This window comes from Shewanella sp. MM_2022_3 (assembly GCF_022557375.1).
GTDB lineage: Bacteria > Pseudomonadota > Gammaproteobacteria > Enterobacterales > Shewanellaceae > Shewanella > Shewanella xiamenensis.
Genome location: NZ_JAKZGV010000027.1, coordinates 1 through 53,218, shown reverse-complemented (window position 1 = coordinate 53,218; position 53,218 = coordinate 1). Strand labels below are relative to the sequence as shown.

Here is a 53,218-nt window from a genome sequence, read left to right as displayed (position 1 = left end):
GAAATCATTATCATTTGCGATCTTATTTATATTTATGTATCTTAATTAGCAATGATTGATGAGTGAATGCTTTTGGAATTGGAAGGTTTGCCGTGACACCAAAACGATATTTAGCTTTTGGCGCATTAACTGTTGCGATTCAAACGGGTGTGATTGCATCGCAGCCTTCGATTTCATTACCGAAGGATCTTAACGAATCTGCTCAAATGCACGCATTCAATGAGGTAAACAAAGCGGTTACCTTAAGCTTTACAGCACATCATTCAGTGGAAAAATCAGCGGTCATATCTGAGCTAAACAGTACGCCAGCGAATGCAGATCCCGTGGATACGATCTCCCCAAATGTGCCTAATGCAAGCTCGTCTAATGCCAAGGTAGCTAATGCCCGTTTGTCTAATGCCAGTAAGCGCCAAACGGCGCCAAAACGAACTGATACGGCGACAACTGAAATGGCAAGGCAAGCCCACGAACCGACCACAGCTAAGCCGCAAACTGTTAAATCCGCTGAACAAAACAAGCCAACGCCGAACACATCCTCTAAGGCAGATGCGACAACGGCTATGAAGCTAATGGCTGCAAATACACTGCATCAACAAGAAACAGAAGAAATAGCAAAATCTTCTGAGCGAGAGATATCGCAAATGGCAGAAATCAAGACTCAAGATAATGCAGCTATTAACAACAGCGATGTGACACCCACAAGTGCCAGCAAGAACACCAAAGCCACTCCCGAGGTTATCGAGCTGGCAACACCCACTTTTGCCAGTCAACCTCCCCAACCAACATATCCGCGCATGGCGCGAAAAAAAGGCTTGGAAGGAACCGCAACAATTGAAGTGATGTTTAACGAATTTGGACAACAACTCGCCCTCACGTTAGTCAAAAGCTCTGGTGTCAGCCTGCTGGACCAAGCGGCACTAGAGGCGGTAGAGACTTGGCAGTTTGAGGCGCCAAGCCCAAAACTGGCGAGCCATTACAAGGTGAGGGTACCGATTCGCTTCGCCTTAAATTGATCCTGTGGCGATGCAATGCTTAACCACGCTAATCCTATTGCAACGAATTTGGCTGAATGCTTGATAACAGATCTAACTATAGAGACTCACCGCTTATGACTGACTTTTCTACCCTACATGGCCAGCTCGGTTCACTCACCTGGCCTTTGCTGATATGTGCATTCCTTGCCTTGATGATTTGCCTTGAGCGTAGCGCACTGTTTTTACAACAATCCGTAGCGTCAATCTCCCCAAAAAAACAAGCTTGGGTTAAAGAGCTACGCCACTCTGATGCCAAACCGACAAGCGAAAACATTCAAGCTTTACTCTCTAAAACCAGCCATCAGCAGGATTTACTGGCCCGTGGCGCAACACTGCTGTTAGCGCAAGCACATCAACCCAAACCACTTAGGGAAGAATTACTCAGTCTATGGCTGAATAAACAACAAAGGGAGCTGCAAGCGGGCCTTAAGATTTTGCAAGTGATAGGGATTATTAGTCCGCTACTGGGGTTACTCGGTACGGTGCTTGGGTTAATTGACATGTTTGCCCAACTTGGCCAGTCCCAAGGGCCAGTCACTCCTGCGCAACTCAGTGCGGGGCTTGGTCTGGCGATGAATACTACCGCTGCAGGTCTTATCATTGCGGTGCCGACCATTACCGCCGCGCATTTATTCGGGATCTGGGCGCATAGCCAATGCTTAAAAGCGAGCCATGTGCTGAATCAAATTAACTTATGGTTATCCGGTGTAGACAAGCTACCACTTGAGCAAGACTTATATCAGGCATTCGCTCGAGGAAATCAGGCCAATCAAACACCTAACACTTCACACGCCGCATCTATTGAGTCTCAGCCATGATAAGCACTCACCACACGTCGTTACCCCAAGCAGGGATCAGTGCCTTAGAGCCACTGCCCAGCGTCGATCTTACGGCATTGATTGATATTATTTTTATTGTTTTAGTGTTTCTGTTACTCACGGCAAATAGCCGTTTGCTGAGCTTACCCGTTGATGTACCTCAAAGCCCAAGCAGCGCCATTACTGCACTCGAGCATAAGCAATCGATAGCCATCAATATTATGGCGACTTCACCCTACTGGGCGATTAATGGCGAAAAATTTGCTGATTTAACCGCATTTAATTCAGCCTTTGAAGCGCAGTTAACGGCTCAACCACAGGCCACCGTCATTATTGCTGCCGATAAGGCCGCGCCAGTTGAACCGCTAATGCAGCTACTGGCACTTTTGCAGGGCAACGCCATTAATCAAACCCAAATTTTGATGGAACATTAACCCTAAACCTTAACTCAATCGTGTTTTAACCCGTTTACCCTGCAAGGTTGATAACACCTCGACCTTGCTTTTAGATGGATCAGGAGTTTACCCATGTTGTTTCAAGCTGTGCGTTATCGATTTAATAAACTCAGTCAACCGACCGATAGCAATGTATTCAATAAATGGTTGTGTCTACTCCCCGCAGTCATAGCACTCGTTTCATTTAATGCTTGGAGTGCAACTCAGGATATAAAGTTGGTGAGCGCGGGGGCGGGTGTCACCGAGTTAGTGCTGGCGTTAGGGGCGGCCGATGAGTTAGTGGCTGTCGATGCCACCAGCTATGTGCCTGAACAATTAAGCTCAGTCGCTAAACTGGGATACCACCGCATGCTTTCAGCTGAAGGCATTATGGCACTCAGCCCTACACTAGTTGTAGGGTCCGACGTAATGGGCCCAGAAACCACCCTTAACGTACTAAAACAAGCCAATATCAAGGTAGTGCAATTACCCTCAAGCGCCGATGAGCAACAATTAATGCGCAATATCGATACGCTGGCACAATCGCTTAATCGAACAGACAAAGCGGCCCCGCTAAAGCAGGAGTTGCATCAAAGGCTAGATAAATTAAATAAGCAAAAACAACAACTCAGCCAACATAATGCTCAGCCAAAAATCCTCTTTATGTTATTACAGGAAGGACGAGGAGCCCGAGTCGGTGGCAAAGGTACCGCTGCCGATACCATTATTGCGCTATCGGGCGCAAAGAATATTGCAGACTTTGAAGGCTACAAGACATTGTCCCAAGAGGGCATTCTCGCCTTACAACCGGATGTGATTTTACTGTCTAACCGCAGCGAAAAAACTGACTCGCAAACCAACACTCAAACAACCCAGGCTCTATTAAAGGAGATGCCGCTGCTAGCGCATACTCCCGCAGGCCAAAATGGCCATATCCAAACCCTTGCCCCGCAAGCTTTACTAGGAGGCTTAGGCATTAGCGCCATTGGTGCTGCCGAAACGCTTGCAGATACCCTGCTCACTCAAGGTAAAACGGCGGGCAAATAACCATGTTACAGTATCGCTGGCTTTGGCCCACAATGATGATGATCCTCATCCTGAGCAGCTTACTCTCGGTGAGTGTCGGTCCCGTAAGCATTAGTCTTATGGACTCCCTCAGTGCGGTATTTAATTGGGCAACCCAGCAAAGCATTGGCGATCTTGCACCCCATGAGCAACTGGTGGTAAGTAACGTGCGTCTCCCCAGGACCTTGTTAGCCCTTACGGTAGGCGCAATTCTTGCTCAATGTGGCGCTGTGATGCAGGGATTATTCCGTAATCCACTGGCAGACCCAGGTATTATCGGGGTGTCATTGGGAGCCGCATTAGGTGCGGCCATCTGTATCGTGTTATTTCCCGACGTGGGATCTTTTATGATTTCCCTTGGCGCCTTTCTCTGTGGGTTAGCCACAACCCTGATCGTTTATCGTCTGGCGAGTAACGGTTTAGGCACATCTGTGGTGTTATTACTGCTTTCCGGCGTGGCGATTGCAGCGCTAGCAGGAGCGGGCATAGGCGTACTGACTTATCTCGCTAATGATATGGCATTACGTGACTTAACCCTTTGGCAAATGGGCAGTATTGCGGGAGCTCAATGGCAATATGTCGGCCTGTGTTTACTGGTATTAGTGCTGCTGAGTTGGCGTTTTCAGCGTGATGCCATGGCACTTAATGCCCTGCTACTGGGTGAAGCTGAAGCCAGACATTTAGGGATTGATGTCGACCGTCTTAAGTTAAGACTCATCCTACTCTGTGCATTAGGCGTAGGCGTGAGTGTGGCCGCAACAGGGATTATCGGTTTTATTGGTCTAGTGGTTCCCCATTTAGTGCGGATGATTTTGGGGCCAGATCATAAACGACTTTTACCCATGAGCGCCCTCTTGGGCGCTGCGCTTTTAGCCTTAGCTGACATAGGTGCGCGGGCATTTTTACCCCCCGCCGAATTACCTGTCGGCTTAGTCACAGCACTTATCGGTGCGCCATTCTTTATCTTTTTACTCCTGCAACAACGCAGCAAATTAATCTAAGCGAGAACTTCATGGCTATGAGCTTATCGGCTGCGCCCGTCGCTAAACAACATTTTGAACGTACCCAATTAACCGTGGATAGGCTCAGCTACGCTATCGGCGATAAGGCGGTGTTGAACAACATTCGCGTGCAATTTCAACCGGGCAGTGTCACCGCACTTTTAGGGCCTAATGGGGCAGGCAAGTCCACACTTTTAAAGGCACTGTGCCAAGAGATCCCCACTGCGCAAGGCAGCATCAAGCTTGGCCACTGCCAACTGGTGGATTGGCCAAGGGCTGAACTGGCAAAATCTCTCGCCGTTCTGCCTCAACATGCCAGCTTAACCTTCCCCTTTACCGTGGATGAAGTGGTGGCAATGGGGCTTTATCCCTTAACCTTGAGTCAAAAAGAAGGCCAGCAGTTAGTCACAAAATGGCTTGCCGAAGTGGGTGTATTGCATTTAGCTCGGCGCAGTTACCCCACGCTTTCTGGGGGAGAAAAACAAAGGGTGCAACTGGCGAGGGTGTTAACGCAGTTAAGCCAATCCCCCTTCCCGCCGATTTTACTGTTAGATGAGCCAACCTCAGCACTGGATCTGGCGCAGCAACACAAAGTATTAGCGCTAGCAAAAAATCTCGCCCACAAGCACGCCTACACTGTGATTGTGGTATTGCACGACCTCAATCAGGCAGCCCGTTACAGCGACAGAGTTATCGTCCTCAAACAGGGTGAAATCGTCAGTGAAGGTACACCTAACGACGCATTATCGATTGATATAATTCGCCAAGTGTGGGATTACGAACCTGAGTTTATTTCGGCACCACAGGGTGGTTACCCACTGATTTTTTAATGCAAAATTGACTTCACTAGCGCCTTTAGCGGCACAGTTGTGGGTATAATCGCTGCAATAGACAGCTAAAGTCACAGTGTGAACAGATGAAAACCACTATCTCAACAGAAACCCAGCAAGATGCCCTAGCTATGGCGAAGGCCACTCAAAAACCAGGACAAACCAAAGAACAAACTAAGCTGATTGCCCAAGGGATTGAAAAGGGCATTGCCGAATATAAAAAACTGCAAAAAGCCAAAGCTCGCGAGCGGGATAAGCAGAGAAAACAACAGTTAAGGGCAAAAAACCAACAAGTAAACGCGGCTGGCGAGATGGATGACGGCGAAGATTTTTCGCTGCCACAGACTCAATTTACTCCTATTACTTGGGCAGCCATCGCCCTGTTAGCCCTTAGCTGGCTAGGTTTTGGGGCATATATCTTCCTTTAACGGGGGAGATTCGCGCGTATCGTATCAAAGTAGCCAGTCAGCTCCTGTGGTATAAACTCTTGTACAATTAGCGCCTTAGTGTCGATATTGCCAGCCCTTAGCTGGACTCGCCCCGTATCGGGTAAAAAGGCCAACTCAAGCCAGTTGGCTCTATCGGGGTAGCCATCGAGTGTTAGGCAAAGCGCGTTATCCCGCTCAATCGCAGACTGACAATCCCAGCATTGGCCGATAAGATCGAGCAACACTTGCCCGCTTTTCATATCGGTTAATCTGGGCGCGTACACCCAATGGGACATGCGCATTTCGTGGGGGATCGTCTCAAGCTTAACGCGGCCCTGTAGGAAAAACTGTTCGGTTAACATATTCGGATCATCAAAGTAGTTATCGTGTATGAATAGATCGTGTATGAATAAAAATGACTCGGTAATGGCCTGATTAACTCTCTGGTTTACTGATTAACTATCTGGTTTATAAGTAGATTAACTCATTAAGCCTTCTAATCGATTCGCAAGCCGCTTGGCTAAGCCTTTTTGCCAAGCCGCACTCTTGGGCTGGCTGTAGAGCCTATCTTCCCATGCAAAAATCTTGTTCATGCCATGATAAGCAAGCCACGGTAAAGGTTCAGGTTCCCAAGGCGTTAATACTTGCTGAACCGGGGCATTAAAAGCCCAAGGCATAGTAGTAAGCGGCGTATCACGCGCTAAGATCAAGTCCACCAGCGTGCGGGCAAAAAGATTGGCAGCCCCAACACCTTCGCCGCCGTAACCACCAATAAGCCCCAATCCTACATTTTTATCGTAAATAGCGTGGGGCGCAAACTGCCGTGCTAAGGCTAAGGTACCGCCCCAACCATGAGTAATTTGCACATCCGCCAATTGCGGAAATAACGCCAACAATAGCTGATAGCGAAAGCCAAATTCCCCTTTAAAAGCCGATTGACGATGGCTAGCGGAAGATTGGGCATTAAAGCACTCGGGATTAAATCCAAATTCAGTCCGCACTTTAGCGCCAAATCCGTAGCCACCACGGGCGCCAAATATCAAACGGTTATCAGGACTTCGCTGACCATAGGTAACGATGCGGCTAGCATCACTAAAGGTCGCGCGATTAGCTAAACCAATGTCCTGCCACATTTCATCCGTTAACGGCTCAGTGGCGATCAGTAAACTCTGAACAGGTAAGGTAAATCGTCCCAATTCACCCAATTGGCGAAGATAGCCTTCAACGGCGGGCACCACAATCGCCGCACGAACATTTCCTTGTGGCGTCTGTAATTGGGTTTGCGCATCACCAAGATACACCATGTGATTTACTGGGGTATGCTCGTAGATCTTCACCCCTAAACTTTGCACCAGATCAGCCAAACCACAGACGAGTTTCGCTGGGTGTATCCGCGCACAATGGGGTGTATAAAGCGCCGCTTGGCCGTAGGCCATGGAGACTTGTTTATCGAGTTCGGTTTTATCCAGCCAACGAATATCTTCTTCACCAAAGCCATCTGCGCGCCACTGTGCTAATTCGGCTTGAATATTGGCTAATTGCTCAGGATAACGCGCGGCTACCCGTAAATTGCCGCCATGGTGTAAATCACAGTCGATATGATGCTTGGCGCAAACTGCGGCAACTTCAGCAATAGTTTGTTGGATCAAGGCTTTTGCTATTAAGCGCGACTCACCTTGAAGCTGATTAAGATAGGCTACATCGCCACTAAAACCGCCCATCAACCAACCGCCATTTCGCCCCGAAGCGCCTTGGCCAATGGTGTCAGCCTCAAGAATCACCACGGATAAATTGGGCTGGTATTGCTTAAGATAATAGGCCGTCCATAGTCCTGAATAGCCCGCGCCAATAATGGCGATGTCTGCGGCAATATCATGTTGTAGCGCAGGTAAAATAGTTCTTTGACTTAATTTAACTTCGGTATCAAACCAAAATCCGCGCTCTTTCACGCCACTGATTCACTTAATGCCACGGTTTCACTTAATGGAGCGACGCCGATAATTGAGGCAATTTCCTCGAAATGTGTATCAACCCACGCACTGCTAATTGGCCCCCAGGTCAAAATGCGATAATAACCTGCATTGTTTCGACTGCCATCTTGCACAAATTCGACGCAAATACCGATATCTTCAAACGCGGCGATAGCATCCTGCAATGTCCGCCTCGGCATTCCAGTCAACTTATTGAGTGATAACAAGTTATGTCGATCATCGTCCATTAAATGCGCTAAATATAACTTACGTAAAAACGCCTTATGTTGTTTCGATATTGACTGAGTAGCAGATTCGAGGGGCATAAAAAATCAATCCAAATATTGACCAAGTGAATATAAAACTACTTGATATTCAGTGAATAAGAAATAGCCTCCATTCAAATTATTCGAGCAAATTGACCCGTTTGACATCTGTTCCCACAGATACATTTTCGCATTTGCTTGTATAAGCTCTCCATCACTGTTATTTGTAAAAAAGATTAATCAATGGGAGAGCCAACGATGGGCCAAATGATGACCGCACAGCAAGTGCTATATTTCTGGTTTGAGGAAATCTCACCTCAATCTTGGTGGATAAAAGACCCAACATTTGATGCACAAATCCAATCTCGCTTTGAAGACCTATTAAAACAAGCCAAGCGCGGTGAGCTTGCGCATTGGCGCGTGACACCTCAAGGTCGTTTAGCCGAAATCATCGTACTGGATCAATTCTCGCGAAATATCTATCGCGACACGCCAGCAGCGTTTGAGGCCGACACCATTGCGCTGGTCCTTGCCCAAGAGGCTGTTGCACTCCAAATTGATAAGGAGCTTTCTCCCAAACAAGTACCCTTTTTGTTTATGCCTTTTATGCATAGCGAATCCCCAGCCATCCATCAAGTTGCTGTAAAATTGTTCAATCGAGAGGCTGCAATCGCTAATCTCGAATTTGAACTAAAACACAAGGCTATTATCGACAGATTCGGTCGTTATCCTCATAGAAACAAAATATTAGCTAGAGAGTCGACAGCAGAAGAAATCGCTTTTTTACGCCAGCCGGACTCGTCATTTTGAATATAAACAAGCTTTATTCAGATAAAAATAACTGTGGCTATAGATTAACAAACTACACTTACAATGATATGTCAGGGGACAACTCTGGGCATCATGAGATGGCCAATGGTGTGAAAGGTAACAGTGCGTAATGAAACAAACTAACCATATTTCCTGCGTCTCTAGAATGACCTGTATTCGCTACCCATTGCTAGCAGTAATTGCATTATTGTATCCCCAATTAATCCAAGCGGCGGAACTGAAAATTGGCGTGAGCCTCTCCATTCCTCCCTATGTCATCCAAGAATCTGATAGCGGCCTAGAACTCGATTTGCTGTATCAAGCACTTGCAGTCAAAGGGCATACCGCCAATATTGAATATTTGCCTTTAGCACGCACTTTCCATGAACTTAGGGAGGGCAAACTAGACGGCATAATCAACGTAAAAGAAGGCATGATCGAAAACGTTTTCTACTCTAATGTGGCGATTCGTTATCAAAATTGCGCAATCAGCCTAGAGAAAAATAACTTTTCGATTAATAGCATTAAAGACTTAACGGATAAAAAAGTCGTTTCCTTTCAACGTGCAGCAAGCTTCTTAGGTGATGAATTTGCTCAAATGACTAAAGCTAATCCTAGTTACCAAGAACAAGCTCGGCAAATACAGCAGGTTTACATGTTGATGAAACACAGGGCTGATGTAGTGGTTATGGATAAGAACATTTTCACGTACTATCTTAGACAGGCATTTATTGAGGGAAAACTCACCGAAGTAGAGAGTAAACAGGTGGCGGTATGTCATCGCATTTTTCCACCGACTGAGTATAAATTTGCGTTTTTAAGCGAGCAAATCCGTGACGACTTTAACCTTGGGTTAAAACAAATTACCGAAGATGGGACACTGATCGCCTTACAAGAAAAATATCGGCAACTCATGTCCCTAGAGAATGAAGCTGAAGCCTCAAATACCATTGTGGATCAATCAAAACTCAAGCAAGATCCTTTATAAGTTAACTACTTAACTACTAATACTGGGCATTTCGCCAATCTAACAACATCTTGACTCACATGGTGCTTTAAAAAATCCACTAAGCCGCTGCTGCCATGGCTTGCAATCACAATCATACCCGCATCGGCTGACTCAGCTAAAATCTCTTCGCTCGCATCACCATGACGAACAATACATTTAACCTTTAGTCCAACCGCTAATCCCTGCTGCATTTGCAGCTGTAGACTCTGCATTTTTGTCTCCACAAACTCGGCTAACTGTTGCTCAAGTGTCGCGGGAGTATCTACCGCAATACCATAACAATGGGCACTTCTTGCAGGGCTGACAACATGCAGCAAACGGATATCTACGTGATATAGATTAGCCATTTCAACCGCATAATTAAGCGCATGGGCGGCAGTTGCCGAAAAATCCGTAGGGCATAACACTTCTTGAGTACGCATAATTTTATCCATCACTTAGGTTGTTGTGCCCAATATTAGGGCAAATGGCATTGCTTATAATCTGTATTTTATCGCAGTAAATCGGGACAAGCAGCTAGGCCGTAAAATTAATTATGCTTTAGCAATCAAAAACAAAGGGCGCCTTAGCGCCCTGTAATCTACCCAATACAGACTATTTCACGACCAATACAGGGCATGCCGCGCCATTGGCAACAGCTTCGGCAACATTCGTATGTAAAAAGTGCGAAATTCCGGTTCGTCCATGGCTAGCAATAACCACCATACCCACATCCTTACCATTCGCCTCCTCGAGGATTTGATCGACGGGGTCGCCGCGGCGGATAAGGGTGGTAATCGGTAATTCGGTCTTGAGTCCCTCGAGTAACGCCTGCATTTTAGTTGCTGCGGCCTCCTCCATGCTTTTAGCGAGCTCCTCAGGGGTAATCGCTAAAATCATAAAGTTTTCATCACCAATAGGTTGCTCAACAACGTGTAAAATCTTTAGCCCTACATGGTATAGATTTGCCATTTCAATAGCATAACGTAGCGCATGGGCCGCAGTTTCCGAAAAATCTGTGGGCCAGAGTATTTGACCTGAACGCATAATCTGTTCTCCTTAATGGCTAGTCATCGTGAAGCTCATCTTTGAGCCAAGTAATGGCATCCAGTTTGTCGACAAAAAACTTAACCTCGGCCGGAGTAAACCAGTTTGCCAGCTTTGCCATCACTTCCTGTAGAGTCGTTTTACCGACAATAGCAATCCGTTCAAAGTGGCGAACATGCTTAACCCCTAGTTTTAGATCATCCCAAGCGGCTTGAAGTTCCCAACCTTCAAGCTCAGTCACATCGACTAAGGCATAAATATCGGGATCTTTCACCCCAGCTAACGCGGCTTCGAGCACGGGTACCATCACCTCATAATCTTGATGAGTTAAGGTACCAATAGCTTTAAAGGCAACAAAAAAGTCATCATCACCATAACGCTCGATCCCAACTGAAATTCCATGCTTTAACAAAGTCATACATACTCCTTGTCTAACAAATGTCCTGTTAAGTGTAAAAGCTAAGTCTCTATCAGGCCGTGATCTTGCTCATAAATGCATCAGTATGCTTGCGCAAAATCACGCTAACCGCTAGGATAAACCGACTAATCAGTCGGTTTGTATATTGAGCAACAAACGGCTTTATTTTATTAAGACTTGCACTCAAGGGATCACGATGAACATGGCAACAGACCCAGCAAAAATTTCGCCGTTAACCGAGTTACTCCAACATCAGCGTGCAAGTTACTTAGCCGCACCTAATCCTGATTATGCGATCCGTAAAGAACGCTTAATCCGCCTTAAAGCCGCCTTGCTAAAATTCCAGCAGCCGCTCGTCGAGGCGTTATCACAGGACTATGGCCATCGTTCGGTCGATGACAGTCTGATTTCCGACATTATGCCTGTGGTCAATAACATCAATTACAGCTTGAAAAACCTCAAAAAATGGCTCAAGCCAAGCCGCCGCCATGCGGGCATCTTACTCACCCCCGCCCAAGTCAAAGTGCATTATCAGCCACTAGGCGTTATTGGGATAATCGTGCCTTGGAACTTCCCCGTCATGCTCTCCATTGGGCCATTAGTCACGGCGATTGCTGCGGGCAACCATGCCATGCTCAAACTTTCGGAATTTACTCCAGCAACCAACTGCGTTATCAAACAGTTACTAGCCGAAGTATTTGATGAATCCCATGTAGCCGTTGTAGAAGGTGAAGCTGATGTCGCGGCGCAGTTTTCAGCACTGCCCTTCGATCATCTCCTATTTACTGGCTCAACCACGGTTGGCCGCCATGTGATGCGCGCCGCGGCCAATAATCTCACCCCCGTTACCCTTGAACTCGGAGGTAAATCGCCAGTAATTATCGCCCCCGATATGCCACTAGAGATAGCGGTAGAACGAATGATTTATGGTAAGTGTTTGAATGCTGGACAAATCTGTGTAGCGCCTGATTATGTGCTTTGCCCTAACGCTAAAGTGAGCGATTTTATTCAAGCCTATCAAGCAAAATTCCAAGCCATGTACGGCGCAATTGCCCAAAATAAGGACTACGGCAGCATTATTAATGCCCGCCAATTTGATCGTTTATTGGCTGTACTTGAGGATGCCAAAACCAAAGGTGCCAAGATTATCTCTGCCTCAAATGAAGCAATAGACAGCCAGAATCGTAAACTCGCCACTCAGCTGATTACTAATACCACTGAAGATATGCTATTGATGCAAGAGGAAATCTTTGGGCCGCTATTACCCGTTATCGGTTACGACTCTTTAGATGAAGCCATTAGCTACGTAAACCGTCGCGCCAGACCCTTAGCGCTCTATGTGATGAGTTTTGATGAAGCGAGCCAACAAAAAATCCTCAAGCAAACTCACTCTGGCGGTGTTTGTATCAATGAAACGGTATTCCATGTAGCAGCCGATGATGCGCCCTTTGGCGGCATAGGCCCATCTGGTATGGGGCATTATCATGGTAAAGAAGGGTTCCTCACCTTTAGCCACGCCAAAACCGTGCTAAGCCGTGGGCGCTTTAACACGGGTAAATTTGTCCATCCACCCTATGGCACTTTTATCCAACGTATGTTGATGAAGCTGTTTTTACGCTAATACGGGCCGCTTAGGAGTGGTTATGTCGAGCTTATTACCAACAGATACAGATACTAAGCCCATGACAGATAAACGTCAGGCGATACTCGATACCGCCTTATCGTTATTTGTCAGCCAAGGCTTTCATGCCACCTCGACCGCTTCAATTGCCAAGCAGGCTAGCGTAGCGACAGGCACACTGTTTCATCATTTCCCAACCAAAGAAGTGTTGATGGAAAGCCTGTTTCTCACGATTAAACAAGAGTTTGCTAATGCATTATTGTTAAATATCAAAGAAGGGAGCGATCTTAAAGAGCATGCAGAAATCCTCTGGCAGAGCGCGATTGACTGGTCGATTGATAATCCAATCAAGCAATTATTTTTTCAGCAATATTCAATGTCACCTATGATTGCGGCTTCTATCCGCGAACAAGCAATGAATAGCATCTTAGGGTTTATCGCCCAGTTGATAAAAAAAGGGCAGCTAATGGGATTAATTGCCCACTATCCCATTGAATTAATGCTTGAAAATTGCCACGGACAATACTTAGCAGCCACGCGATTTTTTATCGATAACCCCGAATTGGGCAGAGATAAACATTATCGTGATGCCAGCTTTGCGCTGTTTTGGAAGGCGTTACGGGCCGACTAAACCTAAAAGCAATCGAGCCAGACTTATATCTGGCTCGATTGTGGCGATGTTTAACTGAATGAACAGATATTTAATACGATTAGTATAATCAGCTTTGGCTTAATTCAGGTTGTTTTTCTATAGGTTGCGACAACTGCGAAGCACTCCAATAACCTTGTTTTACACCCTTTTCGATAAGCTCAGCGACTGCTAACTCAATGGCTTGTAGTACACAAAACTGCACTGGTTCATTGGTGGTAAAACCGACTTCGGCTTCGGCCAAACGATTCAAACTGGTATAACGGAACAGGCCTGCACGCATTTCCTGCGAAAGTACCCTTTTACTCGTAGATACAGACATCATCACTTTGCCCGTGTGTACATCGACAGCGCGCAGATAGATAGTCACTAAATCCTCACGGTACATTTCCGAGGCGCCGATACCATAATACTCAACCCCTGTACCGCCTGTACTGGTGTTGGTCTCGTAACTGATAATGCCACCTTCTAATAGCAATCTCGCCGTCGATAACACGGGGATATCATCGCCCTTTGAGCCGTTTTGCTTATTACTGATCTTGCGCTCGGTTAATAAATTTTGCAGGCCTTCACGCTCAACGGGCGTAAACCATTTAGAGTCAATCAAGGTTTGCATCAGCATCGATGTTGCCCCTTGAGTGACCGCAGTTGAAAATGAGCTGACGTTAGCTTGAGGTTTATATTGCCCGGTTTGGTCTCGGAATGAATATACCGCAACTGGGATCGGAAATTTTGGCCCAGGCTGACTCTGTAGCTCCTTCATCACCTCACTCATTGGATTAACTTGAGCAGGAGTAATATTTAAGTCAGGCTTGGGGATCAAGCTACAGGCGGACATACTCAGCAGCATAGAAGCGATAAAGATGGAACGTGCCATTAGTTTCCGCCTCCAAAAGTTGGCATTTCAATCACCGTCACTTCGCCGGTTTCGATGTTAGTGATGGTTAACATCACTCCGGTGCCAGTAGAGGCGACTTCGATACGAAAATCGCCAGTATCGTACACCCCATCTTTGATCTCACCATCAGCAACGCCGCGAGTGATGGAGTTAATGATGTTACGTTCCAATGACTCCTTAAAACGGGTAACAAAGTCCTTCTCGGTCGAGCTGGCTTTATTATCGTTTTGAGCCTGCGCTTTATTGAGTAAAAAGGAGCCATTCGCAGGATTGCCCCCAAAGCTTGGGTTGACGGGGGTATAGATTAATTCGGTTGCTTGGCTGGTGTGAGCTATGCAAAACACAGCAAGAGAAAGTAACGTCCTGAATGTCATTATTGTTATCCTACAAATCGTCCGATGTTCCTGAAAAATCACCCGTAATCGCATTAGCCCTGACTTGAGCTAAGTAATCAATCGTCAACAAAATAGCCTGCTCTGCGCTCTCCTTAATCGGGTTCGCCCGACGACCAAAGTGCGTGGTATAAATACGAGTTCCATTCACTTCTAAGGTTAAAACGGTTCCGGCCTGCGGAAACACCGTCTCATACAAGGTCACGTTAAACCCTTGAGTAAACGGCAATTCGCGCCAATAACTTGAATAGTAAAACCCAAAATCCTTACCAAAACGCGTTAAGGTTCTATCTATCACAAGCCCACTGATTTCAATATCATCATCGGCTAACGCGCCAGGAGCGCTTATAAACAAGAATGGACACAAAATACTGAACAACAACCGCTGAATTAACGATTTCACAGGTCCCTCCTTACCTACAATGCTCAAACCTTCAGATACAGCGACAGCGTAAAATGCACACTTTGCCATGTTGTGCATGTAACATTTCACGCTTATTTTTATTAAAGGAAGGTTAACAGGATTGAAGATCGCTAGTCATTAGACTGAGACCTAAATTAGCCCAAAAAGCTAAGGTAAAAACCGCAAAATAGCCCATTTGGGTAATACGTTAGAATGAGCAATGAAAACTCTTGATACACTCTCAAACGCAGATTATTGCGGTAACCAGAGTTGTACTGACAGCCCGCCATCGCTGCGATTATGCATACTAATGCTGCCTTCATGGGCCTCAATGATTTCGCGGCAAAGTGGTAAGCCTAAGCCAGTACCCGATTGCTTGGTTGAGTAAAAGGGCAATAGGGCTTGCTCTAACACTTCCTCGGACATGCCACTACCACGATCCTCAATCTTGATAATAAAGCCTGTGCCATCAACCAGCGTTTGAAAGCGAATCGAGAGCGTGACCTCATCGGGATTAGAACCTGATTCATGGGCATTTTTCAGCAGGTTTAGCAGAACTTGCTCCATTTGTCCTTGATCGAAATAGCCCATTTCAGCGGGTAATTCATTGGCTAAGGTAAAAGGATAATGCTGGGTTAAATGTTCGATAAGCTGCTGCCACGCGACTTGACGTCGCTGCGGTAAAGGCAGTTTAGCAAAGCGAGCATAGTTGAAAATAAACTGACTCAGGTGATTCGTGCGACTCTCTATAGTGTCGAATATCAGCTTAAGCTTTGGATTATCGAGATCTTTCGTGAGTAAACGCCCCGAGTTCACCATTGAAGCAATGGGCGCGACAGAATTATTTAGCTCATGGCTGATAATACGGATCACCTTCTTCCACACCGCCACTTCCTGACGATTAAGCTCTCGGGTCATCTGCTTAAGCAAGATTAAATTATGCTGTTGGTTATTCAGCAAAAATTGGCCGCGACTCAGATACCAAGTCTCAGTATCATCCTCACCCATGGTAAACAGGCCGCTCTTTTCTTGCTTAAGGGCCAAGGCAAGCGCTTCGGGTAAGTCTTGCAGCAGTTCGTCGAGGCTCAAGCCTTCCATTTTGCCTTTAATATGGAAAAGATGCCGCGCCGCATCGTTGGCATACATGAGTTTTTGATGGTCGTTAAACAGCAGCATCACGTTAGGTGAGCTTTGAATCACTTTATCCAGCAGCAATTCGCGCTGATAAATATACTGCCGCTCCTGGCGCAGCTTAGCTGCCGAATCATTAAATAACTCAGCCAATGCCTTAAGCTGGCCCTCACCATTTGCCGGAATACTGACGCTAAAGTCATTATCGTTAAAGTTGAGTAAGCCAACCTCTAAGGCATTTAGGCTACGAGCTAAATGGCGGGTAAACCAAGCCACACCTAAGGCGCAAATACCACAGGTAAACAATAATATGAATAACCATTCGGTGATTGGTAGCCCTTGATCTGTCCCTTGCGCTAACGTCAACTTAGGCAGTGAGATAGGTTCTGCTGGTGGGGCCGTGGGCGGCACATCAGGATGGGCAGGAGGGCTAAAAAGCCCCTCTTTAAGCTGCTCGAGTTTAAAAAGCTTAATTTGCAATTGTTCTTGCTTGAGCTGCTCTAACTTTTGCAGCTCATGCTTAATCTGCTCGGCCCTTAAACGCTCCTGTAATGGCAACGTTTGTTGTAATTTCTCGTTATTTTTAATTGCCGCTTCGACGTTTTCTTGAAGCTTATCTACGTCGATGGGCGGTATATTAATTGCGGGGAGCTTGATGGGAGCTGGCACTTCAACTGACGAGATAGACGGACGATAGCTCACTGCACCTAAGGTCAATAGCACTCCTAAGGCGCAACAAACGGTTGAATAAATGATTAATTTTGTTCGCAGTTGCACCTAAAATTCCGCCTAATGCTCAGTGTTTATCATGCTATGGTTATTTTTCTAGACCAAACTTATCCATGCGGCGATACAGGGCTTGCCTACTTAGGCCAAGGGATTTGGCTACTCGCGCAATCACGCCCTTGTGCTGTCTTAAGGCCATTTCAATCTGCTCACGGCTAACATCCATAGCGTCGCTCGAATCCAGTTGAGCGGACACGTCTTGATTGGCAACTTTTATCTGTGATTCAATCGGGGCAACTTCGGTTATGGTTCGCCCAAGCGTCATCGTATTTGTCGTGTGAGTGTTGTTAACATTGACTGGCGGTAAACCAAAATCAGCTTCGGTTAACACTCGACTTTGCGCCAACAGCGCCGCACGTTTACAGGCGTTTTCTAGCTCGCGCACATTACCTGGCCAACGGTGCTGCAATAGTGCCTGTTGGGCGGGTTTACTCAAGCTAAAGCCCTCCCCGACAAAGTGCTTCACTAAAGGCAGAATATCGTCAATACGCTGATTCAGTGGCGGCAAGGCCAACTCAATCACATTTAAGCGATAGAATAAGTCCTCACGGAAACGCCCCTCGGCAATATCTTGGGCAAGATCGGCATTGGTCGCACTGATCACCCTCACCTTCACTTTTAGGGTTTTATGGCTGCCTAAACGTTCAAACTCCCCGGTTTGTAATACCCGCAATAATTTCACTTGGCCCGAGAGCGGTAAATTGCCTATTTCATCTAAAAATAAGGTGCCACCATCGGCCGCTTCAAAACGACCAATGCGCGCCTTGTTAGCCCCCGTAAACGCCCCCGCCTCGGCACCAAAGAGTTCGGCTTCGAGCAACTCCATTGGCAAAGCCCCCACATTCACCTTAATAAAGGGTTTGTTTTTTAAGGGAGAATTGGCATGGATAATATCGGCAAGCTTATCTTTACCGGCACCATTAGGGCCTGTGATCAATACAGATACATCGGAGCGTGCCAGTTGTAAGGCTAAGTCAATACAACGCTGCATCGCACCACTACCAAAAACAATTCCGCACAGATCCGCATCGGCAATCGCGACTTGGCGTTGTGAATTAACTCGCTCGAGCCGATGATTTGTACGTGCAAGCTTATAGAGAGCAATTAAATTCGTAATGCTGTTTAGTAACTTAGCATCATCCCACGGTTTGCCCATGTAATCAGCGGCGCCGGCTTTAACCAACTCAACAGCGGTTTCGAGCTGAGTCCAAGCCGTCATTAAAATGATCGGCAAATCCGGCTGCCTATCACGCAATGCATAAAACAACTGCCGCCCTTCTTCCCCAGAGGTGGTATCGCGGGTGAAGTTCATATCTTGGATAACAAGATCAATATCATGGGTCGCGATCAGACCAAGGGCATCATCTGGTGTATGGCAAGTTAACACCTGATAACCATTGATCTCCAGCATTAAGCCCAAGGCCTGGCAGATGGCGTGGTTATCGTCGACAATCAGAATTGTGTCCATGTGGCAAAGTATATCCCGAGTAAAACTATTAACCTTAAAGTAACAAAAAGTGCAATAACATCCTACTGTTATCGCACTTTATGCCGCTCAGCTTATGTTACACAGTACGCGTCGCTGTCGCCGGAGATATCTTGGCAGCCTTGCGTGCAGGTAAGTACACCGCAAGGGTGGTCACCACAAATAATCCAACAACGGTGAATAATGGATAGGAAAGCGCCAGCATAGGTAAGCTATACAGGCTCATCAATTGCTGGCCTAACTGAATCGCTAACAGCACACCCAAAGTGCCACCTAACAGACATAGCAGATAGTTTTCCACTAAGAAGTAGCTGATAATATCGCGCTTTTTAGCACCTAATGCGCGGCGAGTGCCAATCTGCTTAGTGCGACGCTGGATATTGAACATCACCATCCCTGTCACCCCAAGTGAGGTAATCAACAACAGCAATACCACCATCATGGTTAGTACGGTTGCCATTAATTCATGGTCACGATATGCCTCGATACGGCGCTCGCTCATAGTTGTAAAGCCTTCGACTACCCGGCTAGGATATTCTTTATGCAGGGCTTCGGGGATGACCTCTTTTAAGCGCTCAATATCACCAGGCTTAGCTCTTACTAAATAACGTTTATAGTCAGCGGGATAATTCACCGACAACACAGAACTAAACTCAAGGTTACTGTTATCAACCCATGCCGTTTGTAAGCGCTCCAGCACTCCAATCACCACAAAGTGCTGTGTGCCCATATATACGCTCTTGCCAAGCGCTGATTCATTCGGCCACACCTTATCGACAAAGGCTTTAGTGACTATCATCTTGCCCCCATCTTCCAGCAACTCTGTGGTGATTTCCTGGGGATAGAAGTTACGTCCCTCGACTAACTTCAGCCCTAAGGAGTCGATAAAATGCTCATCACTCATATACATGCCGGTATTGGGCGTAGATTTAGCGCGCTCCTCAGGCCCTAGGGTAAAGTTACTCGACCAACCACCGCCGCTCAGGGGAGCCATAGAGGTAGGTGCAACATCGATAACGCCAGGGATCGCACGAATGATCTCTAAATCTCGTTTATCCTGCGCGACTAAATCTGTCGATTTATCAAAATGATAAATGCTGAAATCAAAGACTTCACTTTCAACAATCCCCGACTCACGCGCCATTAAATTTAATCGTTCGGCGATAATAAAACTGGCATTAGCGACGATAGCCACAGACAAAATAATCTGTAATAACAGTAGTAAGGGGCCGCTTTTACTGCGTAATAAACTGCTGAGAATAGGTTTGATATGTAACATATTGCCCCCGATTATTGGCTCTTAAGATAAACACTTGGGTTAGTGGTACACACACGCCACGCAGGATAAATACCCGCCACAATCGCTGCAAAAATGGCAATAACAGGCGCAATGAGCCACATGCTGGCGTCCAGATGAGTAATCGAAGCCTCAAGTTGAAACTTCTTTGTGAGCAACGCAAGTGAGCCCCAAGCCCAAGCCAAGCCGAGTAAGCCACCGAATAGTCCCATCAAAGACACTTCCACCATATGTTGGGCAAAGATCTGCCCTTGGCTGGCGCCGATGGCGCGGCGCACGCCAATTTCGGGAGCTCGGCGTAAAAACTTAGACAGCAACAGACCTAACATATTGACTAAGCAAACAATGAGGAAGAGTGCACTGAGGCCCACCAGCACCTTGTTATCCTCTGGCACCACTTTATTAATGGCTAGCCATTGGTCAATATCGGACAATTGCACATCGGCCTTAGGTGAGCTAAAGCGACCTAATTTCTTTTGTTGTTCAATATATTGGCGAACCCACTGACGGTACTCAGCAACTTGTTCAGGCGTATCGAGTTGCACCCAAAATTGTGTCCAATGCTTTTCGGAGGTTAAACGCTGCGCGTAGTTGTTGATGCTCTCATAGTTCCAGCCATTGGTATTTCCCCAACTGCCATATTCCTCAATCGGCGCTAAGCTGTAGGGCACAAACAAGGTATCCACATTGCCAAAGGCGCCGTTGTTAAGGTCATAATAGTTTGGACTCGGCGCCCAAGGCTTAAGCACGCCAACCACCTGATAGGGCTTAGCATTGAAATAAATCGTCTTGCCGACACTATTTTGGCCCGCAAACAGCGTCTTATTCAGCTCATCGGTCAGTACCACTTCGTAGCGAGCATCTTTATCGACGCTGTCATCCCATGCCTGACCGTATTGAAACTCAAGTCCAAACAGTGGGAAAAAGTCGTTATTGGTCACCCTAACCCGAGATTGCAGTACAGGTAAAAAAGCCGGATCTTCGGTTTGCACCGCGCCGCCCGTGCGAAACATGGGGGTTTGCAGGCTCGGAATATCACTCTTAAGTAAGTTCATCCCGTCTTGATAGGTGATCTGTTGATCGAAGCGATCCCAGGCATCTGGACCTTGGCTCCACAGCTGTACCGCAAACAACTGGCTGGACTTCTCCCCCGCAGGGTTAGTGGACATCATTTTGTAAATGTTAAGAGTGCTAATCGTGATGCCTATGCCGATGGAAATCGCCATGATCATCAATGCCGACAACATGGGCGTTTTTTTAATGCTACGCCAAGCTAAATCTAAGTAATAGAAGAACATAACCGCTCCTAGCCTTGGGCGTTAGCAACCAGTTTATCGACACTGCCGTGGCTTGCACTGCGGGCCACATTGGGTTGATACATGGTAAAGTCGCAGACTTGTCCATCGACAATTTGAATATTGCGCTGGGCACGGCGAGCCAGTTCAGGATCGTGGGTCACCATGATGATGGTGGTGCCAGATTGGTTAATATTCTCTAATAATTCCATCACTTGGCGGGCCATTAAGCTGTCGAGGTTACCCGTAGGTTCGTCGGCGAGCAGAAAACGGGGTTCCCCCGCTAAAGCACGGGCAATCGCTACCCTTTGCTGTTGACCGCCGGATAATTGAGTCGGCAAATGCTTCATCCGCGCACCTAAGCCCACTTGCTCTAATGCTTGCTCCACACGGCGTTTACGCTCCTTGGCACTAAAACCACGGTAGCGCAGCGGTACTTCAATGTTTTCCGCGAGGTTAAGATCGGGAATCAAGTTAAAGCCTTGGAAGATAAAGCCAATCTTCTCATTGCGTACGGCAGCACTCTTGTTATCACTGAGGTTGGAGACATTAATCCCATCTAAAAAATAATCCCCATGGGTGAAGCCTTCGAGCAAGCCAGCAATATTTAAGAAGGTGGTTTTGCCTGAACCCGAAGGGCCTGTGACCGCCACAAACTCGCCCTCGTTTACCTCAAGGTTGAAATCCCGCAGTGCGTGGGTTTCTACTAAGTCCGTTTTAAAAACTTTACTGATATTCTTCATTGATAACATTTTAATTTCCTTAATTAATTTTTATCTTTGCGCGTAAACGGCTTATAAAACGCGCGGGACTTCAATGTAACTTGAGCATGTAACAGACGAAGCAGAGGCAACCGCTTATCAGCCCAGAAAAGCACCCATAATGAACTCACTCAACTTACCGAACAGCCCATTTAGGCAAGAGAATATCAAGCTCACACTTTCCATCGAGACATCACCAATCTGGCGCATTTCGTCTAAGGGATTGGTCCATTCCAAAATATTTAAGCCAAGGAAAAACCAACTATTAGCCTCTCCAATCCCCAGCTCTACCGCCACAACTAACAAGGCCAAAGCGAATACGCCAAACAGCTTGGAGGACATCAACACACTGATATCAACATTTTTATGACTCATTATTGGCTCCTATTTACTTATCGCCGCAGTATTTTCAACCACGGCAATTTCCAATCCATCAATTTGATTAATAAGTTTTTTCAACCAAATAACATCAATGCATCTTAACCTGTTCGGCATGATTGAAGGGCTCAACACTCGAGATCACCCATTCGTCACCCGCTTTACCGCCTTCAATCACTTCCACCTGGCTCATACTGGTGCTACCCAGTTTAATCTGGCGGCGGGTAGCGATATCGCCTTCGACTTGATAAGCCTCCTCCCCGCCACCGCTGGTCATAAAGGCACCACGTTTGACCATCAACACATTTTCCCGATGTTCGAGTAAAACTCGGGCAGAGATACGTTGGTTTTGGCGCAGCTTAAGACTATCGCTCTGGGCAAATTGCACTCTTGCGGTCACTTCACGGTTACGCACTTCGGGAGAAATCGAGGATAACTTGCCCATGAGTTTGACTTCGCCAAAGCTCAGCTCAACCTCCATGCCAAGTCCAAGTTCATCGGCGTAAGACTCTGGCACCGCAAGCTCGGCCTCATAGGCACTTAAATCGACCACAGTCAGAATCGGTTGATTGGCACTCAAACGCGTTTTTTGCTCTGTCAGCCAGTTACCAATAATGCCGCCAACCGGCGCTTTAATATTTAAGGCTTCAACTTGGCGCTCTAATTCACCTACCGCTAACTGCTGGCGTTCAACTTCAAGCGCTTTATTCTTTACTTCAAAGGTCAAGGTATCCTTAGTTAATGCCGCGTCTTGCAACGCATGCTCAAATTTAAGCTTGGCTTTATGCAGATCATCTTTGCCCTTTTCATAGTCAATCTGCCCAATCAGCTGACTTTGAATAAGCTGCTCACCACGACGACGTTCACGCTCAGCCGCCTCAAGATCAACCTTGGCCATATCTAAGGTTTGGTTGACTTGTAATTGGTTGCGTCTGGCGTCCAGCTTGGCACGCTCAAGAGCGCCCTCCAAACCCGCTAATAAGGATTTCGCCTGTTCTAATTGATTGGTCAGTCTTGGACTATCTAGCTTGGCTACCACATCGCCTTTATTAACTGTATCGCCAGGATTGCTCAGTAGCGTCACTGTCCCTTCTTCAGTGCTGTAGAGGATCGGTGCATTGGCCGCGACGATTTTACCTGTAGTCGCGATATCCCGAGTCAGCGTACCTACATATAAAGTCGCAGTGGTTAACTCACTACGGCTAATGGATTTGCTCACATTATCGCTACTGAAACTGGCCCACACTAAGGCGCTCACTAATAAGGTGCAGCCGCCAATAATCAAGGGCACCTTGAGACGTTTAGCGTTTGATGGCGCAAGGAGAGTATCTTGGCCGCTGGTATCTTTAATCATGGCGTTTCTCGCTTCCCTGTCGGAGGGCTGGATATGCCCATCGCTACGGACACTATTAAAAATCGATATCCAGTAATAGCAACACCTATGCCAATTCCATTAAAGCATTTATTTTCATTGTGTTAGATAATATTTAAGATAAAAGTGTCCGCGGACACCACAGTTGAGAACTAAAAGTGTCCGCCTAAATTTCGCAAAAGTGTCCGCTTGATATGAGAAAAGGCAGCTTGTAAGTGTACGGTACTCAGCAAAGAACAAGCTGGCAGTCGCTCAACATGCGCTAACACTTTTATTCGCCAAATGACGGAGTTTCCCTTTACAGCTAAAACCTTGCCACATAAGATCCTGCCACCCTCGCAGCAGACATATCCAATAAGATGAATCGCCCTATGAAAACACTCACTATTACGCGTCCTGACGACTGGCATATTCACCTAAGAGATGGCGCCCAATTAACAGATACGGTTCGCGATATCAGCCGCTATATGGGCCGCGCTATCGTCATGCCTAACCTGGTTCCTCCCGCCATCGATACCGAAACCGCCTTGGCTTATTACGATCGTATCAAGGCGCAAGTGCCCGCAGGCTCGCAATTCGAACCCTTAATGGTGTTGTATCTCACCGACAAAACCAGCCCAGAGGAAATCCGTAAAGCTAAAGCCTCGGGCAAAATCGTTGCCGCTAAGCTCTATCCCGCGGGCGCGACCACCAACTCGGATTCTGGTGTGACAGATTTAAAGAACATCTACCCCGCCCTCGAAGCGATGCAAGAAGTGGGCATGTTGTTCCTCGTGCATGGTGAAGTGACTGATTCATCGATTGATATTTTCGACCGCGAGCGCGTGTTTATTGAGAATATCCTCAGTAAGATCGTGGCCGATTTCCCGAAACTTAAAATCGTTCTCGAGCATATCACCACTAAGGATGCAGTCGATTTTGTCACTCAAGCCTCTGATAATGTGGCCGCCACGATCACCGCGCACCATTTACTTTATAACCGCAACCATATGTTAGCTGGCGGTATTCGTCCGCATTTTTATTGCCTACCAATTTTAAAGCGCAATACCCATCAGCAAGCACTGTTAGGTGCCGCAGCCAGCGGCAATAAAAAGTTCTTCCTCGGTACCGACTCGGCGCCACACGCAAAAGATCGTAAAGAAGCCGCCTGTGGCTGCGCGGGTTCTTATACTGCCCATGCCGCCATTGAGCTGTACGCCGAAGCCTTTGAATCAGTCAATGCACTGGATAAATTAGAAGCCTTTGCCAGCTTCAATGGCCCAGATTTTTACAATCTGCCCCGCAACAGCGATACCATCACCCTGGTGAAAAAATCTTGGGATGTGCCCGTCAGTTACCCACTTGGCGACAACAACGTTGTGCCAATTCGCGCTGGCGAACAAATCGATTGGCAGGTTGAATAAACAGGTCATTTGACGCGATAAACGGCTAGCTAAGCCTGCAGCTTATCGTGCTCGAAACCGTTAAGAGTCGCCTTAGGGCGACTTTTTTATAACCAACACGTAAAACCATAACCTATTATCTTTTAAGAGAAAAAGTATGCATACACGGAAGTTACTAACGCTATTGTCCTCAAGCCTATTAATTACCACTACACTGCCACTCAGCACGTTTTCCGCCGATGAACTCACAGGCGTTTGGCAGGGACAACTGGGTAAAAGCAAGATAAGAGCCTGCTTTAACCAATATGGCACCGGCAGTTATTACTATCAAAAATACCTCACCCCAATTCGACTCGAACAGCAAGACGGCATCTGGAAAGAAGAGAACAACACCGGAAACTGGCAGTTTGATACCGCAACAGCACAAAAACTGAGTGGCCAATGGTTTAAAGACAGCGCCAGCAAGTCACTGCCAATACAACTTGAGCGGCAAATCAGCCCAGATAACAATGATGATTGCAGCGCCGATGCCTACAATCTGCCGCTTGAAACTAAGCCTTCGGTGAGCCGTGGAAAATGGCAACGCTTTCAGACTATTGAATACCGGCCGCTGACCTTTGGCACTGATGTTGGTATCGAATTTAACGGCCCACAAAAAGGCATTTCGGCAATTAATCACTGGCTTGAGAGAAAGCTCACCGATGATGCGCAGCTGGCACAAACCTTTGAGACTCGCCGCAGAATGTTGGCTCAAATGGGCAGCTTTGTGGCTGACGAAACCTTTGCAGAACCCATTTTCCTTAATCAGCATTGGCTTAGTGTGCGCTTGTATCGCTGGGCAGCGGGTTATGGTGCCAATGGGATCAGCCAAGAGTTTGTTAGCTTCTCGCTTGCAGATGGAAAACCTTTCCATCCTTGGCAATGGTTTATCGAAAATGAACAGCCTCAAGCCATGCCGGAGAGTATGAGTTTTCCGTTACCACAAGCGCTAAAGCAAAAGCTGTTTGCCAATATCCCGCCAAACGCAGAATGCCCCACCTCCGACGGCTCTGGCTATTATCAACTGACTCTTGAGGCAACTGGTATGAAGTTTTGGGAAATGCCCCGTGGTGACGGCTGCGAGCAGGAGTTTACCTTAACCCCTCAAGAAGCCATGCCCTTTGCCACTCAATGGGGTAAAACACAACTTAATCTATTGGAATAAATTACGTATTACAAAACTACGGTATTGGGAAAGTAGGCTGTAATGGTGATAAATATGATGACACCAAACGCGCTTTCCCATCCAACACAGCAACGCATTTCAAACTTACCCGTTTCAGTAAGGGATCATCCTTGAGCAATTTAACCGTAAACAGCGTGACACCCGAAGCCTTAGTACAAGCCCAGTTAGTTGCCTATAACCAACACGACCTTGCAAGCTTTGTGGCACTCTTTAGCGACAACGTTTGTATTTTTCGTCCACCCGCCACAGAGCCCGTTATTCGGGGTAAAGCCGCATTTCGCGATTTCTATCAAAATGAGCGCTTTAACTTGCCGCATTTACATGCCGAAATCCTCAATCGTATGGTCGTTGGCAATAAGGTCGTGGATCACGAACGGATCAGCGGCATACACGACGAACCTTTTGAAGTGATGGTGGTGTTTGAGGTAATCGATGGACTAATCCAAAATATGTGGAGTTTTGCGACTAACTGATGGGTTATCGGGCTTTACTTGATGCAAGATTGAACCGCTATATTCACTCCGCATCTTCCGAGTAAAGCATTGCCTGAACAGCATCGAATCTCAATACGTCAACATGCCCGAGTAGAAAATGGCTAAAGACCCACTACACTTAACCATCTAAATTCGCCATAAACAAGGCACACTTCAATAGCAACGAGGGAACACATGAACGCTAAAATCATCTTCACAGCCAGTATTGCACTATTGCTATCCGCAAATAGCCACGCCATTAACGATGAGTATCGCAAGTTACTTGAGCGTTCAGGCTGTACCCAAGTGTCTGAAATGCAAGGGTGCGATATCCACAAAACCAAAGAAGAAAATGCCAAAGCAATGGCTTCCCCCAAAGCCGCTGCTGAGGCCATCATTCCCAATGCCCAACAATGGATAGCAACAGCCAGCTCAGGAGCAACGGTTGCAAATATTCAAATCGATGATAAACATCAGGTTTCGGTTAACGGTAAACACGTAAAATCCAGTCAAAGTGGTGGAGCCATCAAATTCAAAGACGGTATGGTGGAATTCACCATTTATCCCGATGCCAGCTCGAATAAAGAGAGTATGTGGATTGATAACGATGCAGGATCAAAAGGCCCGATTACGGCCAAGTAACGCCTAGTAACAACCTACACTTGCCATCCTGCAAAAATAGGGGCTTACGCTTACAGCAGATAAAGTTCGCTAGCATACGCGATAAGCCCTTTAATACCATGGTCGTTTTGAAAGTATCGAATGGGCTCATTCAAGCGAGACAACCTTTACAGCCAACAGAAGACATTTCATATCCCTGAACCTCAAAACGCCCTTTACAGCATGAATCAATCACGGGCTTCTAACATTGGTCTATGATGCTTACACAAGCCCGTTAACCCTATTAGGATTAACTTTACTAGAATGGTTAACCTACCAATGTTTATCAGAAAAGTGTTACACCTATCCCAGATTTACTTTCGACAACTCATTTTAACGTGAAATCAACGGATTCTGTGAGATGGATGACTGTCCCTTGGCCGCAAAATGCCTTAGGGTTAGTAGCAATTGCCAAAAGGGTAAAGCCAAGCGCCCTTTTTCTTTAACCATTTTGCCTAACAACAGGAATTGCTGATGTCTGATAACCAAAATGCCTTTTACGCCCGCGCCACTGAGTTGATTAAGCTCGCTAACCAGCAAAACCAAAACACTGAAATCCAAACCGGTGAAGTCAGTGCTTCCTTTATGTGGGCCCTCGCCCGCTACAACGCTTGGTTTGGCTCCACCAGCTTTGAAAACAAAGAGCAAATGCAGGCCAAAAAACAAGAAATGATGGACTACTACATGGAGCGTTATAAAGAAATGCTCGACGCCAATCTCGAGGACTATATCGAAAACTTCGACCACTACCGTGCAACACAAAAGTAATCGTTTACGCAACGCCCGATAGCCTAAGGTTATCAGGGCGTCTGATTTTTAGCTTAAGTGGTGATGACTCTCATTCCTCAACACTTAACTACATCGTTATCCAATATTGATTAATTCTCGTCACGACAAGCCAGTATTTGCGATCAAATGCCTGCCTTAAGCACTAACATCTTGCTGTCAGTTGAATACTTAACAGAAATATTAACATAGGCTCTTTTTAGCTACTCATGTTGGTTTTAATCCATAAATAAGCAACATAAATAACCACCGAAGTATATCCAGCCGATATCACTAGATTACATTTCCAAAGAGTTAACCAGAAAGATCCTCTGAAATAAGTACGCTTTCTGACCTCATGATTAAACAATGCAATTGAAGAAAATATCAACATCAGTGCGGAGCATCCCAGCATAGGTAACAACAGAAACATGATACCCAAACCTGCCGCTCCTAAAGATGCGTTAGATGTTTCATTACCAATGGGGGCGAGCATCATAAAGCCCAAAGCTATCCCTGCTATTGTAAGTATCAATCCCAAAAGTTGGAGTGTTCTCATCATCGTCCTTAAGATTAAATCCGCACATACTAGGACTATGTATGCAAAGAGCGCCAACAACATCCTATCTACGCTCTCTTTGACAATACCTAATTTATATCGTCGTCTCTACGATTGTTAAATCTACAAAATGGCGCTTGTAACAGTGTGTAAGCGGAGCAACTAAACCCAATCTCACTTTAAACATGAATTATTAGTGGGTTCTTGTGAGCAAATGCAACGGCATATCATCATCTAAATAGGCCTCATCTGCCAGATAGAGCTTATTAGTACGGATCATCTTCTGGATCATCTCAACATAGGCGTAGCCGCGCTCTGAATATCGATCCAAGGTACCAGCAAGTGCAACACCCGTAATTGTTTGATTGGCTTGCCTTGATTTGGCACGAAGCTGACGCATTTTGTGGTAAGCACTATGGGTATTTAAATTCAATAAGTATCCTTCAACGGAGGCTAAGGGAGTCTTAAATCGCGCCAGCCCGTACTGCCCCATCCCCTGGCGCTTTTGCTTAGGCTCCATACCATTACCATTAAAATCCCACTGACCAAACAAGGCATTCCCCTCAAGAGTAAAGCGCGATGTCCCCCAACCACTTTCCTTTGCCGCCTGGGCCAATACTAGAGATGGAGGCAAAATATCTACCCGTTCAAGCAGGGTTTGCCTGTGGGACGGTGATAACGACGGTATTGGATTACTGATAACTTTGTACTTAACCGCTAAAGCGACCAAGCCAGTGTCGTTGAGGGGCGCAGAGATTACCTGTTGCCGTTCTTGTAACACTTTTTCATTCGCTAATAATACTAAGGGGGTCATCAATCTAAAAAACACCATCTTCTTTTGCTTCACAGGCAATTGCTCTGATACCGACCGCCATCCTTTACCTACGGCATCAAAGGTTAATCTCGGAACCGATTTATTCCCCCCATGGAAATTTTCAGCAGTGTAATTAAGGGATTCAAAAAAGAGCATCAAATCATCAATGGAGTGGATACTTACAGTGACAGGTTGAAGTTCAGCCTGCTGCACAGACCGTTGCTCACGCTCTGGTTGAAATATAATGCCGCCAATACGATGTTCACCTTGAGTATCTTGATTATTCACTTGGGTATAGGAAGGCTGAATTAAGGCTGATAATCCCATAATAGGTGGTTTTGTTGACTGACAATTTGCAAGCGGATAGCAAGTCTTTTCAGTTGTAAACGCCGTAGACAAGAGCTGATTAAACACCAATTTGTTGTCGGTCATTTCTGCTGCGGCGAATAGAGGTGAAGGCATAGACATTAGGAATAGCATAAGCATTACTAAGGGCAGTTTACAGTTTATCAACATGGAATCTCTCTGGAGAAAAACAATCGCAGTCCAACTAGCCAAAACACAGGGCGCGAAAGATAACAATAAAATCCTGACAATTTGCTTAATAGCTATGTTTGTAATACTGACTTGACTACGGAAATATCGCATGTGTCGAGCAGTTGAGGCGGCTTTTGATAAAATGACCCGCGGGCATGCCATGTTCGTTCAGTAAATTCCATCGTAAAAATGGGAACATGTAGAGATGCAAACGCGATAGACCATCGGTTTCACTACATAAGTCATCTTAGCGATCAGAAGACTGGTTGAAATGGTTAAGAACCAAGACTAAAGAAAACCAAAGATTTGAGCTTGCACATATAAAAATACTTCGCACGACTTATTATTTTTAATAAATCGAAAATAGTATGGTTACATTGAAAGGCACCAATAAATAATGACCATTTTATAGATCGACATATTGATTATGAATTGTAAGAAATTCAGGCTTATTATTGAGCACAGCCATGACACACTTAGGATCAAACTGTTGACCCGCATTATCCTCAAGATAAGCAAATGAATCCTCAAATGACCATGCCTCTTTGTATGGTCGTTTGCTTGTTAAAGCATCCAGAACATCAGCAACAGTGACTATTCTTGCTTCTAACGGAATATCCTCTCCTTTTAATCCCTCAGGGTATCCCTTACCATCGAAACGTTCATGATGGTAGTTGATAATATTCTTTAACATCTCCGTATGGTGTATCCCATTGAGACTAAACTCATTAATCATCAAATTAATCATCTCTCGACCTTTAATAGTATGAGTTTTCATCACCTCAAATTCTTCAGTGGTTAATTTCTCTGGCTTCAATAGTATTGCATCTGGCACGGCGATTTTACCTATATCATGTAACTCAGAAAATAGATAAATAAACTCAACTTCCTCATCACTTAATCCTAACTCTTTTGCGACTGTCTTAGCGATGATGCGCGAATATGAAGACATTCGATGTAAATGATTTGCCGTTTCTTCATCACGATAACGACCAAAGGCTCTGGCAGTAATAAGTGCCCCATTAAATGTCTGAATAGAAAGAAATTCAACTGCAATGATACCTGCAAGGATTTGTGCATATGCGGAAAGTTCAGCACGTATTGCATCATCAAAATAACTACTCTCTTTAGAGTTACAAAATAAAAAACCAACAAAACGATCATTAAAATACAATGGTTCGGTATAACTAGATTCGTAGCCCGCCTCAAGCACTTTTCGACTATGTTCAGAACTATATATAAGTTGAGTACATAAATTATCTAATACCCTAGCTTGGCGGCTTTCCACTATATGTTGGAGAGACGGTGTTTCGCTCAATTTTGCCTCATATAAACTCAACGGTGGCTTACCATCTGTACTATGCACAAAGGTTTTAATTTTATCTGTATGTTGATCATATATAGCAATTGCGATTCTAGTTAATTTGTCAAAATTTTTACGGAGTCGTGCATGAACATAATGCACACGTTCATTTATTGTCCTATCCATGATTCACTCCGCAATTAAATCTCAACAATTACAATACAAACATATTCGTTAGCGATAAAAACAACTGTTTATTATCGCTAACCAAAGGTTTGACTTAAGTTTTTAAGTTGATTTGCTCTATTCAATAAATTTTTACTCGTCGCACTAACGCCTTCAACTTTCATACTATTGTCATGGGATATTGATGAAATAAGATTAATATTTTTATTAATATCTTCAATCACGGCTTGTTGTTCAGTTGCAGCTGAAGATATTTGGCTGGAAAAAGCAGATACTTTATCTATTTCAACCGTAATATGATTTAAATATTCCGCTCCAATTCGAGTGCTAGAAAGGCAAGTATTCGTTCTACCAACATTCAAATGCATCAACTCTTTCCATTCATTCAGTGTACGCTGAATATGCCCTATACTTGTTTGAATTTGCTCTGTCGCTTTATGAGTACGAGTAGATAGATTACGAACTTCATCGGCAACAACTGCAAATCCTCGCCCCTGCTCACCGGCGCGAGCCGCTTCAATTGCAGCATTGAGTGCTAACAAATTCGTTTGATTAGCAATCCCTTGTATTTCAGACATGATAGTGTCTATTCGTTCTGACTCACTGGACAACGCTACCGCAGAATCAAAAGCTTGTTCAGCTTGGGTCGCTAATGAGGCAACTTCAGTTTCAACATTTTTAAGTTGCTGACTGGTCACCTGACAATGACGACGGGCTTCTTCAATCTGTAGATTACTCGCTTGGATATTACGATTAATTTCTTCTGCTGCGGATGCCATTTCAGTCACCGCAGTAGCAACTTGTTGGATCTGTAGATCTTGGGAGGTGATATCATTGCTCGTGGTAGACATAGACGTACTGATCTGATCCGCAATAGATTTCAATGAATGGGTTGCGTCATCAACTCTTCCTAAAACAGTCCGAATTCGCGCCTGCCCAAGTTTGATATGAAAATCTGCAATACTGTGGGGGGCGTCACCAGAAAAAATCAGCCGGCTAATGCTATCGTAGTCATTCTCTAATCGCTGCAAGTATCTAGGCGTTAAAAATAACTGCTGTCGATTTAAGGCAATGATAGCGAGTAAGGGCAAGATCACTAAGAGTGATTGAGGTAAGGTTAGCCACCAAATACTACAGACAATGGCTATGGATAATAAAAGAAAACTGACTAGATGACTTGATAGTAACTTATTGCCCCAAAATATATTTTTCTTGTTTTCAAGCGCTCTTAACTCCTTATACATCACACTAGCACGCGCTTTATGTTCAGGCGTAGGGCAACAACGGACTGATTGATAACCTGAGATCCGGCCATCCTCATAGATGGGGGTAACATAGGCATCGACCCAATAATAACTACCATCTTTACAACGGTTTTTAACCATGCCACGCCAAGGCTTGCCTTGCTTTAAATGTTTCCATAAATCGGCAAAAGCAGCTTTCGGCATATCAGGATGTCTAACTAAATTATGATGCTGACCAATCATTTCATCGAGTTGGTATCCAGCCACTTGGCAAAAGCCGGGGTTTGCGTAGGTAATTACGCCATTAAGATCGGTTGTGGAAACTAGCTGTAGATCTTCAGAAAATTTGACTTCACTATCTTTAGTCACTACATCCTTGTGTACCATGATCACAATCCCTGATTTACGGTTGGATTAGTGTAAAAGTATAGTAAGGTTTTCCTTAATTGCACTTTTATGAAACAGCACGACTAGGGCGTGCGAGGTTTCAGGGTTATTTTGCAGCATTTGACTGACACTTATACAAAGCAAAGTCCGTGCGATGTCATGACTCAATCTAAACTGGCGATAACATAGCAGACACGCCAATACGTCCTAAATCCCCAAAGCCCGCAGCATATAATGCATTCAAAGCAAACAAATTTCTTATCTGTCGTTTATGTAAGCACCTAAAATCAAAGAGGGGCAAATAATCCTATTTGCCCCTCTGATGCAGTGACACTGTGGCGAATCAGTTGCTTACTTATGCGCAGCAAGAACAAACTTGATACATCGCCATTATTGAGTACATGTTTTTGTCGTTTGGCAATCAACCTGCTGCTTAAGTTGCTGTGCATATTGCTCCGCTGCTGCTTTTGCCTTTCGGGCTTCCACTTTTTGCTGCACATCCTCAGCTAATGCCTTATCAAAGGTCTCCATGCCAAAATAGTCGGCAACATCCAAATAAATAAACCAAGCGCCAGCGGCAACGAGGCCATAGGTCAGTAGACGTAACATGGTATTTAAACCTCAATAATTGTATCGACATCTGCAATATAGCTGAGGTTTTTGATAAAGAAAACTGTCAAATTAATGACCAAAAACAGTCAAATAAACACCATTAATCAATAGGATGAAAAAACACAAACACCTTAAATTACATAGTTTTAGCTGTTTAAGATAAAAGTTGGTTCTAAGCTGTCAAAATTAACAGTTTACCAAGAAGAATGATCGATTATTTGACAAGAGCCCTTAGGTGACAAAAAATCACAACTCACTTAACTAACGTCAGAAAATCGGCGATAAAATCATCAATTCATATTTTTGACATAACACGCTAACGCCAAAGAGATCCTCTCTCGGCTTCATTGCGGTAATAGCCTTTGCGCCAATAACCAAAGCTAAATAACCTGAGCTCCCCCCTTGCTTATTGGCACTTTTTAAAAACTGGAAAAGTAGCTTTGCGCGGCATTTATAGCTTAATGATTGAGCAATTCACCTCGATTTACTGTGGCGAATAACACCATCAATTGCTACTCAAAGGCTTAAAAAGCCTCAGCACCAAAATGTTCGACTGATTAAAGCTTACTCACTCGCGTAATTAACTAACCTAATATTCTAAAAACAGTTTTTTGAATTATTTAGTTTGTTAATTTATCGTTTTTTAGCCTTAAGACGCGCGCTACTGAATCTTCTTAAAAAACAACTGCAACGGCCTTTAACATCAAAATATGCTTATATTTCAATCGGCTCATCATCTTGAACATAACAATTTACTCACAGTCCCCTTGTTTGTTCCACAAAGTGAGGATTGCTAACATTCCCGCACCGCCCCTTTTTAAAACATCAATATGCAAAATCCCCTACAAGTATCAGCCAGCAATACAATTTCCCCTATTTTGGTTCAAGGAGCGATGGACATTGAAGTTGAGACCTTAATTGCCGCTCTTGGCAAGGTCACTATCAACACGTTTGGATCATGGACGTTCTGGGAGGGTGAACTGAGTGGCCACCCTGTCGTGGTATCCCGCACTGAAATAGGCTTAGCAAATGCAGCGGCTGCGACCACACTGGCCATTGCCCACTATCGACCCAAGCTAATCATCAATCAGGGCACCGCTGGCGGCCATGATCCTAAGCTGTATCGCGGTGATATCGTCATCGGTGAAACCAGTTTTAATATGGGTTCGTATCTCACCAAGTTAACGCCAAAGGGTCAGGGTATTCACCCTACCCAATGGCAAAACTTCGATATGACCATGTACCTGCGTGAACATGGCGAAGTGGTCAAGCATAACCACTTTAAAGCTGATCCAGCCTTAGTGGAGGTGGCATTATCCCAAGCACATCAATACACCAAGGGAAAAGTTGTGAAGGGAATAATAGGTACTGGTGATGAATGGAATCGCGAGCTCGACCGTATCAATTGGCTACACCACACCTTCGGCACCGCAGTCGAAGAAATGGAAACGTCCGCGGCGGCGTTAGTGGCAGAGGCTTATAAACTCCCCTTTGTCAGCATTCGCATATTGTCAAATACCGATCAACACAATCAGGACTTTGACCCGCAGACCGCAGTGGATTGCCAGCAATTTGTACTGAACATCATCCAACAACTGATAGGCACTACTAAATGAGTGACTAGGGCGGGATAAAGCCAACGCTAGCTTATCGCCCATCCACAGTGAGCTTGGCCTGCGCTTTTGCATCGCCAAGCCTGCGTTTGTTTCGCAATTCCAATGTAGATTAAATCCATGCAAATCTTAGTTAGCCTCTTAGGCATCATCACCTTACTTGCAGTGGCATACCTTGCCTCTGAAAACCGTAGAGCCATTAACTACCGTACTGTCGGCCTCGCCTTTTTACTGCAATTGGCCCTAGGGGCATTTGTGATGTACTCCGCGCTGGGGCAATCGATAATCTTCTCGATGGCTGCTGCCGTCTCCAACGTCATCAGCTACAGCAATGACGGCATGTCTTTTATGTTTGGCGGCCTTGTTAGCGATAAAATGTATGAGCTATTTGGCGCAGGCGGTTTTGTCATCGCTTTTAAGGTATTGCCAATTATTGTGTTTTTCTCAGCATTGTCGGCGGTGCTCTATTATCTGGGGATAATGCAACTGGTGGTCAAAGCCGTTGGCGGGGCGCTGCAAAAACTGCTCAACACCAGTAAGGCAGAATCCATGTCGGCCAGTGCCAACATCTTTTTAGGGGTAACTGAAGCGCCGCTACTCATTAAACCCTATATGCCGCGTATGACTCGCTCAGAGTTATTTGCGGTAATGTGCGGCGGTTTAGCCTCCATCGCGGGCACTATGCTCGCGGGCTACGCCCAATTAGGTATAAAGATGGAGTACCTGCTCGCGGCCTCGTTTATGGCGGCCCCTGGCGGCCTTCTGTTTGCTAAGCTTTTGATCCCACAAACAGAAACAATCAACGATGCGCATCTACAGCTCACAGAGGAAAATCAACCTCGCAATCTGCTTGATGCAGCCACCACAGGCACCATGAGCGGACTTTCCCTCGCCCTCGCGGTAGGCGCAATGTTGTTTTCGTTTATCAGTTTAGTTGCCTTATTCAATGGGATGCTCGGTGGTATTGGCGCTTGGTTTGGCCTCGAGGGCCTCACACTGCAACAGATCCTCGGCTACCTGTTTGCACCACTAGCTTGGTTAATGGGCGTCTCTTGGAGTGAAGCCATGCTGGCGGGCTCTTTTATTGGCCAAAAGATTGTGATCAATGAATTTTTTGCCTACATCAACTTAGCACCTTACCTGTCAGGTGACACCCTAGTCGCAACCACCGGGCAGCCAATGTCTGAGCGAACCCAAGTGATTTTATCTTTTGCGCTGTGTGGTTTTGCCAACATTGGTACTGTGGCCATCGCAATTGCCGGGATTGGCGGCCTAGTGCCAGAGCGCCGCTCCGAAATCGCCTCACTGGGCCTAAAGGCCTTGGCGGCAGGGGTTTTATCTAATCTTATGGCGGCGACTATCGCAGGATTATTCATGAGCTTAAGCTAACGCGGCCATCAATGCGGCGGCCCTAGCTACCGCATTGATGCCAAATGGCCTCGTGACCAAGGCTAGGGAGATAGAGGAAAATTGAGCACTTATCAACAAATGCTTGTCAACCAATCACTTTTAAGATGTTAACGCTGAGCTGTTAATGCTCTGCGGCGTCCAGTACTTATTTGTAAAATGGCGAGCATTAAAAAGCTTGAAAAAAGATCCCAAAGGCGCTGAAAATCGCCACAAACCAAGAGAGGGATCGTAAGGTGCCTTTATTCAATAGATATAAAATCTGATACGCAAAGCGCGCCACAATATGCACAATGGCTAACCATTCGGCTGTAGGTGTCACCTTGCCGGTTGCGATTACAGTCAGCACCGCCAAGCCAAATATCAGCAGTGATTCAAACGCATTTTGATGCCCCGCTAACGCCCGAGCACCAAATCCAGTTAACTGCGCCTGCTGGCTGCGCGGATGATGGTTATCATAACCACCCGCTTTGGCCATCGCCCAGGCCACAGGACCTTTGGCTAAGTACGGCAATAACATGGCGATAAACAAACAAGTCAGTAGTGTATTCATAGGATTTCCTTATTGCTTAGAACAATAAATGCATCTCAAACAGTGCGTTGTAGCGCTTATAACAGTGAATTTACCAGCAAAAGGCGATTGATTAACGTGCCTTATCCAAGGCATCGCAAACGGCCTTTACACCAAGTAAAGCTCTAGGCGTCGCGCGGTGTAATAAATCGGCATTTAATTGATAAATATGCTGGTTTTTAACAGCAGGAATTTCGGTCCATTTACGCCAATCAATCCCTTTAACATTGCCTTCTTCTTCGCTTTGTAAAATCACCTCGGGCAAGGTCAGTAGCACATTCTCAAGACTCACCTGCGGATAATCACTCGCCGCATCATAAAAGACATTTTGCCCATGGCACACGCCAATAATCTGCTGGATCCAACTGTTTTTCGCAACCGTCATTAAGGGCGTCGACCACAACTGATAAAACACTTTAGGCTCAGATTTAGCGGCGTTTTCATTGCGAAGGCGAAGCAGCTCGCGGCGATAATCCGTTGCCACTTGATTAGCCTGCTCTGAATGCCCCGTTAATTGACCTAACTCTTCAATTTCTTTGGCAACATCTTCAAGCGTTTGTGGGGAACTGCTGTACAGTTTAAAACCTAAGCTTTTGAGTTGGTTGATATCCTCGGCTTTATTGCCCGTATCCCACACCACTATCAGATCGGGATTAAGCTCTAATACGCGCTCAATCTGAATACCATAATAACCACCAATACTAGGGATTTTTTTCGCCGCTTCGGGATAATCCGCATAATCTGTGGCGGCCACAATCGCCTCTCCCGCACCAATGGCATAAAGCATTTCAACCGCGTGGGGTGACAACGCAATAATACGTTTTGCTGGCTCTGCGATAGCAGATATAGGTAACAGCGCAAGACTGACACCTAGGATAATAATGCGTCGAATTAACATGAAATTCCTTATGATTTAATCGATTAACTGTTCTGGCCAGCCATATTTTTCAAGGTAGGTCTGCAAGTTTTTAGGGCGATACTGAGGATCTTGATCCCAACGCACCTTGACCGAATGATGCAACAATACGGGCGCAACATTCGGGTCAAGCGGCCGCAAATACGGCTGCTTAATCCGATAAAAACTACGGCGTGAATCGTGCAACGTCGCCAAGGGATTAGGGCGTAAACTGGCCATTAAATGTGGCTCGAGACTTAAATTAAACCGCTCAGCCTCAGCGATCATCCACTCAAGGGCATTATCTGACAATAAAGAGCCATCTTTATCCGGCTGATAACTGCCGCCAATATTGCTATGGGCGCCAGCAAACCACACTTGCTGCATATCCATATTGTCGCGTAATTGCCAGATAGTGGGCTCAAAGTCGCTGCGATGCTCGTCTATCGCCAAGGCATGGCGGGCAACACGCACATTGCGACCAATTTTAGTGTCGTAAAACTCATCTTTATCTTCAAATAAGCCGAGGAAGGAAATCGGGATCCCCATAGCGCCCACCGTATCCCACACCCCAACAAACTTAATCTCCCGTGATTCATGGCTGTGCTTTTGTCTAAACTCAACGGATTTATCGCCGCTTGGAGCAAAGGGCGCGCTGCTTTTTTTATAGTGGTCAAAGGCTTGTTGGATAAGCCTCGCATCAGGGCGCTTAAGAATACCGCAGTTATTGATAAGGCCACACAGGCAACGCACTGTGTATGCGCCTCGGCTAAAGCCAAAGAGATAAATCTCATCGCCAGGGGAGTAGTTCTGCACGATATAGCGGTAACCATCCATGATATTTTTATGCAGCCCACGCCCTGTCGCGCCGCCAATCACTTCATCGTAATAGGAGCCCACACCCCAATCGTAAAACACTTGCTGAGGTTTTCCATCGCCCGCCATCGGGCTAATAGTCCGCGCCAGACGCAGCACATTGGTGGGAAAATCCACCTTAAGATCTTTCTCAGGCCGATTCCACGTGCCGTCGGCACAAATCACAATACGTTTATTCATCGCATCATCCTTGAGTTATCCATGCCCACAAAAGCGCTCGCTAGAACGCTAACGGATTTTATCTCGGAACAACAGCCTTAATTAGCGTTGAAGCACTGCTTAATAATCAAATCCAGGCTGTGCTTTTATTCCGGCCTCAAAGGCATGTTTAATGGGTTGCACTTCACTCACCGTATCGGCCAGCTCGATAATCGCTCGGTGGCAGGCGCGGCCAGTGATAATCACATGCTGCATGGGTGGACGGTTTTTAAGTGCAGTCAGTACCCGTTCGACATCAAGATAGTGATAACTCACCATATAGGTCAGCTCATCGAGCATCACGCAATCAATGCTCTCGTCTTGCAGTAAAGCTTCGGCTGCTTCCCAAGCGACAAGAGCGGCTGCGGTATCCTTTTCTTTATCTTGGGTTTCCCAAGTAAAGCCGGTGCCCATCACATGAAAACTAACGCCAGCGCCTTCAAGCAGATTACGCTCGCCGCATTCCCAAGTGCCCTTGATAAATTGCACTACGGCGGCTTTTTTGCCATGGCCAACGGCGCGGGCAACCGTGCCAAAACCTGAGGTCGACTTACCTTTGCCATTGCCTGTTAAGACTAACAAAATGCCTTTTTCATCCTGAGCGGCGGCAATTTTTGCATCGACTCCCGCTTTGAGTTTTTGTTGGCGCGCCTTGTGGCGTTCAGCCTTTAATTGTTCTTGGTTATTATCGTTTGCTGTTGTCATGGTTTGGTATTCATCCTACGGCTTAACTGATGCGGTTAAGATTGCCTGTAATTGTGGTAAATCTAGATGCTCGGCTAGTACATCAGCCAAACGATTCAACTGTTGTTCGCGAATTTCATTGATATCAATTGCTTGTGCGTCTTCTAATCCCGCCCAGCGCAGAATTAACTGGCACGCCTCAGGGCTGTCGAATAGCCCGTGTAAATAAGTGCCTAGTACTTGCCCGTCCTCACTTAAGCAGCCGTCAGCAAAAGACTTTTCCGCCTGTTCATCATAAGTTAACTCATTGTTCAAGCGTAATGGTGCGCCCTTGGCGGCATCACTGGAGGTGAGATAGTGGGACTCACCGCAGTGGATCTCATAACCTTTGACCGCCACAGTCTGCCCTAACAATCTCAACTCGCCTGCGATGCTACGTAACTGCTTTTCGGCTTTAAATTCGGTGGTTATGGGTAAATAACCCAAACCTTGGCTAGTCCCGAGCACATCTTCTATCCCTAACGGATCGGCAATGCGCTCACCCAGCATTTGGTAACCACCGCAAATTCCCAGCACTTTACCGCCGTAGCGTAAATGCTTAGCAATTTGCTTATCCCAGCCTTGCTCCCGCAAAAAAGTCAGATCGGCTCGGACATTCTTACTGCCGGGTAAAATAAGTAGATCGGCGTCGATCTCCGGCGTCTGAGCTAAGGCTTGCGTCTGGAGTGACACATAATCAAAATCGATATCGGGATGCAGCCTGAGGGGATCAACATCCGTGTGATTACTGGTGCGCGGATACACCAGCACTCGCACCTTAAAACGACTCTTGGCCTGCTTAGTTGGCGAGTCAGTCAGCGCATCCTCGGCGTCTAAGTGCAAATCATGCAAATAGGGCAGCACGCCTATTACTGGCTTTTGCGTATACGCCTCAAGCCAATCAATACCAGGCTGCAACAGGCTGATATCGCCGCGAAAGCGATTGATCACAAACCCCTTTACCCGCGCCTGTTCTGACTCGGATAACAACGCCAAGGTCCCGACCAAATGGGCAAAGACGCCGCCTTTATCGATATCGGCAATAATAATCACGGGGCAATCAACCGCTTCAGCAAAACCCATATTGGCAATATCCCCTGCACGCAGGTTGATTTCAGCCGGGCTCCCCGCCCCTTCAACCACTATGGTGTGATATTGCTGACCTAGGCGTTCAAAGGAGTCCAGCACAGCATTAAGGGCCATGGCTTTATAATCTTTCGATTTTTCTCCAAAAAAAGCCGAGGCTTCGAGTGTCGTTAACGCTTTACCCTGGACAATAATTTGGGCGCCCGTATCTGAACTGGGTTTGAGTAAAATCGGATTAAAATCAGTATGTGGCGCTAAATAACAGGCCGCGGCTTGCAGCGCCTGTGCGCGGCCAATCTCACCACCATCAACAGTCACAGCACTATTAAGCGCCATATTCTGTGGTTTAAAAGGCGCGACGTTGACACCCTGACGGGCTAGCAATCGGCAAATTCCCGCCACCAACGTACTTTTACCCGCATCTGAGGTGGTGCCCTGCACCATTAATACTTTCGCGCCTTGGGACGATGTTTGAGGCAAACTAGCGGTTGACGTTTGATTGGTTGCCGTGGGATCAGCAACATTATGTGAATGCATGGGCAAGGACATCACTCAATAGATGAAATAAGATAAAAGGCTGATTATTTAATACGAACTAAATGCAAAAGCGGCTCAAAATAACATTCACAACTTGATTTAAATGCACCAGCTCATTTAAGCGTCAGTGGTAAACCCGCCACCACTAAGGTCACATTATCCGCAACCGCAGCAACATCTTGGTTTAACCAGCCAGCTTCATCCACAAATTGGCGACTCAGTTCCCCCAAGGGCACAATGCCTGAGCCTACTTCATTACTGATTAAAATCACCACACCTTCAAGTGTATTTAACGCACTGACAAAATCCGTTTTTGCCTGTCGCCAGTGGGCTAACACATCGTGTTGAGATGATGTCGCAACCGCTAGAGCAAAATCTGATTCGGTCGAAGCTGGCTCAGCCTGTGGGTGGACAGCAAGTAATTGATTGGTTAACCAAAGCGTTAAGCAATCCACCATAATCACCCGCCCCGGCTTAGCTAAATGCTTAAGCTTGGCGGTTAATGCCAAGGGTTCTTCAATCAACTGCCAGTCGATATCGTCCTGGGCACGACCATCTTGATGCAAACGGATCCGACTGACCATTTCAGCATCGAGTGCCTGCGCGGTTGCGACGTAGCAGGCATCGAATCCTAAAGCCGTATACTGGCGTACTAAGGTTTCACCGTAACGGCTCTTACCGCTGCGAGCGCCGCCCAGCACTAAATGGATCACAGAATGCTACCTACAACGAGCAGCACGAAGTAACACACAATTTCACAAATTTGCTGCGCAGCGCCTAAGGTATCGCCTGTATAGCCGCCAATTTGACGTCTAAAGATCACCACGATCAAACGGCGCAATCCGATCATAATCAACAACAGCGACAGTGCAGCAATCCCCTTTAACACCAACAGCACTAACACACCACTGGCGATCAAAATAAACAGTTCATTAATGCCTTGGTGCTGCGCTAACGGCTTAGATTTACTGGACTCATCATCGCGCACATATTTTTCGGTGAAAATAAGGCTCGCGGCCACGACTCGACTCACAGTATGGGCGACAATCATCGCTGAACCTGCAACCACAGGGTCATAAAGCGCTAATTCAACCAATAATTGCCATTTAAGCATCAAGACAATAATCAAGGCCAAAGCACCATAACTACCAAGGCGCGAATCCTTCATAATGCGCAGCTTGTCTTCGGCCGTCCAACCGCCACCAAACCCATCGAAGGTATCGGCTAACCCATCTTCGTGGAAACCGCCCGTTAACAGCACGCCCGTTAACATCGACAGCAATACCGACACCCCAGCGGGTAACCAATTTTGAGTCAGCCAAAAAACGATGGCGCTTAACAGTCCCACCAGTAAACCCACTAAGCCAAAGTAACGACTGGCTTTATTGAGTTTATCGGCATCGACTTCGACCCATTTGGGCATAGGAATACGGGTAAAATAGCCCATGGCCACAAAAAATAAATCTATCTCTTTGTGCCAGCTTTCGCGTTCTGACATAAAGCATCCTTAGTGAATACACACTTGCTGCAGGGTTTAAAGTTAAAACGATTGGCTAAACGTTATTATTTTAAATAAGTTAGCAGGCACATCATACAACAGCCTCAATCCCTGCATCACTAAAACTCGCCATTTGATTGTAAAAATTTACTGCGGCTTGAATTAACGGCAATGCTAAGGCTGCACCCGTACCTTCACCTAATCTAAGCCCCAAAGATAACAAGGGTTTAGCTTGCAAATATTCCAACATACGTTGATGGCCTTGCTCCTCGGAGCAATGGGCGAAAATCAGATAATCCCGTACATTAGCATTGATCGTCACCGCCACTAATGCGGCGGCGGTCGCAATAAAACCATCCACAACCACCAACATCTTGCGCTCAGCAGCAGCCAGCATGGCACCTGTCATTTGCACAATTTCAAACCCGCCAAGACAAGCAAGCACTTGTTTTGGCCCACTAAGCGCACTTTGATGCGATAGCAACGCCAACTCTACCAAGGTTAACTTACGCGCTAAAGTGTCGCTATTAATGCCTGTACCGCGCCCCACACAGTCAGCTACATCTAATTGCATAATCGCCGCCATAATTGCCGCGGCAGAGGACGTGTTGCCAATCCCCATTTCACCAAACGCAACCAGATTACAACCCGCTTGATGGTGACGCTCAATAAGCTCCCGCGCCATATCAAAGCCCTTATCCACACTCGTTAAAGGCATGGCGGGTTCCAAATGAATAGCAGCAGTACCCGCGCCAAGACGTTGATCGATAATCCCTTCTAGCCCCTCAACGGGTGTCAAAATACCGCAATCGATCACTTCAAGCGTAAAACCTAATTGGCGACAAAACACATTAATGGCCGCGCCGCCGTGGGCAAAGTTTTGCACCATTTGGTGGGTGACTTCACTTGGGGCAATCGAAACCCCTTCAGCGGCAATGCCGTGATCCCCTGCAAACACCAACATGGTCGGTTTGACTATCTGCAATTGTTGTGGCCCTTGAATGCGAGCAATTTGTAATGCTAAGGATTCGAGTTGTCCCAAGGCACCTGGCGGCTTGGTTTTAAGATCGATTTTTTGTTGAATAACCTGATCCTGCGCTTTACTCACAGGCTCGATTTGAAATGACAGGCTTGATTGAGACATTCACACTCCAGTGACTAATTCGATTTCAATAACTCGTTCGATTTCAATAACTCGTTCGATTTCAATAACTCGTTCGATAACAACTACGACGCATACAGCGGCTATTTTCCATACACACTTAGTACTAAATTAGCTAATCCTCTGCGAAAAACGCGAGTTCGATTAGTTGCGCCGACGCAAAATCAGCAAAAAGAAAAAACTACCTATCGAGGCGGTGATAATCCCAACGGGCAGTTCTTGATTGCCCAGCAAACATCTCGCGAGCACATCAATCCACACCATAAACAAGCCGCCCACTAACGCGGTGAGCAAAATGGGCTGACGCCCGGGAAATAACAAGCGCACCGTATGGGGGATCATTAATCCAACAAAACCTATGCCACCACAGGTCGCCACTAAAACGGCGGTAATTAGTGAGCAGAGCAATAACATATTGAGGCGTAATTTAGGTACATTCACCCCTAAGGTGTGGGCCGTTTCATCCCCCGCCTGCAGGGCCATAATCTGCCGCTTCCAACCGAGGATGATAAAAAAACTCACCAATACAACGATAGATGGCAAAATTAAGAGCGGCCAACTGGCCTTAGCAAAACTGCCCAAACTCCAAAAAAGCACTGATGCCGTGGCCTGCGGGCTGGCAAAATACAACAGCAAGCTGGTTAATGCGCCAAACATAAACGATGTTGCCACCCCAGAGAGCAGCATGCGCTCAACTTGGCTGTTGAGCCCAAGCCCTGACAAGGCGAGAACAATAAGAACGGATAAACTGGCACCAATAAAAGCGCCGAAAGGCAAACTAAACCACAGGAGCCCAGCAAACATTCCAGAGCCACTAAAAATCCCCGAATTGGCAATAACGCCCGCATTACCGAATAGACCAGAGCCAGTAAACAAGGTCAGCATCACCACAGCGCCAAAGGAGGCACCTGAACTGATGCCAAATAAATAAGGGTCAGCAAGCGGATTGCGCGTTACGGTTTGCAGCACACTGCCCGCTAAAGACAGCCCCGCCCCCGCCACAAACGCGAGCAATATCCGTGGCAACCTTAATTCCATCACAATCCGCTCCGTCATCGAGGCGGTAGTTGACGCATCGTCGTTGGCGAAAAATTGATTGAATAGTTTAATAAACACATGCAGCACATCTAAAAAGCTGATATTTGCCGCGCCAAAACTGGCGGCCGCAATCGGGGTCAGCAGAGCAAAACCCACCAAGCCAAGAATCAGCCATTGCTGGCGGGTTAATGGCGTTAAAATATGGGTTAAAAGATTCATCATTATCAGCTTAAACGTGTCAATCATGGCGTGTTTATCTCCCCGTTGATGTTATGGGGAGCGGATACAACCACATCATCCGTCGGTGATTTTTGATAACCATAAAAGTAATTAATTAAAGGATTGGCATGTTGTGGATGGGGCATCACTTGGGCGCAAACCCCAAAAACTTGGGCAATGCGCTCCTCTGTTAATACCTCACTCGGCGTACCCATGGCGCTCACTTGCCCCTTATCCAGTAGCAGCAAACTATCACACAGGGCACTTGCTAAATTCAGATCATGAATAGAGGCAATGACACTAATACCAAGGCTTCGAACCAGCTCCAAAATTTGTATTTGATAGCGCACATCGAGGTGGTTTGTGGGTTCATCTAAAATCAGTAACTGAGGTTGTTGCACGATAGCGCGTGCAATCAGTGCCCGTTGTTTCTCGCCGCCAGAGAGCCGTTCATATTGCTGATAGCGCTTATGGCTAAGACCTACCTTTTCAAGCGCCTTGATAATTTTTTCACTATCACCGCTGGAATTAGTATCGAACATTCCTTTGTGGGGCGTGAGCCCCATAGCAACGAGTTGCTCTGTGGTCATATCAAAATAGTGCGGCGTATCCTGCTGCACCACAGCTACTTTACAGGCAAATGCCTTGGGCGAAAGCTCGTTAATGTCCTGCGAAAACAAACTGATTTGCCCCAGAGTTGGGCGAATAAAACGATATATACAACGCAGTAAACTGGATTTACCCGCACCGTTAGGGCCGATTAATCCCAGCATTTCACCGCGTTGTAGGGCAAAGTTAATCCCAGAAAGAATGGTTTTGCCTTCGATGGTCCAACTTAATTGGCTGACATTGAGTGCCACATTAGTTAGCACCGCCGAAGATTGCACATCTGTTGACGTGGAAGGCTTCATTAAAAGCAGCTCCCACAGGCATATTTTGTACCCAAACCCAGTAGCACCATGGGCCACAGGGCGAAACGTATCAATATCATTTTCTGCTCCCTCGAGTCACCCGCTCGAGAACTAAGGCTGCGCGCAGCGAAAACAGAAATAGGCAGGTCTCCTGACTTGTAGCAAAGAAGGTTCTAGGTTCTAGGCACTTCTTTTAACTACTCACAGTTGCGGGTACAGTTCGGGCTGGCTGACGGGCAGCACCCCGATTCCCTATTATGTTTGGGTTGATTCGGCGTTTATAACGACTATTGCCTTAAGCGAATAGCGCAGGATAAAGCGAAATTCCCAACACCTATTTCTGCGACATTTAAACTTAGCGAACACAATGTGCTATCTGGCTCAAACGTCAGGGAAAAGCATTATCCTATATCTTGCTCATTAGGCAATGCAGTTTAAATCAGAAAATGTTCATCATCCCATTTAGCATGAGATTTCTAACTCAATCAGCATGGCCCGATGGCCAGTCTAAGCGCCAGTATCGAGTTCCATGTTTATCTTCGAGTACATTAATCGTCACCACCGCGGCAACCGGTAAAGTCAGTTGACTGTAAAACCCTACCGTTCTCACCGCCCCCAACGCTCTTGCCATTAAATGACGGATCACTCCGCCGTGGGTCAGAATCCAGATATTGGCTGTGGGTACATTAGCATTACACTCGCCGTGGGCCTGTTCATCATCCAACGCCAGCAGGGCAAACTCTTTATTGAGGATCTGCTCTATTGCGCCATCGATACGAGCCTCGAAACTTGCCATCGTTTCACCATTGGGCGGCGACACGGCCCAAGGATCTTGCCAATAGGCCGCCATGCGCTCGCCATCCTGTTGATATAACTCATCGAGCAAGCGACCATCCCAATCGCCAAAATCCATTTCTTGTAGATCCTCAAGCAGGTTGACCTCAAGCGGCGAAGGCGTTGGTGCAGCTAAATGTGAACTCTCAGACAAGCTGGAATGCGGCTCCAGCGCCAACCCCTTGGCAAATTCAGCGCAGCGCCTTGAGGTAGAGCTGTAAATACCGTGGCACTCTCTGGCCTGCAAAGCGACGGCTGCCAACATCTGCCGCCAGCCCTTCTCGCTCAGTGGAACATCGACTCTGCCACGTAAAATGGCCCCGCCCTCGCATTCCCCATGGCGTAACAGTAATAAGCGAACTTGTTTCATATATGCCTTTTAAAAATCTTAGGACCTAAACTCTAGATTCTAGATTCTAGATTCTAGATTCTAGATTCTAGATTCTAGATTCTCGATTCTCGCTCCTAATGACTTTCACCTTGCCCTGACAATCCGATGTCGCGTATTATGGACGTCTATACGTTTAAATGTCCAAAACAAAAGCTCACGACGTTAATAATAAAATGCAATGTAGCGCACAATTGCGTACTTTGGACTCAACTTAGCTGTAGTAAAGGTAATCATTTATGGCGATATCTCTCCATCGAGCCAGCCAAACACTGGCAGACATTCGCAACCAGTTGTCAAAGCGCATTCTGATTTTAGACGGCGCCATGGGCACTATGATCCAAGGCTACAAGCTAGAAGAAGCCGATTACCGTGGCGAGCGTTTCAAGGATTGGCATACCGACGTTAAGGGCAATAACGATCTTTTAGTGCTCACGCAGCCACACATCATCAAACAAATTCACACCGACTACCTATTAGCCGGTGCCGATATTATTGAAACCAACACTTTCAACGCCACCACTATCGCCATGGCCGACTACGATATGCAGTCGCTGTCCGCCGAAATTAACCGTGAAGGTGCGCGCCTCGCCCGTGAGGCCTGTGATGAAATCGAAAAAGCCACGGGGAAACCACGTTATGTTGCCGGTGTGTTAGGACCCACTAACCGTACCTGCTCTATCAGCCCAGATGTGAACGATCCTGGATATCGCAATATCCACTTTGATGAGTTAGTGACCGCTTATTGCGAATCGACCCGCGCGCTGATTGAAGGCGGCGCCGATATCATTATGGTCGAGACCATCTTCGATACCTTAAACGCCAAAGCCGCGCTATTTGCCATCGAAACCGTGTTCGATGAACTCTTTGGAGCAAATTCGCCAGCGCGTTTGCCAGTGATGATCTCCGGCACTATTACCGATGCCTCGGGTCGAACCCTGACCGGACAAACCACCGAAGCCTTTTATAACTCCCTTCGTCATATCAAACCCTTATCCATCGGCCTTAACTGCGCACTCGGGCCAAAAGAGCTACGCCCCTACGTCGAAGAACTGTCACGCATCGCCGAATGTTATGTCTCGGCGCACCCTAACGCGGGTCTACCAAACGAGTTTGGCGGTTACGATGAAACCCCAAAAGACATGGCCAGCGTTATCCAAGAATGGGCCCGTGAAGGCATGCTCAACATTATCGGCGGCTGCTGTGGTAGCACGCCCGAGCATATTAAGGTCATTCGCGAAGCGGTGGAACCGTTTGCACCACGGGTACTACCCGAGATCCCCGTCGCCTGCCGTTTATCGGGTTTGGAACCGCTCACTATCGACGCCCAAACCCTGTTTGTGAACGTGGGTGAACGTACCAACGTCACTGGCTCGGCCAAATTTTTAAAGCTGATCAAAGAAGGCAAGTTCGAACAGGCGCTCGATGTCGCCCGTGAACAGGTAGAAAGCGGTGCGCAGATCATCGACATCAACATGGACGAAGGCATGCTCGATGGCGTGGAGGTGATGCATAAGTTCTTAAATCTTATCGCCTCTGAGCCGGATATCAGCCGCGTGCCGATTATGATCGACTCCTCAAAGTGGGAAGTGATTGAAGCGGGCCTCAAATGTATTCAAGGCAAGGGAATCGTCAACTCTATCTCCTTGAAGGAAGGCGAAGAGAAGTTTATCGAGCAGGCAACCCTCGTTAAACGCTACGGCGCGGCGGCCATTATTATGGCGTTCGACGAGCAAGGCCAAGCCGATACGAAGGCACGCAAAGTCGAAATCTGTACCCGCGCCTACCGCGTGCTGGTCGATAAGGTCGGCTTTCCGCCCGAAGACATTATCTTCGACCCGAACATCTTCGCCATTGCCACGGGTATCGATGAGCACGATAACTATGCTGTCGATTTTATTGATGCCATTAAAGAAATTAAGGCCACCCTGCCCCACGCGATGATTTCGGGCGGGGTATCGAACGTGTCGTTCTCCTTCCGCGGTAACAACCCAGTGCGTGAGGCGATTCACGCAGTATTCCTGTACCACGCGATTAAAGTCGGTATGGATATGGGGATTGTCAACGCGGGCCAGTTAGCGATTTTTGACGATATCGACCCAGAGCTTAAAGTACGGGTCGAGAACGTGGTGCTCAACCTACCTTGCCCGGTTGAGGGCTCGAGCAATACCGAGCAATTGCTTGAGATTGCTGAAAAATTCCGTGGCGATGGCTCAAGTGCCGCCAAAAAAGAAGATTTAGAATGGCGCTCATGGCCAGTTAATCAACGTTTAGCCCATGCGCTGGTGAAAGGCATCACCGAATTTATCGACGAAGATACTGAAGCGGCTCGCCAGCTTGCCTCACGACCACTTGATGTGATCGAAGGCCCGCTGATGGACGGTATGAATATCGTCGGCGACCTGTTTGGCTCAGGCAAAATGTTCCTGCCACAGGTGGTCAAATCCGCGCGGGTGATGAAAAAGGCCGTGGCCTACCTCAATCCCTTTATTGAAAAGGAAAAAGTCGCAGGTCAGTCGAACGGTAAGATTTTGATGGTGACCGTAAAAGGCGATGTGCACGATATCGGCAAAAATATTGTTGGCGTGGTGCTCGCCTGTAATGGCTTTGAAGTGTTCGATTTAGGCGTGATGGTGTCGGTAGAGCGCATTCTTGAGGCGGTGAAAGAACACAATATCGATATTATCGGCATGTCAGGGCTTATCACCCCAAGCCTTGATGAAATGGTGCATAACGTCAAAACCTTCCACCGTGAAGGGCTCACCATTCCAGCGATTATCGGCGGCGCAACCTGCTCGAAAATCCATACCGCGGTGAAGATTGCGCCCCATTATCCCCATGGCGCGATTTACATTGCCGACGCCTCCCGCGCCGTGCCCATGGTCAGCAAACTGGTCAATAACGAAACCCGCCAAGCGACCATTGATGAAACCTACGCCGAGTATGACGATATGCGCACCAAGCGTTTATCCCAAGCTAAGCGTAAGGAAATCGTCTCGCTAGAGGCCGCCCGCGAAAACCGCTGCCAGCACGACTGGGCCAATTACACACCGTTCACACCCAAGGTGCTCGGTCGCCAAGTATTTGATGATTATCCATTAACCGACTTAGTAGACCGTATCGACTGGACGCCCTTCTTCCGCGCGTGGGAGCTGCACGGCCATTACCCTGAAATCTTAACCGACAAAGTAGTCGGCGTTGAGGCGCAAAAGCTGTTCGCCGATGGTCAGGCGATGCTTAAAAAAATCATCGAAGAAAAATGGCTCACCGCCAAGGGCGTGATTGGGCTATTCCCCGCCAATACTGTCAACTTCGATGATATTGAGCTGTACACAGATGAGACTCGCACCGAGGTTGAGCTGACCACCCATCACCTGCGGATGCAACTTGAGCGAGTCGGTAACGATAACTTCTGTCTCGCCGACTTTGTGGCGCCCAAAGACAGCGGCGTTGCCGACTATATGGGCGGTTTTGCGGTCACCGCAGGTCATGGGATTGATGAGCATGTCGCCCGCTTTGAGGCGAACCATGATGACTACAACGCCATTATGCTCAAGTGTTTAGCCGACCGTTTAGCCGAAGCCTTTGCCGAGCGGATGCACGAGCGCGTGCGTAAAGAGTTTTGGGGTTATGCCGCCGATGAGCAGCTCGATAACGAGGCGTTAATTCGTGAGAAATACAAGGGCATTCGCCCTGCACCGGGTTACCCCGCTTGCCCGGATCACACCGAAAAAGGCCTGTTGTGGGAACTGTTAAAGCCGAATGAAACCATTGACTTAAACATTACCGAAAGCTACGCCATGTTCCCCACCGCCGCAGTATCGGGCTGGTACTTTGCCCACCCGAAATCCCGCTACTTTGGCGTGAGTAATATTGGTCGCGATCAGGTGGAGGATTACGCGAAGCGTAAGGGGATGACTGTTGCAGAGACGGAGAAGTGGCTAGCGCCAGTGTTGGATTATGACCCTGAATAGGGAGTGATCCAGAGTAATCTGGATCGGACTTACGCTAACGCGGTTTGAAAAGCTGATTCAAACTTCGTTTGAATTTTAACTCAAAATCAAAGTCGTGGGGCTTCACCCCACACCCGATGTTGCTGGTTCGTTTTGCATTGCGAACTAGCAACCATATCGCTGTAAGGTGATGATGTAACTCATTGCCTGCCGCAGGCTTTAGCACTGTTACCCCAGTGACACGCCGTACTTATGCTTTAAAAAAAGTATCCTTGTAGGCTCTACTAAAACATCCATGTTTTAGAAGGTCACTGGTGCAACAGTGCCCTATCTGGTGTACCCATCAGTTTCAGCATATATTTTGTGGGCTAATTAATTCAAATATTAGCCACAAGAAGAGTGGCTTCGTACTAATCAGTAACTTCGCAGGGGATGGGTGAACTTCTGTAAGGTTAAAGTTAACTTTTCACGTTGAAAGAGCTATGCCTGTCCGTCTTTTAATTATCCTGTTATTTCGATGGATGTCTATTTTATTTAGCCTATTTAACAATCGTGTCCCATTAAATCTTATATCAATCCCACCACAATAATAGTTCATCGCTGACATCAAGATATGTTTCCAACTGCTCGATAGTACCGCAACCTTGCATAACGATATCAGGACAGAATGCATATATTTCTTGGGCTAACCTATGAGGATCGCTGCTGTAGTTTGTAAACTTGATGAGCACCCAATCAAAACTCACGCCAATCACACTGCAAACATCCCAGGTTTTAAGCCTTTCTATAATATCTTCGGTACATAAACCAAAATTATCGGCTCGTGTTTTTCTATAACGGAGCACATCCCAAATTTCAGCACCCTTAATTACTGCCATCCCCTTGCCATAAGTATGTGAGTCGTTCATAAAAAGAAGGTAACCTTTAGACTCGAATTCATACATTAAATCGCTATAATCCCTAAACACAGATCCATAATTGGGAGGTGTCTGGAAATAAGCGTCGGGGATAGGAAAAAAGATGCCTTCACATGGTGCGTCTGGTGATTCATAAGTGTTGTCTTCATGGTGTATCTGTAACAGCGGTTTAGCTTCACTTTTAGCTAACTTTTTTAGTTTCAAAATCAAATCTGGATCAAAGTCCAAACTTGAAAGCAATGCACACTCTGATTCCGAGAGAGTAATACGATCCGTTATACGCCTAGCGGCATCTCGCTTGGCTTTAAAGGCTTTCTCTGCCATTATAAACTTGTGCCTTTGCTCAAGTTCGATAGCGTCAGAAGATTTAAACACTCTTGCAATAATTTCCAATACGATGCAGATGGCAATAATAACTAATAGAGATAGTGCATAAAACATGAGCTTATTTCCCTTTAACACTATTTAAGCGCCCTTGAGCATTATTTCAAAGATAATATGACTTAAAAATTTATATAATCTCCTTATATATTAACAATATTATAAAATTATCAAAATATCGAATGCAAATAGTAAATCACCCTCACATGTCACAAGAACAAAGAATGCGCATAATAAATATCGAATCATTTTTAATTATCTAAATTTTTTCTGAATTCAGCAAAGA

At 46.4% G+C, this 53,218-nt stretch carries 51 protein-coding genes and 1 riboswitch; of the genes, 19 read left to right on the top strand and 32 right to left on the bottom strand.

From position 1 onward, the window contains the following. Positions 1 to 92 precede the first annotated feature (92 nt). The 7 genes from MMG82_RS13980 to MMG82_RS13950 all read left to right on the top strand — a co-directional run bounded on the left by MMG82_RS13980 (position 93) and on the right by MMG82_RS13950 (position 5,610). Positions 93 to 1,013 (top strand): energy transducer TonB, encoded by a 921-nt coding sequence (locus MMG82_RS13980; RefSeq protein WP_047538395.1) that lies wholly within the window; start codon positions 93 to 95, stop codon positions 1,011 to 1,013. A gap of 95 nt (positions 1,014 to 1,108) precedes the next feature. Further along, on the top strand, positions 1,109 to 1,852 hold the full coding sequence (locus tag MMG82_RS13975; protein ID WP_037421517.1) for a MotA/TolQ/ExbB proton channel family protein: 744 nt from the start codon (positions 1,109 to 1,111) through the stop codon (positions 1,850 to 1,852). Continuing rightward, positions 1,849 to 2,286 carry a biopolymer transporter ExbD gene (locus MMG82_RS13970; protein ID WP_047538389.1) on the top strand — a complete coding sequence of 146 codons (438 nt, stop codon included), beginning with the start codon at positions 1,849 to 1,851 and terminating at the stop codon, positions 2,284 to 2,286. The genes MMG82_RS13975 and MMG82_RS13970 overlap by 4 nt, the downstream gene beginning before the upstream one ends. Positions 2,287 to 2,379: 93 nt before the next feature. Next, positions 2,380 to 3,333: a hemin ABC transporter substrate-binding protein gene (locus MMG82_RS13965; RefSeq protein ID WP_047538386.1), complete on the top strand. Its 954-nt coding sequence runs from the start codon at positions 2,380 to 2,382 to the stop codon at positions 3,331 to 3,333. Between the two features lie 2 nt (positions 3,334 to 3,335). Continuing rightward, positions 3,336 to 4,352: an iron ABC transporter permease gene (locus MMG82_RS13960; RefSeq protein ID WP_241406990.1), complete on the top strand. Its 1,017-nt coding sequence runs from the start codon at positions 3,336 to 3,338 to the stop codon at positions 4,350 to 4,352. 11 nt (positions 4,353 to 4,363) lie between these two features. Further along, on the top strand, positions 4,364 to 5,182 hold the full coding sequence (locus tag MMG82_RS13955; protein WP_052184010.1) for a heme ABC transporter ATP-binding protein: 819 nt from the start codon (positions 4,364 to 4,366) through the stop codon (positions 5,180 to 5,182). Positions 5,183 to 5,268: 86 nt separating this feature from the next. After that, a complete protein-coding gene (locus MMG82_RS13950) occupies positions 5,269 to 5,610 on the top strand; it encodes a DUF2956 domain-containing protein (RefSeq protein ID WP_047538380.1) in 342 nt (113 codons plus the stop codon). On the opposite strand, the gene MMG82_RS13945 is transcribed toward MMG82_RS13950, so the two are convergent. From MMG82_RS13945 to MMG82_RS13935, 3 genes are all read right to left on the bottom strand, one after another. Then, the gene (locus MMG82_RS13945; RefSeq protein WP_047538377.1) at positions 5,607 to 5,972 is read right to left on the bottom strand and encodes a hypothetical protein; all 366 of its coding nucleotides are present in this window, start codon (positions 5,970 to 5,972) and stop codon (positions 5,607 to 5,609) included. The two genes, MMG82_RS13950 and MMG82_RS13945, sit on opposite strands and share 4 nt — an antisense overlap. Before the next feature lie 117 nt (positions 5,973 to 6,089). After that, the gene (locus MMG82_RS13940) at positions 6,090 to 7,559 is read right to left on the bottom strand and encodes an FAD-dependent oxidoreductase (protein ID WP_047538374.1); all 1,470 of its coding nucleotides are present in this window, start codon (positions 7,557 to 7,559) and stop codon (positions 6,090 to 6,092) included. Then, positions 7,556 to 7,906, bottom strand: coding sequence for a winged helix-turn-helix domain-containing protein (locus MMG82_RS13935; RefSeq protein WP_047538371.1), 351 nt, complete (start codon positions 7,904 to 7,906; stop codon positions 7,556 to 7,558). The genes MMG82_RS13940 and MMG82_RS13935 overlap by 4 nt, the downstream gene beginning before the upstream one ends. Before the next feature lie 198 nt (positions 7,907 to 8,104). On the opposite strand from MMG82_RS13935, the gene MMG82_RS13930 reads away from it, so the two are divergent. Both MMG82_RS13930 and MMG82_RS13925 read left to right on the top strand, forming a co-directional pair. After that, the gene (locus tag MMG82_RS13930; RefSeq protein ID WP_047538368.1) at positions 8,105 to 8,656 is read left to right on the top strand and encodes a DUF924 family protein; all 552 of its coding nucleotides are present in this window, start codon (positions 8,105 to 8,107) and stop codon (positions 8,654 to 8,656) included. Between the two features lie 166 nt (positions 8,657 to 8,822). Further along, a complete protein-coding gene (locus MMG82_RS13925; protein ID WP_231570547.1) occupies positions 8,823 to 9,644 on the top strand; it encodes a transporter substrate-binding domain-containing protein in 822 nt (273 codons plus the stop codon). Between the two features lie 5 nt (positions 9,645 to 9,649). On the opposite strand, the gene MMG82_RS13920 is transcribed toward MMG82_RS13925, so the two are convergent. The 3 genes from MMG82_RS13920 to MMG82_RS13910 all read right to left on the bottom strand — a co-directional run bounded on the left by MMG82_RS13920 (position 9,650) and on the right by MMG82_RS13910 (position 11,109). Further along, the gene (locus MMG82_RS13920) at positions 9,650 to 10,087 is read right to left on the bottom strand and encodes a universal stress protein (RefSeq protein ID WP_037421547.1); all 438 of its coding nucleotides are present in this window, start codon (positions 10,085 to 10,087) and stop codon (positions 9,650 to 9,652) included. A 172-nt stretch (positions 10,088 to 10,259) separates the two neighbouring features. Further along, the gene (locus MMG82_RS13915; RefSeq protein ID WP_047538365.1) at positions 10,260 to 10,691 is read right to left on the bottom strand and encodes a universal stress protein; all 432 of its coding nucleotides are present in this window, start codon (positions 10,689 to 10,691) and stop codon (positions 10,260 to 10,262) included. 19 nt (positions 10,692 to 10,710) lie between these two features. Beyond that, on the bottom strand, positions 10,711 to 11,109 hold the full coding sequence (locus tag MMG82_RS13910) for an STAS/SEC14 domain-containing protein (protein ID WP_037421553.1): 399 nt from the start codon (positions 11,107 to 11,109) through the stop codon (positions 10,711 to 10,713). A 196-nt stretch (positions 11,110 to 11,305) separates the two neighbouring features. Between MMG82_RS13910 and MMG82_RS13905 the strand changes: the two genes are divergently transcribed. Further along, the gene (locus MMG82_RS13905) at positions 11,306 to 12,730 is read left to right on the top strand and encodes a coniferyl aldehyde dehydrogenase (RefSeq protein WP_241406989.1); all 1,425 of its coding nucleotides are present in this window, start codon (positions 11,306 to 11,308) and stop codon (positions 12,728 to 12,730) included. 22 nt (positions 12,731 to 12,752) lie between these two features. Beyond that, positions 12,753 to 13,361, top strand: a complete 609-nt coding sequence (locus MMG82_RS13900; RefSeq protein WP_144345946.1) for a TetR/AcrR family transcriptional regulator — start codon at positions 12,753 to 12,755, stop codon at positions 13,359 to 13,361. Between the two features lie 88 nt (positions 13,362 to 13,449). Here MMG82_RS13900 and MMG82_RS13895 read toward each other — a convergent pair whose 3' ends face one another. From MMG82_RS13895 to MMG82_RS13850, 10 genes are all read right to left on the bottom strand, one after another. After that, positions 13,450 to 14,256: a CsgG/HfaB family protein gene (locus tag MMG82_RS13895; RefSeq protein WP_037421563.1), complete on the bottom strand. Its 807-nt coding sequence runs from the start codon at positions 14,254 to 14,256 to the stop codon at positions 13,450 to 13,452. Beyond that, positions 14,256 to 14,651, bottom strand: a complete 396-nt coding sequence (locus MMG82_RS13890) for a curli assembly protein CsgF (protein ID WP_037421565.1) — start codon at positions 14,649 to 14,651, stop codon at positions 14,256 to 14,258. Before MMG82_RS13890 ends, MMG82_RS13895 begins: the two co-directional genes overlap by 1 nt. A 10-nt stretch (positions 14,652 to 14,661) precedes the next feature. Further along, positions 14,662 to 15,072, bottom strand: a complete 411-nt coding sequence (locus tag MMG82_RS13885) for a curli production assembly/transport protein CsgE (RefSeq protein ID WP_037421568.1) — start codon at positions 15,070 to 15,072, stop codon at positions 14,662 to 14,664. A gap of 252 nt (positions 15,073 to 15,324) precedes the next feature. Then, on the bottom strand, positions 15,325 to 16,980 hold the full coding sequence (locus MMG82_RS13880; protein WP_241406988.1) for an ATP-binding protein: 1,656 nt from the start codon (positions 16,978 to 16,980) through the stop codon (positions 15,325 to 15,327). A gap of 40 nt (positions 16,981 to 17,020) precedes the next feature. Continuing rightward, the gene (locus MMG82_RS13875; RefSeq protein ID WP_047538356.1) at positions 17,021 to 18,457 is read right to left on the bottom strand and encodes a sigma-54 dependent transcriptional regulator; all 1,437 of its coding nucleotides are present in this window, start codon (positions 18,455 to 18,457) and stop codon (positions 17,021 to 17,023) included. A 97-nt stretch (positions 18,458 to 18,554) separates the two neighbouring features. Next, the gene (locus MMG82_RS13870) at positions 18,555 to 19,754 is read right to left on the bottom strand and encodes an FtsX-like permease family protein (protein ID WP_047538353.1); all 1,200 of its coding nucleotides are present in this window, start codon (positions 19,752 to 19,754) and stop codon (positions 18,555 to 18,557) included. A gap of 11 nt (positions 19,755 to 19,765) precedes the next feature. After that, positions 19,766 to 21,070 (bottom strand): ABC transporter permease, encoded by a 1,305-nt coding sequence (locus MMG82_RS13865; protein ID WP_047538349.1) that lies wholly within the window; start codon positions 21,068 to 21,070, stop codon positions 19,766 to 19,768. A gap of 8 nt (positions 21,071 to 21,078) precedes the next feature. Next, entirely contained in the window at positions 21,079 to 21,819 is a 741-nt protein-coding gene (locus MMG82_RS13860; RefSeq protein ID WP_037421582.1) for an ABC transporter ATP-binding protein, read from the bottom strand. 108 nt (positions 21,820 to 21,927) lie between these two features. Next, entirely contained in the window at positions 21,928 to 22,203 is a 276-nt protein-coding gene (locus tag MMG82_RS13855; RefSeq protein WP_037428407.1) for a hypothetical protein, read from the bottom strand. Positions 22,204 to 22,297: 94 nt separating this feature from the next. Further along, positions 22,298 to 23,560, bottom strand: a complete 1,263-nt coding sequence (locus MMG82_RS13850; RefSeq protein ID WP_037421587.1) for an HlyD family efflux transporter periplasmic adaptor subunit — start codon at positions 23,558 to 23,560, stop codon at positions 22,298 to 22,300. 389 nt (positions 23,561 to 23,949) lie between these two features. Between MMG82_RS13850 and pyrC the strand changes: the two genes are divergently transcribed. The 5 genes from pyrC to MMG82_RS13825 all read left to right on the top strand — a co-directional run bounded on the left by pyrC (position 23,950) and on the right by MMG82_RS13825 (position 28,086). Then, complete coding sequence (gene pyrC, locus MMG82_RS13845; RefSeq protein ID WP_047538346.1) at positions 23,950 to 24,981, top strand: dihydroorotase; 1,032 nt, start codon at positions 23,950 to 23,952, stop codon at positions 24,979 to 24,981. A 136-nt stretch (positions 24,982 to 25,117) separates the two neighbouring features. Beyond that, positions 25,118 to 26,164 carry a hypothetical protein gene (locus MMG82_RS13840; RefSeq protein ID WP_047538343.1) on the top strand — a complete coding sequence of 349 codons (1,047 nt, stop codon included), beginning with the start codon at positions 25,118 to 25,120 and terminating at the stop codon, positions 26,162 to 26,164. 131 nt (positions 26,165 to 26,295) lie between these two features. Further along, positions 26,296 to 26,658 (top strand): nuclear transport factor 2 family protein, encoded by a 363-nt coding sequence (locus MMG82_RS13835; RefSeq protein ID WP_047538341.1) that lies wholly within the window; start codon positions 26,296 to 26,298, stop codon positions 26,656 to 26,658. A gap of 195 nt (positions 26,659 to 26,853) precedes the next feature. Next, positions 26,854 to 27,300 (top strand): hypothetical protein, encoded by a 447-nt coding sequence (locus MMG82_RS13830; protein ID WP_047538338.1) that lies wholly within the window; start codon positions 26,854 to 26,856, stop codon positions 27,298 to 27,300. A gap of 492 nt (positions 27,301 to 27,792) precedes the next feature. Next, entirely contained in the window at positions 27,793 to 28,086 is a 294-nt protein-coding gene (locus MMG82_RS13825; protein WP_037428416.1) for a DUF3144 domain-containing protein, read from the top strand. A gap of 749 nt (positions 28,087 to 28,835) precedes the next feature. Here the strand turns inward: MMG82_RS13825 and MMG82_RS13820 are convergent. From MMG82_RS13820 to MMG82_RS13805, 4 genes are all read right to left on the bottom strand, one after another. After that, complete coding sequence (locus MMG82_RS13820) at positions 28,836 to 29,972, bottom strand: glucosaminidase domain-containing protein (RefSeq protein WP_231570507.1); 1,137 nt, start codon at positions 29,970 to 29,972, stop codon at positions 28,836 to 28,838. A gap of 427 nt (positions 29,973 to 30,399) precedes the next feature. Beyond that, a complete protein-coding gene (locus MMG82_RS13815) occupies positions 30,400 to 31,482 on the bottom strand; it encodes an HD domain-containing phosphohydrolase (RefSeq protein ID WP_047538334.1) in 1,083 nt (360 codons plus the stop codon). A gap of 77 nt (positions 31,483 to 31,559) precedes the next feature. After that, complete coding sequence (locus MMG82_RS13810; RefSeq protein ID WP_241406987.1) at positions 31,560 to 33,095, bottom strand: PAS domain-containing methyl-accepting chemotaxis protein; 1,536 nt, start codon at positions 33,093 to 33,095, stop codon at positions 31,560 to 31,562. Between the two features lie 408 nt (positions 33,096 to 33,503). Further along, positions 33,504 to 33,722, bottom strand: a complete 219-nt coding sequence (locus MMG82_RS13805; RefSeq protein ID WP_037421608.1) for a hypothetical protein — start codon at positions 33,720 to 33,722, stop codon at positions 33,504 to 33,506. Positions 33,723 to 34,555: 833 nt separating this feature from the next. Between MMG82_RS13805 and MMG82_RS13800 the strand changes: the two genes are divergently transcribed. Beyond that, a complete protein-coding gene (locus MMG82_RS13800) occupies positions 34,556 to 35,341 on the top strand; it encodes a 5'-methylthioadenosine/S-adenosylhomocysteine nucleosidase (protein WP_144345938.1) in 786 nt (261 codons plus the stop codon). A gap of 117 nt (positions 35,342 to 35,458) precedes the next feature. Then, positions 35,459 to 36,727: a NupC/NupG family nucleoside CNT transporter gene (locus MMG82_RS13795; protein WP_172591599.1), complete on the top strand. Its 1,269-nt coding sequence runs from the start codon at positions 35,459 to 35,461 to the stop codon at positions 36,725 to 36,727. A gap of 187 nt (positions 36,728 to 36,914) precedes the next feature. Here MMG82_RS13795 and MMG82_RS13790 read toward each other — a convergent pair whose 3' ends face one another. The 11 genes from MMG82_RS13790 to MMG82_RS13740 form a co-directional block, all read right to left on the bottom strand. Continuing rightward, the gene (locus MMG82_RS13790) at positions 36,915 to 37,298 is read right to left on the bottom strand and encodes an MAPEG family protein (protein WP_011073500.1); all 384 of its coding nucleotides are present in this window, start codon (positions 37,296 to 37,298) and stop codon (positions 36,915 to 36,917) included. A gap of 91 nt (positions 37,299 to 37,389) precedes the next feature. Continuing rightward, positions 37,390 to 38,214: a cobalamin-binding protein gene (locus MMG82_RS13785; RefSeq protein WP_172591600.1), complete on the bottom strand. Its 825-nt coding sequence runs from the start codon at positions 38,212 to 38,214 to the stop codon at positions 37,390 to 37,392. Between the two features lie 15 nt (positions 38,215 to 38,229). Further along, positions 38,230 to 39,267, bottom strand: coding sequence for a DUF2235 domain-containing protein (locus tag MMG82_RS13780; protein WP_241406986.1), 1,038 nt, complete (start codon positions 39,265 to 39,267; stop codon positions 38,230 to 38,232). A gap of 99 nt (positions 39,268 to 39,366) precedes the next feature. Then, the gene (cobO, locus tag MMG82_RS13775) at positions 39,367 to 39,990 is read right to left on the bottom strand and encodes a cob(I)yrinic acid a,c-diamide adenosyltransferase (protein WP_069453400.1); all 624 of its coding nucleotides are present in this window, start codon (positions 39,988 to 39,990) and stop codon (positions 39,367 to 39,369) included. 15 nt (positions 39,991 to 40,005) lie between these two features. Continuing rightward, positions 40,006 to 41,538, bottom strand: coding sequence for a cobyric acid synthase (locus MMG82_RS13770; protein WP_241406991.1), 1,533 nt, complete (start codon positions 41,536 to 41,538; stop codon positions 40,006 to 40,008). Positions 41,539 to 41,744: 206 nt separating this feature from the next. Next, on the bottom strand, positions 41,745 to 42,344 hold the full coding sequence (gene cobU / locus MMG82_RS13765) for a bifunctional adenosylcobinamide kinase/adenosylcobinamide-phosphate guanylyltransferase (protein WP_047538322.1): 600 nt from the start codon (positions 42,342 to 42,344) through the stop codon (positions 41,745 to 41,747). Next, entirely contained in the window at positions 42,341 to 43,129 is a 789-nt protein-coding gene (locus MMG82_RS13760; RefSeq protein ID WP_037414785.1) for an adenosylcobinamide-GDP ribazoletransferase, read from the bottom strand. Before MMG82_RS13760 ends, cobU begins: the two co-directional genes overlap by 4 nt. A gap of 91 nt (positions 43,130 to 43,220) precedes the next feature. Beyond that, a complete protein-coding gene (cobT, locus tag MMG82_RS13755; RefSeq protein WP_037414788.1) occupies positions 43,221 to 44,273 on the bottom strand; it encodes a nicotinate-nucleotide--dimethylbenzimidazole phosphoribosyltransferase in 1,053 nt (350 codons plus the stop codon). A gap of 162 nt (positions 44,274 to 44,435) precedes the next feature. Beyond that, complete coding sequence (locus tag MMG82_RS13750; RefSeq protein WP_099456906.1) at positions 44,436 to 45,575, bottom strand: iron ABC transporter permease; 1,140 nt, start codon at positions 45,573 to 45,575, stop codon at positions 44,436 to 44,438. Next, the gene (locus MMG82_RS13745) at positions 45,572 to 46,459 is read right to left on the bottom strand and encodes an ABC transporter ATP-binding protein (RefSeq protein WP_241406985.1); all 888 of its coding nucleotides are present in this window, start codon (positions 46,457 to 46,459) and stop codon (positions 45,572 to 45,574) included. Before MMG82_RS13745 ends, MMG82_RS13750 begins: the two co-directional genes overlap by 4 nt. 123 nt (positions 46,460 to 46,582) lie before the next feature. Then, positions 46,583 to 46,765: riboswitch (cobalamin riboswitch) on the bottom strand. A gap of 175 nt (positions 46,766 to 46,940) precedes the next feature. Beyond that, positions 46,941 to 47,663 (bottom strand): histidine phosphatase family protein, encoded by a 723-nt coding sequence (locus MMG82_RS13740; protein ID WP_241406984.1) that lies wholly within the window; start codon positions 47,661 to 47,663, stop codon positions 46,941 to 46,943. Between the two features lie 257 nt (positions 47,664 to 47,920). Here MMG82_RS13740 and metH point away from each other — a divergent pair, with 257 nt between their 5' ends. Then, positions 47,921 to 51,655: a methionine synthase gene (metH, locus tag MMG82_RS13735; protein WP_241406983.1), complete on the top strand. Its 3,735-nt coding sequence runs from the start codon at positions 47,921 to 47,923 to the stop codon at positions 51,653 to 51,655. A gap of 551 nt (positions 51,656 to 52,206) precedes the next feature. Here the strand turns inward: metH and MMG82_RS13730 are convergent. Further along, positions 52,207 to 52,992 carry a DUF4253 domain-containing protein gene (locus tag MMG82_RS13730; RefSeq protein WP_241406982.1) on the bottom strand — a complete coding sequence of 262 codons (786 nt, stop codon included), beginning with the start codon at positions 52,990 to 52,992 and terminating at the stop codon, positions 52,207 to 52,209. Between the last annotated feature and the right edge of the window lie 226 nt (positions 52,993 to 53,218).

Excerpts from the sequence above, each read along its gene's own strand:
- MMG82_RS13825 (WP_037428416.1), top strand. The coding sequence starts at position 27,793 with ATGTCTGATAACCAAAATGCCTTTTACGCCCGCGCCACTGAGTTGATT.
- MMG82_RS13730 (WP_241406982.1), bottom strand. The coding sequence starts at position 52,992 with ATGTTTTATGCACTATCTCTATTAGTTATTATTGCCATCTGCATCGTA.
- MMG82_RS13895 (WP_037421563.1), bottom strand. The coding sequence starts at position 14,256 with ATGGCACGTTCCATCTTTATCGCTTCTATGCTGCTGAGTATGTCCGCC.
- MMG82_RS13795 (WP_172591599.1), top strand. The coding sequence starts at position 35,459 with ATGCAAATCTTAGTTAGCCTCTTAGGCATCATCACCTTACTTGCAGTG.
- MMG82_RS13740 (WP_241406984.1), bottom strand. The coding sequence starts at position 47,663 with ATGAAACAAGTTCGCTTATTACTGTTACGCCATGGGGAATGCGAGGGC.
- MMG82_RS13915 (WP_047538365.1), bottom strand. The coding sequence starts at position 10,691 with ATGCGTTCAGGTCAAATACTCTGGCCCACAGATTTTTCGGAAACTGCG.
- MMG82_RS13865 (WP_047538349.1), bottom strand. The coding sequence starts at position 21,070 with ATGTTCTTCTATTACTTAGATTTAGCTTGGCGTAGCATTAAAAAAACG.
- metH (WP_241406983.1), top strand. The coding sequence starts at position 47,921 with ATGGCGATATCTCTCCATCGAGCCAGCCAAACACTGGCAGACATTCGC.
- MMG82_RS13855 (WP_037428407.1), bottom strand. The coding sequence starts at position 22,203 with ATGAGTCATAAAAATGTTGATATCAGTGTGTTGATGTCCTCCAAGCTG.
- MMG82_RS13955 (WP_052184010.1), top strand. The coding sequence starts at position 4,364 with ATGGCTATGAGCTTATCGGCTGCGCCCGTCGCTAAACAACATTTTGAA.
- MMG82_RS13965 (WP_047538386.1), top strand. The coding sequence starts at position 2,380 with ATGTTGTTTCAAGCTGTGCGTTATCGATTTAATAAACTCAGTCAACCG.
- MMG82_RS13815 (WP_047538334.1), bottom strand. The coding sequence starts at position 31,482 with ATGGATAGGACAATAAATGAACGTGTGCATTATGTTCATGCACGACTC.
- MMG82_RS13840 (WP_047538343.1), top strand. The coding sequence starts at position 25,118 with ATGCATACACGGAAGTTACTAACGCTATTGTCCTCAAGCCTATTAATT.
- MMG82_RS13945 (WP_047538377.1), bottom strand. The coding sequence starts at position 5,972 with ATGTTAACCGAACAGTTTTTCCTACAGGGCCGCGTTAAGCTTGAGACG.
- MMG82_RS13875 (WP_047538356.1), bottom strand. The coding sequence starts at position 18,457 with ATGGACACAATTCTGATTGTCGACGATAACCACGCCATCTGCCAGGCC.
- MMG82_RS13805 (WP_037421608.1), bottom strand. The coding sequence starts at position 33,722 with ATGTTACGTCTACTGACCTATGGCCTCGTTGCCGCTGGCGCTTGGTTT.
- MMG82_RS13820 (WP_231570507.1), bottom strand. The coding sequence starts at position 29,972 with ATGTTGATAAACTGTAAACTGCCCTTAGTAATGCTTATGCTATTCCTA.
- MMG82_RS13905 (WP_241406989.1), top strand. The coding sequence starts at position 11,306 with ATGAACATGGCAACAGACCCAGCAAAAATTTCGCCGTTAACCGAGTTA.
- MMG82_RS13780 (WP_241406986.1), bottom strand. The coding sequence starts at position 39,267 with ATGAATAAACGTATTGTGATTTGTGCCGACGGCACGTGGAATCGGCCT.
- MMG82_RS13950 (WP_047538380.1), top strand. The coding sequence starts at position 5,269 with ATGAAAACCACTATCTCAACAGAAACCCAGCAAGATGCCCTAGCTATG.
- cobO (WP_069453400.1), bottom strand. The coding sequence starts at position 39,990 with ATGACAACAGCAAACGATAATAACCAAGAACAATTAAAGGCTGAACGC.
- MMG82_RS13785 (WP_172591600.1), bottom strand. The coding sequence starts at position 38,214 with ATGTTAATTCGACGCATTATTATCCTAGGTGTCAGTCTTGCGCTGTTA.
- MMG82_RS13800 (WP_144345938.1), top strand. The coding sequence starts at position 34,556 with ATGCAAAATCCCCTACAAGTATCAGCCAGCAATACAATTTCCCCTATT.
- MMG82_RS13850 (WP_037421587.1), bottom strand. The coding sequence starts at position 23,560 with ATGATTAAAGATACCAGCGGCCAAGATACTCTCCTTGCGCCATCAAAC.
- pyrC (WP_047538346.1), top strand. The coding sequence starts at position 23,950 with ATGAAAACACTCACTATTACGCGTCCTGACGACTGGCATATTCACCTA.
- MMG82_RS13900 (WP_144345946.1), top strand. The coding sequence starts at position 12,753 with ATGTCGAGCTTATTACCAACAGATACAGATACTAAGCCCATGACAGAT.
- MMG82_RS13830 (WP_047538338.1), top strand. The coding sequence starts at position 26,854 with ATGAACGCTAAAATCATCTTCACAGCCAGTATTGCACTATTGCTATCC.
- cobT (WP_037414788.1), bottom strand. The coding sequence starts at position 44,273 with ATGTCTCAATCAAGCCTGTCATTTCAAATCGAGCCTGTGAGTAAAGCG.
- MMG82_RS13935 (WP_047538371.1), bottom strand. The coding sequence starts at position 7,906 with ATGCCCCTCGAATCTGCTACTCAGTCAATATCGAAACAACATAAGGCG.
- MMG82_RS13890 (WP_037421565.1), bottom strand. The coding sequence starts at position 14,651 with ATGACATTCAGGACGTTACTTTCTCTTGCTGTGTTTTGCATAGCTCAC.
- MMG82_RS13745 (WP_241406985.1), bottom strand. The coding sequence starts at position 46,459 with ATGAAGCCTTCCACGTCAACAGATGTGCAATCTTCGGCGGTGCTAACT.
- MMG82_RS13750 (WP_099456906.1), bottom strand. The coding sequence starts at position 45,575 with ATGATTGACACGTTTAAGCTGATAATGATGAATCTTTTAACCCATATT.
- MMG82_RS13960 (WP_241406990.1), top strand. The coding sequence starts at position 3,336 with ATGTTACAGTATCGCTGGCTTTGGCCCACAATGATGATGATCCTCATC.
- MMG82_RS13930 (WP_047538368.1), top strand. The coding sequence starts at position 8,105 with ATGGGCCAAATGATGACCGCACAGCAAGTGCTATATTTCTGGTTTGAG.
- MMG82_RS13760 (WP_037414785.1), bottom strand. The coding sequence starts at position 43,129 with ATGTCAGAACGCGAAAGCTGGCACAAAGAGATAGATTTATTTTTTGTG.
- MMG82_RS13790 (WP_011073500.1), bottom strand. The coding sequence starts at position 37,298 with ATGAATACACTACTGACTTGTTTGTTTATCGCCATGTTATTGCCGTAC.
- MMG82_RS13920 (WP_037421547.1), bottom strand. The coding sequence starts at position 10,087 with ATGCGTACTCAAGAAGTGTTATGCCCTACGGATTTTTCGGCAACTGCC.
- MMG82_RS13910 (WP_037421553.1), bottom strand. The coding sequence starts at position 11,109 with ATGACTTTGTTAAAGCATGGAATTTCAGTTGGGATCGAGCGTTATGGT.
- MMG82_RS13925 (WP_231570547.1), top strand. The coding sequence starts at position 8,823 with ATGACCTGTATTCGCTACCCATTGCTAGCAGTAATTGCATTATTGTAT.
- MMG82_RS13870 (WP_047538353.1), bottom strand. The coding sequence starts at position 19,754 with ATGTTACATATCAAACCTATTCTCAGCAGTTTATTACGCAGTAAAAGC.
- MMG82_RS13860 (WP_037421582.1), bottom strand. The coding sequence starts at position 21,819 with ATGTTATCAATGAAGAATATCAGTAAAGTTTTTAAAACGGACTTAGTA.
- MMG82_RS13970 (WP_047538389.1), top strand. The coding sequence starts at position 1,849 with ATGATAAGCACTCACCACACGTCGTTACCCCAAGCAGGGATCAGTGCC.
- MMG82_RS13975 (WP_037421517.1), top strand. The coding sequence starts at position 1,109 with ATGACTGACTTTTCTACCCTACATGGCCAGCTCGGTTCACTCACCTGG.
- MMG82_RS13770 (WP_241406991.1), bottom strand. The coding sequence starts at position 41,538 with ATGGTGCAGGGCACCACCTCAGATGCGGGTAAAAGTACGTTGGTGGCG.